The following is a 56566-nucleotide window of genomic DNA, read 5'->3' on the forward strand; positions in this document are numbered from 1 at the left end:
AGATCGCAACGGCCAGCGCATCGGACGCATCGGCCTTGCGGATTTCAGCCCCCGGCAGCAGCCGCTTCACCATCATCGTCACCTGCTCCTTGGTTGCAGACCCGGTCCCGACCACGGATTTCTTGACCGTCATCGCACCATATTCCGCAACCGGCAGCCCTTCATAAGCAGGCGTCAGCAGCGCCACACCACGCGCATAACCGAGCTTGAGCGTCGAGGAGCCATTACGGTTGACGTAGGTTTCTTCAACGGCGGCTTCGGCTGGTGCATATTCGCGGATCAGCTTCTTCAGCGCACCATGCAGTTCGCACAGACGCAGCGGCACGGATTCGGACCCATCGGTCCCGATCACACCCGACGCCACATGCTTCAGGTGATTGCCGTCCACGTCGATGATGCCCCAGCCCATGAAACGCAGGCCAGGGTCAATGCCCATCAGACGGATCAAGCAGCCAGCGCCTCGGCCACGTCGTCAGGAATGTCAAAGTTCGCGTAGACGGCCTGAACGTCGTCATTGTCTTCCAGCACGTCGATCAGCTTCATGACCGAACGCGCCTTGTCCTCATCCAGCGTCACGCTGTTTTCCGGACGCCAGTCGAGCTTAGACGACTTCGGCTCGCCAAAACGGCTTTCAAGCGCATCGCGGACAGCGAAGAAATTTTCCATCTCGCAGGTGACTTCATGACCGTCTTCGGTGGTCACGGCATTGTCCGCCCCGGCTTCGATCGCGGCTTCCAGCATCTCGTCTTCAGACGCCACATCGAGCGGATAGCTGATGACGCCCAGACGCTGGAACATGAACGAGACGGAGTTCGTCTCACCCATCGACCCGCCATGCTTTGAGAACGCTGCGCGCACTTCGCCCGCCGTGCGGTTGCGGTTATCCGTCAGGCCTTCGACGATGATCGCAACGCCAGCCGGACCATAGCCCTCGTAACGGACTTCGACGTAATCGTCGCCACCAGCCGTGCCGGACGCCTTCTTGATGGCACGCTCGACATTGTCCTTGGGCATGTTGACTTCGCGCGCCATGGACAGCGCCGCACGCAGACGCGGATTGGACGCAGCTTCGGGCAGACCCGAGCGCACCGCAACCGTGATTTCACGCAGAACCTTGGCGAACTGCTTGGCCCGCTTGGCGTCCTGTGCACCCTTGCGGTGCATGATGTTCTTGAACTGTGAATGACCGGCCATCGGTCGCTCCTTCCTCTATCGTCGCGTCAGAGGCTCAGGCGAGCCTGCCATGACAGTGTTTGAACTTCAGACCAGACCCGCACGGGCACAGGGCATTGCGCGGCGTTTCGGCATTCCAGCGCTGAAGCGTCTCGGCATCAGGCTCTACCCCTGCCGAAACAGGCTGCGGGCGCGGCGTGAACGGCATTGCAGGTGAGAAGGATGCCACCGGACCCGGCGCTGGAATTTCAGAACCCGTCGTACCCTGCGCGAACAGTCCCGCAGGCTCCTCGGATGGGCCGGACGTCTCAGTATTGATGACAGGGAACGGCGGCGGCTCGGAGACAGCCTGAATGCGGCACATCGTCTCCGTCACGCGGACCCGCATGTCGTCGAGCATCGCCGTGAACATCTGGAAGGCTTCCTGCTTGTACTCGTTCAGCGGATCGCGCTGACCGTAAGCCCGCAGACCAATGCCCTGACGAAGCTGATCCAGCCCGTGCAGATGCTCTTTCCAGACCGCATCGAAGGTCGTCAGCACGACCTGCTTTTCGATCAGACGCATCAGTTCGGGGCCCATATTGGCCGTCCGCGCCGCCTGCGCCTTCGCGGCTTCGGCCTGAATGCGCTCAATCACGCCTTCGGAATCCATGCCGTCTTCTTTTGCCCAGTCTGCGATCGGCAGATCCAGGTTCAGAATACGGGAGACCTCACGGGCCAGTCCTTCTGTATCCCAGGCTTCAGCGAAGGATTTTTCCGGAATATGGGCATGGACCAGATCTTCGATCGTGTGTTCACGCAGTTCGGCGATCACACCCGACAGGTCTTCCGTCGCCATGTATTCGCGGCGCTGGGCATAAACCTCCTTGCGCTGGTCATTCATGACGTCGTCATATTTAAGCGTGTTCTTGCGCATGTCGAAATTGCGCGCCTCGACCCGCTTCTGCGCCTTTTCCAGAGCCTTGTTCAGCCACGGATGAACGATCGCCTCGCCTTCCTTGAGGCCCATCTTCTGCATCATCGCGCCCATGCGATCGCTGGCGAAAATGCGGATCAGATCGTCTTCAAGCGACAGGAAGAAGCGCGAATTGCCCGGATCGCCCTGACGGCCAGAACGGCCGCGCAACTGGTTGTCCACGCGGCGGCTTTCGTGGCGTTCCGTGCCAATCACATACAGACCGCCTGCGTTATGAACTTCCTCGTGGTGTTCCTCGACGCTCGCACGGATGTCCTGCTCGACGGCCTCGCGCTGCGCCTCGTCTTCGACGTTCTCGATACTGGCCTTCACCAGCATCTCGATATTGCCGCCCAGTTTGATGTCGGTTCCGCGGCCCGCCATGTTGGTCGCAATCGTGATCGCACCCGGCGCACCGGCCTGCGCGACAATGATGGCTTCCTTCTCATGCTGACGGGCATTGAGCACGTTATGCGGAATGCCGCGCTGCGTCAGGATATGAGAGAGATATTCGCTCTTCTCGATGGACGTCGTGCCCACGAGAATGGGCTGGCCCGTCTTGTGGATATCGCGGATCAGATCGGCCACGGCATTGAACTTTTCCGCCGCCGTCAGATAGACCTCGTCATCCGTGTCGATCCGCTGCACCGGCAGGTTCGTCGGAATTTCCACCACATCGAGATGGTAAATTTCCGCGAACTCGTCGGCCTCGGTCATGGCCGTACCGGTCATGCCGGACAGCTTCGGGTAGAGGCGGAAATAGTTCTGGAACGTGATGGAAGCGAGCGTCTGGTTCTCCTGCTGGATCTCCACATGCTCCTTGGCTTCCAGCGCCTGATGCAGACCGTCCGAATAGCGACGCCCGTCCATCATACGACCGGTAAACTCGTCGATAATAACGACTTTGCCCTCACGGACGATATAATCCACATCCCGCGTGAACAGCGTATGCGCCCGCAGGGACTGCTGAACGTGATGAACGACAGCCACATTGTGGATATCGTACAGGCCGCCTTCCTGAAGCACTCCGGCCTGCGCCAGAAGCTCCTCGACGCGGTGCGAGCCTTCTTCGGTCAGCGTGACTGACCGCAGCTTCTCGTCCTTGTCGTAAACATCCGGCTCCTGAACGAGTTTCACGACCACATCATCGACAGAGCGATACAGATCGGAGCTGTCATCCGCAGGACCGGAAATGATGAGCGGCGTCCGCGCCTCGTCGATCAGGATGCTGTCCACCTCATCCACGATCGCGTGGTTGAACGGACGCTGCACCATGTCGGCGAGCGAATATTTCATATTGTCGCGCAGATAATCGAAACCGAACTCATTGTTCGTGCCGTAGGTGATGTCCGCCGCATAGGCGTCACGACGCTCGCCATCAGACAGGTTCGGTATGATCACACCCGTCGTCAGCCCGAGGAAGCTGTACAGAACGGACATTTCCTCGGCATCACGTCGCGCAAGATAGTCGTTCACCGTGACGACATGCACACCCTTGCCACTCAGCGCGTTCAGATAGACCGCAAGCGTTGCAACAAGCGTCTTGCCCTCGCCGGTCCGCATTTCTGCGATCCGACCGCCATGCAGGACCATGCCGCCAATGAGCTGCACATCGAAATGGCGCTTGCCCAGAACCCGGCGCGATGCTTCGCGACAAACCGCAAAAGCTTCCGACAGCAGGCCATCAAGGGTTTCGCCCTTCTCAAGCCGCTCCCTGAACTCGACCGTCTTGTGCCGGAGCTGTTCGTCAGAGAGCGCCTGGACCGCAGGCTCCAGTGCATTGATCTCGGGCACACGGCGCTGATACGCCTTGAGCGTGCGATCGTTGGCAGAACCGAAAAGGGCGCGGGCGAGGCGTGCGAACATGCTGAACCTTGAGATGCCGAAGACCCGGAACGCCAGATCTTTCCAGAACCGGAAAGACCCGCACACCGTGCCGTCAGGATTTTCACGTCTGCTGGAAATAGGACCGGGGCCGCGTAGGGTCAATGGAGAGGCCGCAGAGAACCTTGAGGAAATGTCCGCATTGTCATCGCAGTGTCACATCAAACCCGTAGAGCACACCCATCCGACAGCCTCGTGAAGGAATGGTAACGGACCGCACCCTTGCAGGGCGGACCAGCCTTTGTCATGGTGCAGACCATCCTTATTCTCAGGTTACATCCGAGGTAGTCCCACATGCGGCTTTCCCGCTCCACTTTCGCTCTCGCAGTCCTCATGGCCGGTACATCGGTTACGGCATCGACGGCTTTCGCCGCTCCTGCTGCTGCTCCCGCAGCGGCCCCGGCCGCAACGGCTCCTGCAGCGGCCCCCGCCGCCAACCCGGACATGCTGATCGCCACCGTCAACGGTTCGAAGATCACGCTCGGTGACGTGCAGCGCGCTGCTGGCAACCTCCCGCCGCAGGCCCGTCAGATCCAGCCGTCCGTTCTGATCCCGCTGATCGTCAACCAGCTCGTTGACCAGAAGGCCGTTCAGATCGCCGCCGACAAAGAAGGCCTGAGCCGCAAGCCGGACGTGAAGGCCGCCATGGACGCTGCCTCCGCAAACGCCCTGCAGAACGCGTATCTGGAAGAAAAGGTCGGCCCGCTGGTCACCGATTCCACGCTGCACGACTTCTATCAGACGCATTATGCGAACAAGAAGCCGGAAGAAGAGATCCACGCCCGCCACATCCTCGTGGACAGCGAAGCGCAGGCCAAGGACATCATTGCCCAACTCAACAAGGGTGCTGATTTCGGCAAGCTCGCCGCACAGCTCTCCAAGGACAAGGGCTCGGCTGGCGCAAATGGCGGCGATCTCGGCTGGTTCAAAAAGGCTGACATGCTCCCGGCCTTCTCTGCTGCCGCCTTCGCCATGAAGCCGAACACGATCTCCCAGACGCCGGTCCACACCCAGTACGGATGGCATGTGATTCAGGTTCTCGCGACCCGCACGGCCCCGATTCCGACCTTCGACCAGGTCCACGACCAGGTTCGTCAGGAACTGATCCGCGACAAGGTCCGTGACATCGTACAGAACGCCGAATCCCAGGTGAAGGTTGTTCACTACGACTCACAGGGCAAGGTTATCCCGGCCGCAGCTCCGGCTACCGCACCTGCAAAGAAGTAAGACTACCATGGCAAAGCCGCTCCCCGTCTCTCCGCTCGCTCGTCCGCTGCCGGACCTTGCAACGATTGCGGGCGTGCGGCTTTCCGCCGTCGCCGCGGGAATCCGCTATCAGGGCCGTACGGACCTGATGCTGGCGGAATTCGTCCCCGGTACGGTCGCGGCAGGCGTCTACACCAAAAACGCCTGCCCCGGCGCCCCGGTGCTCTGGTGCCGGACCGCGCTGACAACCCCCTATGCCCGCGCCCTGCTCGTCAATGCAGGCAACGCCAACGTCTTTACCGGTCGCGCCGGAATACAAGCCTGCTCCGACTGCGCTGACGCCACCGCACAGCTTCTGGACTGCCCCCCGCAGGACGTCTTTCTCGCCTCCACAGGCGTCATCGGCGAAAAACTGCCTCAGGATCGCATTATCGGTGCGCTCCCCGCCGCCAAGGCTGGGCTGGACGACAACGGCTGGGCCGATGCCGCCCGCGCCATCATGACGACGGACACCTTCCCCAAGGCCGCACGCCGCGATGTGAAAATTGCCGGAACGCCCGTCCGCATTCAGGGCATCGCCAAGGGATCGGGCATGGTCGCCCCCGACATGGCCACGATGCTGGCCTATGTCGCGACCGACGCGAAACTGCCGCAGAACATCCTTCAGTCCCTGCTGTCCTCGGGCTGTTCCCAGAGTTTCAACGCCATCACCGTCGATTCGGACACCTCCACGTCGGACATGCTGATGCTGTTCGCCACCGGACTGGCTGACAATCCCGAGATCGACGACATCAACGACCCCGCTCTCGCCGAGTTTACCCTTGCGCTGAACGACCTCCTGCTGGAGCTCGCGCTCATGGTGGTCCGCGACGGCGAAGGAGCAACAAAGCTCGTCCGCATCGGTGTTACGGGCGCTGAAAGCAATCTTTCCGCCCACCGTATCGCGCTCTGCATCGCCAATTCCCCCCTCGTAAAAACCGCCATCGCGGGCGAGGACGCCAACTGGGGCCGTGTGGTCATGGCCGTTGGAAAAAGTGGCGAACCTGCGGACCGCGACCGGCTTTCCGTCGCCATCGGCGGAACATGGATCGCCAAAGAGGGTGGCGTTGTCGAAAATTACGATGAAGCCCCGGTGGTGGCCCACATGAAGGGTCAGGAAATCGAAATCATCGTCGATCTCGGCCTCGGTGACGGCGAAGCCCGCGTCTGGACCTGCGATCTGACGCATGGCTACATCGACATCAACGGCTCCTACCGCAGCTAGGCGTTTCCAACACGTCAGCGAGAGCGGGGCTTGTGCGACCCCGCCTCTGTCGATAGCAAAATCTATCGTTGATCTCCTTCAGGCGCTCGCAAAACCGGGTGCCGTTTCGCACCTGATATAAGGAAAATGTCCATGTCTGCTGCAGCTCGCGTGCTTGTTCTTGGCGGTGGCGTCGGTGGGCTTGAAGCCGCTGCGGCTCTGGGCCGTCACCAGAATATTTCCCTGACACTCGTTGATCGCAGCCCTGTCCATTACTGGAAGCCGGCCCTTCACGAATTCGCTGCGGGCACCATGCAGCATCAGGGCAACTGCATCCCCTTCACCGAGACGGCAGCCAAATTCGGCTTCACCTTCGTTCAGGGCAGCCCCACAACGGTCAACCGCGACAACAAGACAGTTACGCTCGATACCGGTGCCACGTTGCCCTACGACTATCTGGTGGTGGCGCTTGGTTCACGTGCGAATGATTTCGGTATTCCCGGCATCGTCGATCACTGCATGTTCATCGACAATCTGAACGACGCCGACACCCTGTTCGCGACCTTCCGTGAGGCCGTCCAGAAAGCCCGGACGGCAGGCGAAAAGCTCTCCGTCGGCATCGTTGGCGGCGGTGCAACGGGCGTGCAGCTCATTGCCGAACTGTGCAAGTCCATCGACGAAGCCCGCGGTCTTGGCCCTTCCGTTCGCAAATCCTTGCTCAACGCCGTGCTGATCGAAACAGGCCCGCGTATCCTTCCGGCCTTCCCGGAAGCCGTCTCCTCGGCCGCCGCACGCCAGCTCGAAAATCTCGGCATTGCCGTGCGAACTGAAGCCATGGTGGTTGGTGCGGACGAAACAGGTTTCAGCCTCAAATCCGGCGAACATATTCCTGCCAGCCTCCGCGTCTGGGCCGCGGGCGTTCGTGCTTCGGATGCCACGAGCCTTCTGGAAGGCCTCGAACGCGGCCGCTCGGGCCAGCTTGGTGTCACCACGACGCTTCAGACCACGCAGGACCCGACCGTCTTCGCGATCGGTGACTGCTCCCGCATCGACGCCGCACCGATTGCCCCAACGGCACAGGCCGCACGGCAGCAGGGCCAGTATATCGGTCGTGCCCTGCCGGAGATTATCGCAGGTAAGACCCCTGCCCCGTTCGCTTATAACGATCGCGGCGCCGTCGTGGCACTTGGAGATTATAACGGCTGGGGCATGTTGGACGCCAAGCGTAGCTTCGGCGGCGGTCTGCTCTCGGGTCTGGCTGCGCGCCTAATCCATGAAGGATTGTACCGCCAGCATCTCGCAGGCATTCTGGGCATCGCACCGACAGCCTGCAGCACGCTCCGCGAGCATCTTTCTCCGGTCAAACCTGATCTGGGGGGCTGAAAACCCTTTTCAGAATTCCGTCAAAGGGGGAATGTGGAACGTAGTGTCCCCAGACCCTGCGTCCCCTGTTCCGAGGATTCATGAGCCCTACCGATCTCTCCCCACCCTTTGACAGGGTTCTGACCAGCATCGAAGACACCCTGCTGGAAAAAGGGTTCGCCTTCCTTCAGGCCCAGACCACACGTCCACTTCTCGAGCACGAAGGCCTGACCGACTGGCAGGGCTTCGCGGAAAGCTGGAATCATCTGGGTCTTGATCGCTACATGGCGGATGGTGGCCGCTACCGCCGCCGCCGTTACGCGACTTTCGCTGTCTCGGGCGAGACCATCACACGCAAAAAACATCAGCCCCATTACCAGAGCCGGGACTACAACCTGCTCAATGGCGGCGTTGAACGCTGGTTTCCGGCTGTGGCGGATTCGATCGCATCCCACCCGGCCATGACCGCCGCCATCAGCACCATCAGCACAATCGCGGATGCCCTGACGCCGCCCACGGAAAAGCCCCCGTCATGGCATGTGGAAGTGCATCAGTTCCGCATTGAGGCCCGCCCCGGCAATGAAGGACGCCCCACACCAGAGGGCCTGCACCGCGATGGTGTGGATTGGGTTCTGGTCCTCATGGTCGCCCGTCACAACGTGGAACAGGGCGTCACCACGATCCACGACATGCGGAAGGAACCGCTGGGGTCCTTCACCCTCATCAACCCGCTCGATGCCGCCATTGTGGACGACCATCGCGTCTATCACGGCGTTACGGCAGTGCAGCCTGTCGATCCATCGCAACCGGCCTATCGGGACGTACTCGTGGTCACGCTGCGTCATGAATGACATCAAAACCTTCACAGATGCCCGTCTTCAATTTCGTGTTATGATTGGTGCCATGTCGATCCAGCAGATTCTTTCCCGCCGCGCGGCAGTTCTGGCCTTGTGCTTCATGCTCCCCGCAGCACTGTCCTGTGCGGATGCTGCGACAGGCAAAAGCCATCACCATACGCGCCACGCCGCACAGCCCGCCAATGCGGGTGCAGCGCCCGTCATCCTGACAGCGCATCCGGGCACGAAGCTGGATGAAGACGCCCGCAAACTGAACGAAGACGATCTTCAGGACGCGGCTAAACATCACGATCAACCGGTAGTGCTCGTCGGTTCCGCATCGCTCTCGTCCGGCAAGAATGACGAAGCCCTGTTCGTCCAGCTTCAGTCCGCCCGTCTCTGCGGCTCCGCAGGCTGCACTACGTCCGTTTATCTGAAGCACAACGATACCTGGAACACGGTTCTGGACTCGGTCAACGGCGATATTTCCGTCCTGCCCACACGCCATAAAGGCATGCACGACCTTCTGGTCAGCCCGAACGACCGCTGGATCTGGAACGGCAAGGAATATCAGGACACGCTCAGCGCACCGCCGATGCCAAAATAATCACTGATTTTTCTGGAAGGTCTGGAGCGGGCGAGGGGAATCGAACCCCCGTATGCAGCTTGGGAAGCTGCCGTTCTACCATTGAACTACGCCCGCACCCGGCACGGACCATAACCGCTCCACCCGTCTTTCGCAATCCACCCCACCCGAACTTCAGGGTGTTGACGCAAAACCGAAATACGGCCCATAGTCCCGGTGTCACAAACGCCACGGCGTGACTGACCCTCGTGATTTGAGCGGCCGGCTTGCGGCGAGGTTAAAGAATTGCGCTAAAGAGGCCCTGCGTCGTTATTGAACGATTCCCAGGACTTCCACGGCCCGCCACATGCGCCCTTTCTCTACGGGGCGTCTTATGGAGGGACACATCATGTCTTCAGAAAACTGGCGTACAGCCACCCGTCTCCTGCACGAAGCTCCGAACCGTACGGAATTCGGCGAGACGTCGGAAGCCCTCTTCCTGACCTCCGGCTTCGTCTATGACAGCGCCGAACAGGCCGCTGCGACCTTTACAGGCGACGTCCAGCACTTCCAGTATTCCCGCTTCGGCAACCCAACCGTCGACACACTTCAGGAGCGCCTCGCACTCCTCGAGGGCGCCGAAGCCTGCGTTGCCACCGCAACCGGCATGGGCGCCGTCTCCTCCGCCATCCTGTCGCATGTGAAGGCGGGCGACCGCGTCGTGGCCTCCCGCGCCATTTTCGGCTCCTGCTACTGGATCGTGACCAACCTCCTGCCCCGCTACGGCATCGAGACCGAACTGGTAGACGGCACGGACTACGACGCCTGGGAGCGCGCCCTGTCCAAGCCGACAGCCGCCGTGCTGATTGAAAGCCCGTCCAACCCGATGCTCGACGTCCTCGACATCGCCCGCGTTGCTGAGCTGACGCATAAGGCTGGCGGCCTGCTGATCGTGGACAACGTGTTTGCAACACCGCTCGGCCAGTCCCCGCTCAAGCTGGGCGCCGATGTGATCGTCTATTCCTGTACGAAACATATCGACGGTCAGGGCCGCGTTCTTGGCGGCGCGGTGCTCGGTTCCAGTGCATGGATCAACGAGACACTTCAGCCCTACACCCGCAATACCGGCAATGCCCTGTCGCCGTTCAACGCCTGGGTTCTGCTCAAGGGTCTGGAAACGCTTCAGCTCCGCACGGATGCCATGGCCCGCAATGCCGCTGCCGTCGCCGATGCGCTGGCCGAACTTCCGGGTGTCGTTCAGGTCCGCTATCCGGGTCGCGCCGACCATCCGCAGCATGAACTTGTCAAAACCCAGATGAGCAATGGCGGCTCCATGGTCGCGTTCGTGGTGGACAAGGGCCGTGAGGGCGCATTCGCCTTCATGAATGCCTTCAAAATCATCGCGATTTCCAACAATCTCGGCGACGCTCGCAGCCTTGCGACCCACCCTGCCACGACGACCCATATGCGCGTCAGCGAAGACGAACGCGCACGTCTGGGCATCACGGACGGGGCCATCCGCCTCTCCGTCGGTCTGGAAGATCCCGCAGACCTGATCGACGATCTGAAGCGCGGCGCCGCAGCAGTTGCGGCCCTTGCATAAGTTTTTCTGACAAAAGACCGGGATGGCTTTACAATGGCGTTATGCCTGACAAGTCATCCCACCCCCTTCTCCATGCTGATCCCGAGACAGCGCTCGCCGAAGCCATGGAAACTGCACCCTGCTTCAGCAAAACCACGGACGACGTGACAGTCACGGTCCGGACCTTCTGGCTGGACGACCAGTCCCATCCTGAAGACCACCAATATGCGTGGGCCTATCACATCAGCATCGAGAACGAGCGGAAGGACACTTTCCAACTCCTGTCCCGGAGTTGGGAAATCGTGGATGGACTGGGCCGCAAGGAGCATGTTCATGGCGATGGCGTCGTCGGCGAACAGCCCGTAATCGCCCCGCAGGAACAGTTTGACTATACGTCCGGCGCCATGCTGACCACGCCCTCGGGATTCATGCACGGCACCTATCACATGCTGGAGCCACGCTCGGGCCATCGCTTTGACGTCAGCATTCCCGTGTTCAGCCTCGACAGCCCCCATGACAGCACGCTGATCCACTGACAGACCGTGCCGGGCATCAGCGGAGAACGGCGCGGACCACAGCACGACCTTGACGTCCCTGCCGTCCCGGCCCATTCCTCCCCCATGCGTATCGCTGCCCTTCTTCTCGCTGCCGGTCGTGGCCGGCGCTTCGATGCGTCCTCACAGAACGGGGACAATTCTTCCAAGCAGTTCCGGATGCTGCGGGGCAAACCCGTCATCCGCAGAGCCGCCGAAGCCCTTCTGCCGCATGTGGACGTGCTCCTGCCGGTCGGAGATGATCCTCTGCTGGCCGACAGCCTGAAAGGGCTGGACGTCCTACCGCCCGTCAGCGGCGGCGCGGAACGCCATGACAGCGTGCGTAACGGCCTTGAAGCTCTCGCGGCCCTCCCCGAGCCGCCCGATCTGGTGCTGGTCCATGACGGCGCCCGCCCCTGCGTCCCCGTAGAGGTGGTACAGAACGTCATCGAGGCCCTGAAAACCCATGAGGGCGTGATCCCGGCCGTCGCCGTCATCGACACGATCAAGAAAGCCGCCGACGGCATCATCATCGATACCGTCCCGCGTGACGGGCTGTGGCGTGCCCAGACCCCGCAGGGCTTCCGCTTCGGCACCCTGCTCGAACTTCACCGCACCCTGCGCGATACCCGCACCGACGACGCCGCCCTGCTCGAACAGGCTGGCCATCCGGTAGCGATCGTTCAAGGGTCGGAAGACAATATCAAACTGACTGTTGCGGAGGACCTGATGCGTCTTGAAGGTGTGATTGACCGGAACCTGCTGCCCCGCGTCGGACTGGGCTATGACGTCCATGCTTTCGAGGAAGGCCGCAAGCTGATCCTGTGTGGTATCGAGGTGCCTCATACGAAGGGCCTCGCCGGGCATTCCGACGCCGATGTCGGCATCCACACGCTGTGTGACGCCATTTACGGCGCTCTGGCCGAAGGCGATATCGGCCGCCATTTCCCGCCTTCCGACAATGAGTGGAAGGACATGGATTCGGCCCGCTTCCTGATCCACGCCGGCGAACGCATCCGCGAGCGTGGTGGCTTCCTCGTGAATGCCGACGTCACACTGATCTGCGAACGCCCCAAGATTGGCCCTCATGCCGAAACCATGCGCCAGCGTCTCGCCGATCTGCTGAAGGTCAGCATCAGCCGGATCTCGGTCAAGGCCACGACCTCCGAGCGTCTGGGCTTCACAGGCCGCGAAGAAGGCATCGCAGCCACCGCCACAGTGAGCATTATGGTCCCGGATAACGGGGAAGCCTGATCCGCAGTTCCGATACGAAAAAGCCCGGTTCCTCTGAGAGGACCGGGCTTTTTTATTGCCTGACTTATCGAAAAAATCAGCCGTGAATGGCGCAGACCACCACGATCAAGGGTGTCGCAGCCAGAAAAAGCCATGCTCCGATAGAGCAGGTCTTCACGATACGGGTACCCATGTGACGCAGCAGGGGCCTACGAACGGATACGGACATAACTTCCTCGACTCTGACAGTGTTCGACAGAACCGGGGATAGCGCCCGCTCCCCGGTCGGGGCGAGTCACCAATCATCTCGTTCTGTCACATGGCAGAGCCTTCAATGATCCCCGAATATGGCAAGATCATGCCCCATTCAGGGCATTTTCCTCTTAGATCGAAACCTTGCGCCCCAATGTCAGAAACAGTCCCGCATCGAGAATATCCTTCTCGCGATTTTCCATCGTGCGGACGAGTTCATCATCCTGCCCCCATGTCGCAAGCTGGGATTTTTCGTCGTTATTGGCCCACAATACAGCATCCACAAGGCTGACAGCGCCTCCCACGACGGCAAGCGCCAAAAGCAGACTCCCCGTCGCCTGTGCCAGCACACCCATAACCGCAAGCTCCAGATCACCCTGCGCTGCCAGTAGCTGCGTCAGAGCAGCCAGATATCCGTCCGGCTGCGCTACTGGCATGAGACCATCTGTTACACTCGGGTGGATCCCGTAACCCGAAAGCCAGGCGAAAACCTGCTTCGCAACCGGCCCGATCCCGTCTTCACAATAACAGAGCCCGTCATCCACCCCGAGTCCGAGCAGCATATCCCGTGCGGCCTGCGGATCAGGCGCGATCCGCTCGATCATCGTCCCGGCAATCCGGGTCAGGGGCAGAGCGTCCGGCGTGAAGGACGCATTTTCCGCAATCCCTCCCCACTCCCCCGCAATGGCGTCGGCCAGAGCGGACGACCGGACGGCCAGAACCCGTCCCTGAGGCAGACGGATCGGTCGTCCATCCAGACGCGGCTCGAACAGGCCGTCCTCAGATACGACCGAAACGACTTTCCAGAAACGTTTGTGGCCGCTCAATGCAAAACTCCCAGAGCCCGCAGGATGTCCCCGGCTTTCGAATGATGGGGCTTGATCGCCTCAGGCGTCGGACCGGGCTGTCCTTCACGCGCCGCAGCGAGAGGCGCCGTGCATGGATCGACAGCATTGCCGTCCCCGCCGATCGTGACATGGAAATTGCCGCCCGCATCCCGGTCCTGCGCGACATGCGGGGCCGCGAGCGTTCCCGTCAGCACAACCGGTGTAGAGGCCCCTGCCCCTTCAAAATCTACAACCGGCAGAAGGCGCAGATCCAGAACCTGCGTCCCAAGACCGACCGTACCATTCCCCAAAACGGAAAAGCGCCCGGACTGGAGCCCCAACGTGTCGATATGCACCATGTCGTTTGCAATGGTCATATGCAGTCCCAGACACCGCAGCGAACGGTCGCCTTTCCCGAGAACCACACTGGCCGCAGACCCTGCCATCTGCCCAAGCAGCGCGCTCTGCACCTGACCCTCCACCATCGATAGGCCCAGATGCCCATCCAGCGACTGCCGCAGTTCGTCAGCGTTGTTGCCCTTGGCTGAGAGATACCCCACGATCTGCACAGGCCCCTGAAGCAGCAGCGGCATTCCAAGACGCGTCTCCAGCAGACCGGCGGGCAGAATAAGCGGTTGGAAGGTCACGTTCCCCGAGATCGGCAGCGCACTCGCATCCAGTTCCGCCATTCCCGAAAGCGCCAGACCCTGTGCCTGCCCGGAAATCGGGTCCAGACGCAGATTACCGCCTGACAGCGTCAGTCGCGTTGCCAGATCGGTATAGTCCCGCTCCGCAAACACAACGTGATCGGCTGTCAGATGCAGGTTCACATCCTGCGCCCGCAGCCGTTTGACCCAAGAGGGCGTCAAGTCCGGCGCACTCTGTATTGCAACAGGGCGCTCTTCCTGCGCCGGAACAGTCTTGTCACCCTGCGGCATTGATGGCGCTGCGGTTGGAACAGTCATTGCCGGAGGCGCTGGTTCAAGCCAAAGCCCCTTGAGCACGTCCAAATCCATTTTTGCGGCATGAATATTTCCGCTCACAACAGGCGGCACATCCTGCCCCAGAACCACCTTGAGCGCCCCATCCAGAGCCAATTCCTGACTGCCGAATGTCAGGCCATCCAGCGAAAAGCTCTCGCGGTCATGTGTCTCCAGCGTGCCATGCAGGCTCACATCATGCAGGAGCGCGCCGGGCAGATGGAGTGTCTTGCCGCTCCCTTCCGCCACCAGATGTCCGTTTTCCGCACCAACCGTCCCTGAAACGGCGACACGGGCCTTGTCCTGCGTATTGAGGGATGGCGCACCGGAAAGGAGCGTGGTCTGGCTACGCAGTTCCGCCGTCAGCGGCACTGCGGTCTGCAGGCCGTTCCGCCATGCGGCAACCGCCTGCTGCATCGTCCCGGCCCCGGCTTCCACATGCCACGCCGTATCGCGCCACTGCGTATCCGCAGTAACCGTCAGCGCTGCATCCGGGCCAGCGGAATCAAGATGCAGATTCTGAATCGCGCTCTGTTTCAGCACAACAGAGCCAGCATGCAGATGAACGCGCGTGGGCGTCATCGTCTCCGCAAGACGGTGCAGCAGCGCATTTCCGTCCAGACCAGTCAGCGGACCCGGACTGCCCTGAAGCGCAACATCGCCGCCCAGTGCCGGAACATCCGGCAGATTGGCATGAGGGAACAGACGATGCGCGTCCTGAAGATTGGGCCACTCGCCCTGGAGCGTCAGCAGCACGTTTTCCATCCGGGACGGATTGCCGATCCGCCCGTCCAGATTCAACCAGTCCCGCCTGTCGCCCTCACCCAGCGTTGTACCGATGCTGAACGCCCAGGGTTGAGTGCCCTGAAGTTGCGACAGATTGCCGACATGCCCCTTAAGCGTGAAGGGCGTCCCGGCATGGTGTCCCTGAAGGCTGATCCACGGACTGGGACTGCGCAGCCCCGCCAGATCTAGCGAATCCAGCCCGAACGATCCGCTCGTATGGCTCAGGCGATCGTTCCAGAGCACGGCCGTCTGCGCGACATGCAGCCCATCAAGCGACAGATTCCAATGCGCCTGAATCCGCTGGCCGCTCCGTGTCTTCACCGGTAGGGAGGCATCCTCCTCCTCACGATCCGGCGCCAGAGACCAGTTGGCCTGTCCGTCCAGACCGCGCACCAGATTGACGGTCGCTTTTTCGATTACGACGTCCTGAAACCGCACCTCGCGGTGCAGCAGGGCAACAACAGCAATTCCGGCATGGATCGTATGAGCCTTGAGAACCGGCGCCTGCCCATCACGCGTCAGCACGACGTCAGAGGCCTCGAAGGCTGGCCAGGGCAGAAGCTGCACCGACGAATGACGGACCTGCATCGAAAGCCCTGTCTGGTGCCGAAGCGCCACGGCTACGCGCTCGCGGAGCGCGTCCTGATCGATCAGGACATGCGTGGCCACACTCACACCAACAAAAGCAACGATGACGGCAATCAGACCGCCGGTGAACTTCTTCATTTCGCAGGCCCCCTGCCCTTGCTGCTGCCTCCACGAACGCGCTTGGGCGCAGGCGTCTCACCCGGCACGAAGCCCAGCGTGCGGAACGTCTCGCGCATATGCGGCGGCAGAGGGGCCGTCACGATCAGGCGCCCACCAGCGGGGTGGGGAATATCAAGCTGACGCGCATGCAGATGCAGCCGGTCGATGAAGCCTTCCGGATGCGCGGCCTTTCCGCCATAGCGCGGATCGCCGAGGATCGGCGTGCCGATGGATTCGGTGTGCACGCGAAGCTGATGCGTCCGGCCCGTCAGCGGAGACAGCTTCAGCCAGCTCAGCTTCTTTCCGGCGGCATCGAGCGTCGCATAATCCGTCTTGGCCGAAGCCGCGTCTTCCTCATCACGTGAGGCAGCGATCACCAGCGCCGCCCCACCCGCACCGATCTTGGCCAGAGGCTGGTCGATGATGCCGGATTCCGGCGAAGGCCGCCCGACGACCACAGCCCAGTATGTTTTCTCCACATCACGTCCACGGAACGCGGCCGCAAGCTTCGCCGCCACACCCGGCGTGCGGGCAATCAGCAGGATGCCGGACGTATCACGATCGATGCGGTGCACCAGACGCGGGCGATCCCCGCCCTCGGGCCGCAGGCCGTCAAGCATCATGTCCACATGCTTCGTAATCCCCGGACCGCCCTGCGTCGCAAGGCCGGACGGCTTGTCGAGAACAAGCAGGTGCTCGTCCTCGTAAATCACCATCTTGCGGATCTCGCGCTCCAGCATCGGGTCCGGTGGTGGCAGCGGAGCGGGCTTGTCCACATCCGGCAGCGGCGGGATGCGGACGATCTGCCCGGGAATCAGGCGCGTATTGGTCTGAACACGGCCTCCTTCCACGCGGATCTGTCCCTTGCGGCACAGCTTCTGGAGCGCGCCCTGCGTCAGATTGGGGTAGTGACGTCTGAACCAGCGGTCGAGGCGAATATCGGCCTCATCCTCGGTCACGATGCGGTTGGTAACTGTCATGGTTCGCGGGATGCCCTCTTGGCGGCCCGCATGTCCAGAAGTTTTCTGATCCGCCCCTCATGTCCGCGGTCCGTGGGATGGTAAAGAGACGCTCTGGGCATCCCTTCTGGGAAGTAGTTCTGGCCCGAAAATCCGCCCTCACTATCGTGGTCGTATTCATAGCCCTTGCCGTATCCGATGTCCTTCATCAGAGATGTCGGCGCATTCAGGATATGCGACGGCGGCATCAGGCTGCCGGTATCGCGCGCCAGAGCACGGGCTGCCTTATAGGCCGTATAAACCGCATTGGATTTCGGGGCAGTCGCCAGATGCACTAAAACCTGAGCCAGCGCCAGCTCGCCTTCCGGCGAGCCCAGCCGCTCATAGGTCTGCCATCCGGCCACGGCCATCGGCAGCGCGGACGGATCAGCCTGCCCCACATCCTCCGCCGCAAACCGCGTCAGACGGCGGGCGATGTAACGCGGGTCTTCCCCGCCCTCCAGCATCCGCGCGAACCAGTACAGGGCCGCATCCGGATCGCTACCGCGCAGTGATTTGTGCAACGCGGAAATGAGATTGTAGTGCTCTTCGCGGTCGCGGTCATAGAGGATCGCCCGGCGGGACAGGATCGCCGCCAGATCGCGCGGCGTCAGAACCTGCGACGGATCAAGCGCCACAAGTTGCTCGACCATATTTAGCAGGTAGCGCCCGTCCCCGTCCGCCATGGCGCGCAGACTGGCCCTCGCTTCCTGATCAAGCGGCAGTGGACGACCGACTTCCTCCTCCGCATGTTCCAACAGGCTCTCAAGGCTTGCATCATCCAGCCGGTTCAGCACCAGAACCTGACACCGCGAGAGCAGTGCCGCATTCAGCGCAAAGGACGGGTTCTCCGTGGTTGCCCCCACCAGAACCACCGTCCCACGCTCCACATACGGCAGAAATCCGTCCTGCTGCGCGCGATTAAAGCGATGGATTTCGTCCACGAACAGCAACGTGCCCTTGCCCGTCGCAGCCTGTTTCTGATCCGCTTCCTCGAACGCCCGGCGCAGATCCGCCACGCCAGAAAAGACTGCCGAAATCTGGGCGTAAAACAACCCGGCCCGTCCGGCCAGAAGCCGCGCGATCGTCGTCTTGCCACATCCCGGACCGCCCCACAGGATCAGGCTGGACAGCGTGCCGCGCGCCAGCATCCGGGTCAGCGTCCCCTCAGGCCCGAGCAGATGGTCCTGCCCCCGCACATCTTCCAGCCGCTTCGGGCGCAGACGGTCTGCCAAAGGCTGGGTGCGCGAGGGCGGCCGACGTTGCACCTGCGGCGCTTCGACCGAACGCTCCTGCCGTGCAGAGTGCGGCGCATGTCCGGACGGACGCTTCGCCCCGGGAGCGGCGCCGAAAAGATCTGTCATGTCCGTCACTGGCGTCCCACGCTCCCCGAAATGTTCTTCGACTTCCCGATCAGAGATGGGACTTCCGACCCGTCAGGATAATCCCCAAGCCCAATCTTAATGCAGAATACGCCGAAGAACGCCCGGCAACAGCATCGACAGCGGATTGACTGACAGATCGGGTTTTTCAACCGTTCCGTGCAATTCAAACGTCGCCGCCAACAGTCCGCCACCCTTCTCGGGGGACATTAGATGCCCCAGAACCGGCAACTTCCCCGGAAGCGCATTCAGCCCGAAAACCGGCACGATCGTCCCGTTGAGGTTCAGCTCGGACGTTTTCAGATCAATCGGCCCTTCCATCGTGGCCCCAAGCGCCTGATTGCCGATTACCCCGTCACGCAGCACCAGCATGTTCCCCGCCAGACTGAGCCGCGTGGACAGATGGGTGATTTCAAACCGGTCCAGATGATTGGTCAGCCAGTGCAACGGCGAGAGGTCGGAGACTGCCGTCAGCGTCAGCGGCGGCCGCAAGAATTCGGACGGTCCCATGTCCACATGCCCCCGGAACGGCGGCAAACCGCCCCACAGCCCCGCCGATTTCGCACTCCGCCCTTCCGGCACCTTCCGTACGCTGGTTTCGTCCGGCCTAAAAGCCCCTTCCAGATGCGTCTTCCCGCCCTGGATACGATCATACAGCCCCAGATTTTTCAGCAGCAGGCCCAGATTGTCGATATCCAGCACGAACGGATGCCCACGCCCCGTATCGTCCAGAACCGCCCGCACCCGGGTCGGCGCATCCAGCGCAAACCGCCCCGATGTCAGATGTCCGTTTCGCAGTTCGATCTGCGAGACGACACCGCCAACCTGCGCTTTAGGGCCATAATAGACATGTGGCGCGTTCAGGGAGATAGACCAGCTATCTCCCATGGACGCGCTTTTCCCGCCCGATCCGCTCTGCGTTCCCGTATCCGCCACTGAGGGATGCGGCGCGAACATCGGCGCCAGATCAAGCGGGTCCGCATCGACCGTCACACCAACAGGCTGTTCCGCACTCTGCGGCAGGGCAATTCGCGCATCTCCCTGAGTCCGACCGATACGAAAGCCTTCCAGCACAATCCCGGTCAGCTTGCCTGCACGCGTGACGCCCCTGCCCGCTACGGAGAGATCGGTCCCATGCGCCTGCAATCCGTCCAGAACAGACATTTTCCCGTCCTGAAACCCGATATGCACCATGGCCGTCGCAGGCTCACCCAGCGGCTTGGCCCAGATCGGCACGCTCAGAGCGGCCTGCGCCATGTCCAGCGACAGTTTCAGATCGGACGTTTCGTTCGCCTGCTGCACAAAATGCGCATTCAGAACCGCATGGCCGTCAAACAGCCCCACCGGCGCGATCCGGGCCTTTGCCGCAGACTGCGGGTCCAGAACCGAGCGCGCGTCAATCGTCTGCAACACGCGCGACGGCGCACCCCCTCGAAAATTCTCATGCAACACGACATGCGTGGGAATGCCCGCAAGCTGGCCGTCTCCCGTCAGGTCAAGCGCATCCTCGGTGGCGGACATCTTGCCCGAAGCCCCGTCCACCGCATGCCCCATCAGGACATTTCCCAGATGCACGCCCGAAAACGCCGCCTGCGTCCAGACATGCAGTGCCCCGTCCGGGATATGCGCCACCAGCGGCAGCGTCATGCGGACATGCGCGTCCACCGTGCCTGCTGGCTGCGTGAACGGCAGTGGATGTCGTGACAGCAGATGCAGCCGCGGATGCGCCAGAGCGGACATGAACCCCGCCAGAGGTCCCGTCAGATGCGCGGAAATATCGCCCGTCTGGTCTTTGTCATAGAGCTTGCCGATCCGGATTTCGCCATCTGGAAGCAGCACGTTCTGCTTCACATCCGTGGGCTGAACGCCCCGGCTCAGATCAATGACAAGCGTTTCGGGGCCATCGAAATGCAGGGACGCATCAAGCCCCGTGGCCGGAGGAACAGGGCGCAGCCAATGGACCGTCAGGCCATGGCCTGTCAGTTTTCCTTCGATCGCGGTCGGCAGGATTTTATCTGGGCCATGATCGCTGTGCAGATGGGCTTTGACGTACAGATCCCGCCCGGTCCCGTCCGTAATGTTCTTCGAAACCCAGCGTCGCCCGCCCTTGACGATCGTTGCAGGCCAGATGGATCCCACCGTTGCAAAGCGGATCGCATCCAGCCCGGCCTCCGCGTCTGCGTCCAGCACCGTCGGTTTGAGCAGATTGTCCAAGCTGGCACTGGCCGAAGCCTTCAGATGGGTCAGCGTACCGTCGGTATCCGCCACATCCAGCGCTGCTGAAGGCACGTCGAGCCGTGCACCACCCTTCAGACCCGGACGGTCCATCCGCAGATGCACGCTCGCCTGCCCTGCATGAAGATGGATCGGATCAGCAGTTTTCTGAAAAACCTTCCCATCCCTGAGAGACAGGTTCAGCGTCAGTTCCGACGGCAGCGCATCCATCCCCTGCGACACAAAAACCGCATCTGCCCCGATGGACACGGGAACATGCCAGTTCGCAGCTTGTGGATTGAAAACCCCAAGCTGGGCCGGCTCAAATGGCGTCGCCTCCAGATGCAACAATCCATTATGCCCGACCTGACGGGCCTGTGCCGTCAGGATGGTATGAAATCCATCGAGCGCAACCGCGGCCCGACCGGACCCGACCCACACGAAATCCCGTGAATGTGGCGCCACCCGGATCCGGCGCGCCTTCATGTCCACGTCACCGATCACGGCGGTCCGATCCTGTGGCAGCCCGGCGAATGTGATGGAGACATTATGGACATCCACGGCCCGTAGACGGTCGAGCCGCGTCGGCACGCCACGGCCACCCCGTTTCTGCTCCGGCAGATCCATGTCCACATCGCCGTCAGGCAAACGGCGCAGGGCCAGAGTTGCGCCTTCGAGACGCAGGGTGCGCGGCGCAATCACCCCTTCAAACAGCGCACTCAGGGAAAGAACAGCATCCGCCTCAGTCGCGCGTTCCGCCACCAGATTGTCAAAGCGGGTCACTTTCAGCCCGCGCGCCATCAGCACCAGACCGGCCGGAACGCCGCCCGCACTCGGCTGCCACTGGATCCAGAGCCTGTCCCAGCTTAGCCGACCAGCCGGATGTCCGGGGCGTTTGCCCGCCGCAATCGAGACCGGCTCCACGAGGTGGGAGACGCGCGTGATCTCCACGGGGCCGTGGGCCAATTTCCACAGGAAAACACTGCCCGCAGCCGCCAAGAGCGCAACCGGCGCAACACAGATCAGGGCAACCCAGCGCGCCACATGCCAGTGTCGCGGCATGTGTGGGCCTGGACAAAAAGAAGGATGCAAACGCCTGCGGGGAGGACGCGGGAAGTCGTGGACGGCCATAGACGGTCATCGGCGCGTTTCCGGCCTGTCTCCCTCGTGAGAGTTGGAGGTATAAGCCCTCAGGCTTTCGGAAGGTTCCGGAAAGCCTCCGCCACCAGAGCGGCATGTACGGCAGGTTTCACCTTACGCCACACGTTCCGGATGACGCCCTGTCCATCCACCAGAAAGGAACTGCGCTCCATCCCCATATAGGTCCGGCCATACATGGATTTCTCGACCCATGTTCCGTAAGCCTCGGCGACAGCATGGTCCTCATCCGAGGCCAGCGGGAACTTCAGGCCATATTTCGTGGCGAATTTTTCAATTTTCGCCACCGGATCGGGGCTGACGCCAATGATCGTCAAACCCTCGGCATCGAATTCGGGCAGAACCTCCTGCAGATCACAGGCCTGCGTTGTACAGCCGGGGGTGTCGGCTTTCGGATAGAAATACAGCAGATAAGGCTTCCCGCTCAGCGCGGCACTGCTCACAGTGCGCCCGGCAGAGGCGGGAAGCGTAAAATCTGGCGCCCGGTCGCCCGGTTGCAGGTCTGTATTCTGTGCAGAAACGGTCATAAGCCACATGATTGCCCGACCCGTCCGATCCGATCAAGGTAAACCGGACGAAAACCGTTCAGTATTCCGGGATCAGTATCCCGGATACATCACAACGGGCGGCGGTCCGTAAACAACCCGTGGCGGCGGCGCATAGACGACCGGCGGTGGAGCATACACGACCTGCGGCGGCGGAGGGGGCGGCGGACCATAGGGCTGGGCCAGCAGCGCGCCGCCGACGGCACCGAGAGCCAGACCACCCAGAATGCCCCCAACAATCGCGCCGGAATGGTCATGATGCCAGCCACCGCGCCCACCGCCCGGAGGCCCGCCATATCCATACCCGCGACCGTAACCCGGACCATATCCCGGCCCGCCCCCATGCCAGTGAGCCTGTGCCTGCGGCACGATGGCATTCGGGACGATTGCGGAACCGATCAGCAGCGGAGCGGCCATAAGAACTGCACGTGTGATGCGACGCATGGCATCTTTCTCCTCGAAACACGTGGAGCAGAAAAGCCGATTAAAACAGGCTCTTCCGTCCATGAGAAAGATCATGCCCGCTGAAAATGGCAGCAAGAGGCGCCAATCATGGCAGGAGCCGGACAAATTGTAACAGACACCCATCCAGCCTTAGAAAGTGCTCCTCAACGCGGCGACTCGACCCGGTGATAACCCGGAGGCGGGTCAAAAACGTCGAGCGGCTGCGGAGAACGACTGACCGAGACCGCTTCCACGACCGGCTTTCCGTCATGCACCGCCCCCAGCATCAACCCGTCCTCCGTGTAACAGAACGTGGTCGGATGACGGTCGGTGTCGGCACTTTCCCAGATCGTACAGGCTTCTCCGGCAATCCGGCCCTGCCCCATTCGGCGCCATGATCCGGCTGCGGGGGTTCCGGGGGCCGCGAAACTGCCGCCCGGCGCAGGCATGACCGTGGCCGTACGCTTGGTCCCATCCAGCACCATCAGGATATGGGTGCGGTAATCCGTCAGCATGACCGTCGCGGACCCTTCGGGCTCGATCCGCTGCCGCCACGACGTGGACGTCCAGCGCATCCGCTGATGCAGATGCTGCCCAGCCGGACCCGTCAGAACATAATCGATATCGGCATCATGCAGCGGCGTCACGAACGGAGCCTGTGCCTGAAGAGGCGCGGGAGTTGCAGGAACATCCGCCTTTGCGGAAAATCCGACCACAGCTCCCATCAACAGACAGACCGCCATTCCGGCTGTACGCAGTCCCGTCAGGCTCATTTGTGATTTCCATTAGCGGGGCCGCTCGGCGGCTGATCCGGCATAGACACGGAACCATCTCCTGAAGAATCATTGGAAACGGAGGGCTGTGTCGTATCGGGCTGAGCGCTCTGGCCCGGCAGCAGTGCCGTATGCCCACCCGGCGTTGTCGTGGCTGGCGCAGGCGCGTCCCTGTCCCCGATCACGGGCGTATCGGAATCTGACACGTCAGGCGTCGCGGCCTCATGCGTCGTCGTCTTCATATCTGTGCCCGAGGCTTCCGGCACCGGAGGAGGCGTCGCACTGCCTGCCTGACTTTGATGCGCGGGACGCATTTTCGGCTCGAGCATATGAAATCCTGCCGGAGGCTCGAACGTAGAGGATGGGATGTCCTGATAAGACACCGAAAGCGCCTTGATGGAGCCTTCCACACCGTCCGCATCGACGCCGTTTTCAGCCAGAATGACTCCATCCGGCGTCACGCAGGCGCTGGCCTTGCCGTGACTGCTCTGAATAGTCCAGCGGTCACACGCTACTCCCGCCACGGTATCATGACCGGCGGGCGTATACTGCATGTCCAGATCGAGCATGAACGGATTGTGCAGACCGTGGCTTGGATGAAGGCGCGTATAAAGCTGCTGCTTCATCATCACAAGCGTGACCTGCTGCGCCGGACGATCAAGAATCGTCACCCCGTTGCCGTCCTGCGAATCGATCCGCAGCAGGTCGCCCGCACCCGAGAACGCGACTTTGACACTCTCGGGATGTCCTTTCGTCGCACTCGACAGCGTGGAAAGCTCATATACGACCGTCACATCCCGCGTCGGCGTCAGGCGGGGATGATCGTCCGCATGAGCCGGTGTCATCACAGACAAACCGGCCACCAGCAGTCCAATCGGCGCGGCGCTCAGAAAAACAGGGCGCGTAAAAACAGTCATGGCGGATCTCCGACAGGCGCGCGCCCGGGAAGCGCGCGCAGGGACGCAATGGATTCACGCAGGGCCTGAAGGCTGAAATCGTCAGGCCAGACCGCACGCACGGTCAGCGCCTGATGAAGCAGGGACTGATAATCCTCCGCCGGAATCCCGATCCCACCCAGCCCCGTCAGATGGGGCGTGGTGTATTGCGTATCCAGCAGCGTGTATCGCCCCTGTCGCAGCCCTGCGACAAGATGGACCAGCGCCACCTTAGAAGCATCACGTTCCCGCGAAAACATGCTCTCGCCGAAAAAAGCCCCCCGCAACGACACGCCATACAGACCACCCACCAGAGCCTCGCCGTCCCAGACTTCAATGGAATGGGCGTTTCCCTGACGGTGCAGGTCACCATAAAGACTGCGGATGCGCCCGCTGATCCATGTCGTCTCCCGCCCCGGAGCCGCTTCGGCACAGGCCAGCATAACGTCATCGAACGCCCGGTCCGCCGTCACCGCCATCCTGCCCGACATCACGAGACGCATGAGCTTTTTGGGAACATGCATCCCGTCCAGCGGCATGATCCCGCGCTCTTCCGGCAGATACCATGTCAGTTCCGCACTTTCCGCATCCGGAGCCATGGGAAAAATCCCCGAGGCATAGGCCTGAAGCAGCAGGTCCGGCGTTATTTCGTCCATGACGACACAGTCTTTATCCGTTTCCTGAATTGTAACATCCCCCGGCCCTGTCACGCGAATTCATGGTCGTGAAGACAACGATCATGATAAAGGGGATCCATCTTCAGGGAGACCACCCGTGCCGCTTGCCTTTATTTACGCCGTCATTCTCGTCATTCTCGGCGTTCTGCGACTGCTGATGCCCGAAATACATGGCCTGTTGATGGTTCTGGCCAGAATCAGTGCGGCCTGTCTGGTCATTTCAGCGCTCGTTGATCTGTGGGGGATGCGTAAAGGCACCGAACCCCCGTCCATGACCGAGGCGTCCCTCACAGCAGACTGATCAGCACCAGCAGCAGACCGGCCATCGACACGCCCCAGATCAGACTGCGGACTGCACCCCAGCCAAAAGCATAGGCCGGGATGTAGATCGCACGCGTCAGAAAATACATTCCCGCGCCCCAGCCCGTCAGCGGGCTGTAACGGCCTGACACCCAAGCCAGAAGAACAGCACCGATAAAGATCGGCAGCGTCTCCGCCAGATTGGCCTGCGCCCGTTTCAGACGGGCCGCCACTCCGGTGTAACGGGGCGGCTCGCCATCACGATTGCCACTGGCCCATTGCAACCCATCCTGCTGGCGACAGACCGCCGCGGTCAGCAAAAGCTGGACGAACGCCAGCACCAATGTCCATCCAAGCCAGACAAGACCGATCGGCATGGGCGTTTCTCCGCGAAGTCCTGAAAATCAGGAAAATGTTTCAGACGTGCCCGTTCCCCCTGCGCGCAGGTCGGCAGCAGCCTCCTTAACGGCCAGCCCATGCGTGCGTTCCAGACGACGGATCGTGAAATGGGCCCGTGCCAGCGCGCGGTAATGCGCCAGAAACGCTGTATTGAGCGACGCTCCACACAGCGCCCCCGCAACCGGAACCATCTGCAGCGCGAACTTGCGCGACAGGCCGACTCCGTAATGCGACGCCACTTCCGCCATCAGCATCACGATGGGCCGTCCGCGCAGCAGCGCACGCGCCGAGAAGAAACCCAACTCGCCTTCCTCGTCGCTCTGACGCGCCGGAAAACTGCGGAGCGCAAAAACTTCCAGACAGGCCCGGCGCGTGTCTTCGTTACGCAGATCCTCGCCTTCCTCGCGCGCAATGCGGGCGATTTCGCGCATGATGGTCAGCGTTGTGAATCCGACATCCGGCGCAAGACCGAAAATGCCCCCGAAACCGCCCAGCGCACCAGAGACGGCCACGGCGGCTTGTCCCAGATTCTCGCGCATCGGATCACGCGGGGCGGGCGCGTCGTTGTCGATACCCAGCACAGCCACACGAAACGCCCGTTCGATGGCGACTTCCGCCGTCTTGTGGAATTTTTCCTGAACTGATGGCGCCAGACCGAGTCCCTGCATGCCGAGTCGCGCGGCCTGCCCGACCGCACCGCCCATCAGGTCGGCCAGACGCACGAGAACCCCACGACCCTGCTCCACCTTTTCAAGAACGGACTGAAGCTGTGCAAGGGAATCCCCGTCCAGCGCCGTCGAGGCGAAATTGCTGGTCGGAAGCTGCGTGTCATTCACTGAGGTCATGACGATCAAAACTCCTGTTCGTAAGACCCGAAACCGTTTACCGGATAGCAGGTTTCATATCCTAACATGGCACCATCATGGGGATATCGGCGCCAGAAGACTACCCGGGCCAACTATCCGGACGAGCACCGTCGGGGTGAGGAGAATTACACCAATGACCGCATTATCGCGCTTGATCCTGTCGGCCCCGCTGACAGCCACCCTCCTCGTTCCGGCGGTTTCTCCAGCTTTTGCCGCCCCGAGTCACAGCCACCACCATGCCGCTCACGGCACGGCCAATCTGCCGCAGATGGGCCCAACCTCCGGTCAGATCGTCGGCGCGCCCGCAAAACCCCTGACCCCGGCCCAGCAGGCCGCGCTTCCCGATGAAGGCGCCCCGCCCCCGCCACACGGCTATACGGAAGTGGAAGACTCGGAGACTGCCCTCGCCAGCTATAGCGACCGGGTCCGGACGCATCTCCCGGTCGGCATGCCCGGCCCGAACGCGCAGCAGAAAACCAACGGCCCCAACAACCTGCCGTCCCATTTCACGCTGTTTGGTATGCCGGTGAAGTTCAATGCGCCGGTGCAGTCGCCTTATGAAGACGAAGACTCACCGACGAGCTATGCCGGTCATCCGGTCAATGGCCAGACGAACATCCTCGTGAACGGCGACGCCTCTCCCATTCACTAAGAGCGACGTACCCATCCCCCGATCTGCGTCAGGTGACGGAACTCCTCCTCCGTCACCGGTGCCACGGACAATCTGGACTGTTTCAACAGCGCCATCTCCGCCAGAGCCGGATCAGCCTTGATTTCAGCGAGGCTCACGGGACGGGTTAAAGCCCCCATCGCCTTCACATCCACACAGACCCAGCGCGGATCGTCCGCAGTCGGGTCCGGATAGGCTTCCCGTACGACTTCCACCACGCCCACAATCCGTTTTTCGCTAACGGAATGGTAGAAAAACGCCAGATCGCCGTTTTTCATCGCCGCAAGATTGTTGCGCGCCTGATAGTTGCGTACGCCGGTCCACGGCTCGACATTATTATGCACCTGCTGCGCCCATGAGAACGCCTCGGGTTCCGATTTCACCAGCCAGAAAGCCATCTCTCACTCCCGCCACAAAGGCTGCCCCAAGGGACGCCCCAAAAGCCGCCCTTGGGGCATTTTGCGCTCAATTCCGTGAAACGTGATAACAGTGATCGGAACAATGGGACAACGCGCCTCTTCCGAATATGATTGCTTCGGACTATTTCAATGGGGAACCTGTCGCGGGGAACCCATCGCCGCGTTGCCACTCTGCCGAGGTCCGTGTCCCAGTGCGCCCTACCCCCAACCTGCTCCATCGCTATGCCAATCCGGGGCAGTTCCTGCGTCTGGCGCGCACCCTGCTGCCTTGGCTGACCGGTGGCGCAATCGTGTTTCTCGTGGTCGGTGTGATCTGGGGTCTCTTCATCGCCCCGGCCGACTGGCAGCAGGGCGACACCGTCCGCATTATGTATGTGCATGTCCCAATGGCGTGGCTGGCATCGTCCTGCTACCTCGGGCTCGCAACCTGCGGCGTGCTTTCGCTGGTCTGGCGCCATCCGCTGGCCGATCTGGCCGCCATAGAAATCGGCCCCGTCGGTGCCTGTGCCGCCGCTTTGTGCCTGATTACGGGCTCGCTCTGGGGTGAGCCGATGTGGGGCACATGGTGGGTCTGGGACGCGCGCCTGACCTCAATGCTGGTGCTGTTCTTCCTGTATCTGGGCCATATCGCCCTGATCCGCGCCTTCGATGAACCCGCCCGCGGCCAGCGCGCCGCCGCGATCCTCGCACTGGCCGGCGTCATCGACCTTCCGATCATCAAGTTCAGCGTCCAGTGGTGGAACACCCTGCACCAGCCCGACAGCATCACCCTGACCGGCGCACCCACCATGTCCATGATGATGCTCTGGCCGCTGCTGATCTGCACGATCGGCTTCACGCTCGGTGTCGCGGCCGTCATTTTCACCCGGCTCAGCGCCGCCATCCATGAAAGCCGTGCGCGCCAGATGATGGCCCGTTCGCGTCTCGACCGCAGGGACAGTCAAGCAGCATGATGCATCTCCCGAATCACTGGCCCTATATCGCGGCCTCCTATGCCCTGACTCTGGGCTGTTCGCTCGTCCTCGGCGTCGGTGCTGCTCTGCGTCTGCGAAAATCCAAGGCCCGTCTGGCTGCTGTCGAAGGCCATGCCCGCCGCCGTGAAAGGTCAGCCTCATGACCCGCAAGACCCGTCGTCTCTGGATCGTCATTGCCTGTCTGGCCTGTGTCGGCTCCGCCGCCGCCCTGACGCTGCGCGCGTTCTCGTCTAACATCGTGTTCTTCATGGCGCCGTCGCAGGTAAAGGCCAGTCCACCCTCGCCCGACCGTACCATCCGCCTCGGCGGCATGGTCATGGCAGGCAGCCTGCACCGCATCAACGAAAACGGCACGCCCGTGAACGCCTTTCAGGTGACGGACGGACAGGCCGCGGTCGAGGTCCATTACACCGGAATCCTCCCCGACCTGTTCCGCGAAGGACAGAGCGTCGTCGCCCTCGGCACCGTGCAGAAGGATGGCGGATTCACCGCCAGCGAAGTCCTCGCCAAGCATGACGAGACCTACATGCCCAAGGAAGTCGCGGACGAACTCAAACGCACCGGCAAATGGGACCCACGCTTCGGCAAAGCGCCGGACGCCTCAAGCTGGGACACCATGACCGCAAAGAAAGCAGGGGGCTGATCGCCTGATGTTCGGACCAGAACAGGGCCATTTCGCCCTGGCCCTCGCCTGCGTGCTCGCCCTCGTGCAGTTCGCCGTCCCACTCTGGGGCGCCAACCGCCGTGACGCGCGCCTCGTAGGGCTCGCACCCTATCTCGCGGTCTCGCAATTGCTTGCACTGGGCTATTCGTTCCTGTGCCTCGTGATGTGCGCCGTCAGTGACGATTTCTCGGTCCAGAACGTCGCGGCGAACTCCGCCGTCTCCAAGCCGCTGCTGTATAAAATCACGGGCGTCTGGGGAAACCATGAAGGCTCCGTCCTGCTCTGGACGCTGATCCTCGCCGTCTGCGGCGGTGCGGTCTCCCTGTTCGGCCGAAACCTGCCGGACATCCTGCGCGGGCGCGTTCTGGCTATTCTCGGCGGCGTCTCCGCCGGGTTCCAGATGTTCTGCCTCCTGACGTCCGATCCATTTGAGCGCGTTTTCCCCGCGCCAATGGACGGTCAGGGCATGAACCCGCTCCTTCAGGACCCCGGCCTCGCCTTCCACCCCCCCATTCTCTACACCGGCTATGTCGGTTTTGCCGTTCCCTTCGCCTTCGCGGTCGCCGCCCTGATCGAAGGCCGCGTCGATGCCGCATGGGGCCGCTGGGTCCGTCCCTGGGCCGTGGCCGCCTGGTGCTTCCTGACCTGCGGCATCGCGCTCGGTTCGTGGTGGTCCTATTATGTACTGGGCTGGGGCGGCTACTGGTTCTGGGACCCGGTGGAAAACGCCTCCCTTATTCCCTGGCTGACGGGTACGGCCCTCGTGCATTCCGCAATCGTTGTGGAAAAGCGCGAAGGCCTGAAAATCTGGACGGTCCTGCTGGCCATCGCGACGTTCTCTTTCTCGCTATCGGGCACGTTCCTCGTCCGCTCGGGCATCCTGAACTCGGTCCACGCCTTCGCCAACGATCCCGCCCGCGGCGTGTTCATTCTGGCCCTGCTCGCCATCGTCATCGGCGGATCGCTCGCTCTGTTTGCATGGCGCGCGCCCTCCCTCACCTCGACCGGCCTGTTTTCTCCGGTCTCGCGTGAAGGCTCTCTGGTCCTGAACAACATCCTGCTCTGCTCGATCTGCGCTGTTGTCGTCACAGGCACGATGTACCCACCCTTCATGCAGCTTCTGGCCGGACGCACCATTTCCGTCGGCAAGCCGTTCTTTGACGCCGCCACGATCCCGCTGACCCTGCCGCTTCTTCTGGCCATGGGCGTCGGCACCGCCCTGCCCTGGAAACGCGCGCAGCTCGCCCGGACGTTCTCGCATCTCTATGCCGCGGCTGGCATCGCAGCGATCGGACTGGCCCTGTGCTTCTGGAAGCTTTCCGGCATCCTGCCCATCGCCTGCGGCGCGCTGGCCATCTGGGTCATCGCGGCATCCGTCTCCGACGTCCTGCGCCGGATCGGCCTCGGCCACACGTCCGCGCAGGGCGTGTGGGAGCGCATGAAGAACCTGCCACGTTCAAGCTGGGGTGCAGCGCTCGCCCATATCGGCGCAGGCATCACCATTCTCGGCCTGTGCGGTATGTCTCAGGCCGAGCACGCCATTGTCGAAGTCCATATCGGCGAAACGCGCTCTCTGGCCGGGGATGACTGGACGCTTCTCGACGTGCACGACTATATCGGCCCGAATTACAAGGCCATGCAGGCCGACATCGCCATCCGTCACAACGGCAAATTCGTGACCATCCTGCATCCTGAAAAGCGCGACTTCACGACGCAGAGCCAGACCACGACCGAAGTCGCCATCCACACCAATTTCATCACCGACCTGTACGGCGTGGTCGGTGACCGGCACGGTACGGGCAAGGACACGACCTATGTCCTGCGCTTGCACCGCAACCCGCTCGCGCCCTGGATGTGGCTCGGTGGACTGGTCATGGCGATCGGCGGCGCGTTCTCGCTGTCTGACCGCCGGATGCGGATCGGCGCGCCCAAGCGTGCCGCCGCCCGCAACATGGCCCGCGCCTGAGGAGAAACGGTCATGAGCGTAACACGACGCGGTATCCTCACGGCCGTGCCCATTATCGGTGCGGGCGTCCTCGGCGTCGGGTTCTGGCGGATGCTGAGCGACATGCGCAGCGGCGCATTCGACCCGCGCGCCATCAAGAACCCCAATGTCGGCAAACCCATCCCGACCTTCGCCATGCCGGGCCTCCCCGGCCTTGGGGACGGCTTTACAGATGCGGAACTCAAAGCCCAGCACCGTCCGGTTCTGGTCAATTTCTTCGCCTCATGGTGCATTCCCTGCGTGGCGGAAATGCCCGGCCTGCGCGCCATTTCGCGCAATATGCCGATCTGGGGCATCGCCTATGAGGACAAGCCCGAAAACGCCAGCGCCTTCATCCAGCGCGACGGCTCGCCTTACGCCCGCGTCGCTTCCGACCGTCATGGCCGCGTGGCGATCGACTGGGGCGTGACCGGCGTGCCCGAGAGCTTTCTGGTCGCACCGGGCGGTCGCATCATCTGGCATGGCAGCGCGGCCCTCGACCCGCAGATCTACGAGGCGGAAATCCGCCCGAGGCTGGCCGGACTATGAAGGCTTCCAGATGCTTTCCGGCCCTGCTGCTCGCGGTTGGCCTGATCGGCGGCGGCGTAGCGCTTGCCGTGGACGATCCCGCCGAAATGCTGCCCAACCCGGCGCAGGAAAAACGGGCCGAAGCCCTCGGTGCTCATCTGCGCTGCCTCGTCTGTCAGAACGAGAGCATCGAGGACAGCAGCGCGCCCCTCGCCCGCGATCTGCGCAAGGTCGTCCGCGAGCAGGTCGCGGCAGGCAAAAGCGATCAGCAGATCATGGACTGGATGACCGAACGCTACGGCGAATTCATCCGTCTGGCCCCACAGTTTTCATGGTCCACCGCCCTGCTCTGGCTGATGCCGGCGCTCGCGCTGGTGACCGGACTTGTCATTGCATGGCGGACGGCCAGACGCCGCGTCGTCGCCACGCCTGCGCCGCTCACGGATGACGAGCGCGCGCGTCTGGATGCCCTTTCGGGCCGGGAGTAAACTGTTTGTTCTGGTTGGGAATCCTGATTATCGCTGCGGTGGCCCTGTGCCCCGCCTTTCTGGGCCTGCGAACCCTGCGCCGCCGGGTGAATGCCCGCGACTCCGCTCTCACGCTCTATCGCGGACAGCTTGGGGATCTGGAGCGCGATCACGCCCTCGCCCTCATCAATGATGAAGAATATCAGGCCGCGCGCCTTGAAGTTCAGCGCCGCCTGCTGGCCACGGATGGCGAAGCCGCCGTCGAAGATCTTTCGACCGAACCAGCCAAACGCCGCCGGGTTCTTCCCGTTCTGGCGGTCGGACTCGGCATCCCGGTACTAGCGTTTGCCCTCTATATCGTTAACGGCCACCCCTCCCTTCCGCCCCAGCCGCTGAGCGAGCGTCAGACGGGGCCGGACGCGAAGGGTCTGGAAATGATCCATAAACTTCAGGCTGAAGTCGCTACGATCCCTGCGACATCCTCGACTTATGCGACCGGACACTTCATGCTGGGGCAGGTCGAAGCCAAGTCTGGTCTGACGGAAGATGCGATCCGGGACTGGAAGGCCGCTCTCGACGCCCATTTCGAGCCCGAGCTGGCCATTCGCCTTGCCGAGCTTGAAAGTCGTAACGGCAGCCACATCTCTGGCGAAAGCCTTGACCTCTATCGCCGCGCTCTGGCAGCGGCACCGGCCGATGCGCCCTGGCGTATGGCCGTGGAAGCCCGTATCGCGGTTGGCGAACATCAGGAGAATAACGGTCAGTGAGAAAACCCGAAGCCAACGCCATCGCGCTGTGCCCCGTCTGTCGCAAACCCATGCGCCCGACTTCGGAAAAATGCCCACATTGCGGTGCTGAGCGTCATTACGGTCCAAGGCTGCTCGAATCCGCCGTTTGCGCCTTTGCCGGAATGGTCCTGCTCTCGGCGGTTTCCACTCTGCTTCTGCCGATCTCGCTGTGGACCATCATGTTTGCAGCCATCGGTCTGGTGGCCGGTTTCCTCTTCTCCCACAACCGTTTCAGCGGAGATCGCTGGCTGCGATAACGGATCGGGATGGGCAACGTGCTTATCCTGCTTTTGCGACTCTTCCCGCTTCCGAAACATTCCTGCTAATAAACAGGAATGACCCAATCTTCCGGACGTTCCCTGCCCTTTTTCGTCGCCGTGGCCATCCTGTCCTGGGCGAGCGCCTATCCCGTCGTCCGGATTGCCCTGCATGATTTTGCACCCGTGCCACTGGCGGCATTGCGTTATGCCGTCGCGGCCGTCATGGCGGTTCTCTGGCTTTTCTGGAAACGCCCCACACGCCCACTGACCGCCGATATTCCCCAGATCCTCGCCTGCGGAATGATCGGGATCATGCTCTACAACATCCTGTTCAACTGCGGAGAAATGACCGTCTCGTCCGGAGCGGCCAGCCTTCTCATCAGCGCGGCACCGTTGATGGCGGGGCTTCTGGCTATGGTGTTCCTCGGTGAGCGCATGTCCCGCTGGGGCTGGGCCGGATCGATTCTGAGCTTCAGCGGCGTCGCCATGATCGCCAAGGGACAAAGCGGCGGTCTCTCCTTTGGCTCCGGTGCCACGCTGGTGTTTGGCGCGGCCGTCTGCGCGGCGTTCTACACGATCCTCCAGAAAGGCCTGATCCGCCGCTACGGTGCCCTGCCGACAATCGCCTATGTCCTGATTTCAGGTGCGATTTTCCTGACCCCCTGGCTGCCTCAGGGCCTCACGAGCTTCTCCCATGCCTCATGGCAGGGACAGGCCGCCGTGCTGGAACTTGGGATTTTCCCGGCGGCGTTCGGTTATGCCGCCTGGGGATTCGTCATCGGCCATCTCGGTGCCTCCCGCGGTGCGGCGCTGCTTTACCTGCTGCCGCCCGTGACGATGGTTCTGGCCTATTTCCTCACCGGCGAAGTCCCGTCACTGCGAACCCTGATCGGCGGTGCGGTCGTCATGGCCGGTGTGATCCTGACCAATACCTATGGCCGCCACCCGGTGGCTCAGATCGTGGAATCCTGAAGCCGTTTTCTTGCTGTGACGGCATCCGGATTTTCTATGGCTCGGTTCCTTTGTCCTGCGGCGATTGTGCGATAATTTCCCCCGTGCAATGAGCCCGATCACCCGCAGGAAAGCCGAAAACAGACAATGAGCCGTACCGAAACCGATGGCATGGGCCCGATCGACGTCGCTGACGATGTGCTGTGGGGCGCGCAGACCCAGCGCTCCCTGAAATATTTCAGCATCGGCCGCGAACTGATGCCGCATGAAATGATCGAGGCCTATGCGATCATGAAGCGCGCCTGCGCGACGGCCAATGCCGCCAGCGGCCGTCTGTCGCAGGAGCGCGCGGATCTGATCCAGACTGTCTGCGACGAGATCATCAAAGGCGAGCATGACCAGATGTTCCCGCTCCATGTCTGGATGACGGGTTCGGGCACGCAGTTCAACATGAACGTCAACGAAGTGATCGCAAACCGCGGCTGCCAGATCACCGGTAATCCGCTCGGCAGCAAAACGCCGCTGCACCCCAACGATCACGTCAACATGTCGCAGTCCACCAACTGCAACTTCCCGACCGCCATGCATATCGCTGCCGTCCTTGGCACGCATCGTTGCCTGATCCCAGCCCTGACACGCCTGCGTGACGCCATGGCCGCCAAGGCAGAGGAGTGGCGCGATCTGGTCAAGGTCGGCCGCACGCATCTTCAGGACGCCGTTCCCATCACGCTGGGTCAGGAATGGCATGGCTATGCCGGGATGCTGACGGACAACATCGTCCGTCTGGAACAGGCCCGCGACGGTCTGTTCCCCCTCGCCCTCGGCGGCACCGCCCTCGGCACCGGCGTCAGTACGGATGAGGGCTTTGACCGCCGCGCCTGTGCGGAAATTGCCCGCCTGACGGGCCTCGGCTTCACGGCGGGCGAAAACAAGTTCGCGCTTCAGGGCGCACATGATGCGCTGGTGCATCTGTCGGGTGCGCTGCGCACGACGGCGGGCAGTCTGTTCAAGATCGCCAACGACATCCGCCTGCTCGCCTGCGGCCCGCGCGCGGGTCTGGGCGAACTGCACCTGCCGGAGAACGAGCCGGGATCGTCGATCATGCCGGGCAAAATCAACCCGACACAGGCCGAGGCGCTGGCCATGCTCGCCCTTCAGGTCATGAGCAACGATGTTGCGGTCGGCCTCGGCGGGGCTGCGGGCATCCTGGACATGAATGTCTACAAGCCGCTCATGATCCATAACATCATGCAGGGCATCACCCTTCTGCATGACGGCTCGGAAAACTTCTGCCGCTTCCTCGTCGAAGGCACGAAAGCCAATACGGAGAAGCTGAAGCAGGATCTGGAGCGTTCGCTGGTTCTCGTCACCGCCCTCTCCCCGGCCATCGGCTACGACCGCGCCGCACAGGTCGCGCATCACGCAATGGAAAAGGATCTGAGCCCGCGTGAAGCCGCGCTGGAACTGGGCTTCATGACATCCGAAGAGTATGACCGCGTCGCCGACCCGCGCCTCATGCTGCGTCCGAACATCACAGCCCCCAAAGCCTGACCGAACACCCGCGTCAGACTGCTTCCGCATGACGAAAACTTCATGCGGAAGCGATGGTCGTTACAGCTCAGGACTGATAGGGCAGATTCTTCTGCTTTTTTCCCGGAGATGCCCGTCAGATGATGACCCGCCGCGCAGCCCTGCTCGCTTTAACGCTCCTCACCCCCGTCTGCACGGCTGCGGCGGCCGATGCCCCCAAGCCCGACACCAAGGTCGAAGCTGGCAAGACAACCGACGCTTTCACGGGCGAACCCGCCCTGCTTCCGGCAGATTCCGTCACCCAGCATCATCTGAACGGCATCGCCTACACGGCCCATGCCGGAACGCTCATCCTGCGCGGCCCTGACGGGAAACCCACAGCCCGCATGTTCTACGTGTCCTACACGAAGGACGGCGTCCCGGCTGGCACGCGTCCGGTCTCGTATTTCTTCAATGGCGGTCCGGGTGCGGCCACGGCCTATCTGAACCTCGGCGCGGCTGGCCCCAAGGCCCTGACCATGCCCGCCAAAGACCCGACGGACGGCACCCATGCCCAGCTTGCGGACAACCCCGACAGCTGGCTCCCCGTCACCGACATGGTCTTCATCGACGCCGTGGGCACGGGCTATTCCCGTCCCACCGATACGGCCAAAGCCGGAGACCAGTTCTATGGCGTCAAACAGGATGCCAGCACCTTCGCCAAGGCCATCGGTCTGTGGACGGCAGCGAACGGTCGTGAAGCTTCGCCGCATTATCTCGTGGGCGAAAGCTATGGTGGCATCCGCTCCATTCAGGTCGCCAATGCGCTCCAGATGGAACAGGGCATTCTTCTCAACGGCATCGTCATGATCTCCCCGGCCATCGAGATGCCCCTGCTCGACTCGGACGATAACCCGCTCTCCGCCGCTCTCATGATGCCAAGCCTGATCGCCGCTCATCAAAGCCCGAACGTGACGGAAAAGACGGCAGACGAAGCCTATCAGTGGTCCCTGAACACCTACCTGCCGAAAATCGCCGGAAAGCTGCCGTCGGGCAGCGACGGTCAGGCGCTTTATGCCGAGATTGCCCAGCGCACCGGTCTGCCGCAGGACGTGATTGCCCGTCAGCATGGCATTCCCGCCATCGGTTCGCATGACGTCATGTCCCGCGACGGTCGCCTGTACGGGCTGTACGATTTCACGCAATCTATCGCCGATCCTTCGGCTGATGGTCTGGACGAAAGCCCCGATCCGACGCTGTTCGGCTTCGGTCGCGCCTATGGCAACGCCTTCTCTGGCTATGCCGCAAACGACCTCGGCTTCAAGACACCCCTGACCTACGACCTGCTCTCCTTCAAGGTGAACGGAAGCTGGAAGTGGAGCGCGGGCGGCCCGTCGCCCATCCATCAGATCCCGGTTCTAAACCGCCTTCTGGCGCTTGATCCCGGCCTGCGTGTTTTCGTGGCGAACGGTTATTATGACGTGGCCTGCCCATTCGCGACTGCGCGCTGGATGAAGGACCATCTGACCGTCGGCGCAGACCGCGTGTCGCTGCATCTCTATCAGGGCGGCCATATGCTCTACACGCGCCCGGCCAGCCGTCATGCCCTCTCGGCAGACGTCGCGTCTTGGATTCAGGCAGACAGCCGTCAGCCCTGAGTGAACCCAAGTTGAAATATAATGTCATAATTTGACAGCCGACGGTGAGGAACGGATAATAGATATGATAAGTTCCGGGCCTCACCTGACCGGGCCTTTCGCGCGGAACAAAATGGCCGCCAACAGAGAGACTTTTATGTCCGCTGCATGTCAGACTGCCTGCAAAATGCTCTCTCTGTCCTTTAGGCGGACCACCATTTGACGATCCAGCGCACCACAGGCTCTGAACCGGGCTATTCGCTGAAACATGCCGTCACGACATCCTGTGACCGCGAACCCATCCATCGCCCCGATGCCATTCAGCCGCATGGCCTCCTGCTGGTCATCGACAGTGCAGCCCTGAGGATTCTCGGCGGGGCGGGGGACATCGAAAGCCGCCTGAATCCCGATTGGCTGGGGCGCGATCTCGCGAGCGTCCTGAACGCTCCGCCGGAGCGCTTTCAGGACGGAAAACACACATTTCTGTCCGATCTTCGCATCGCAGGACTGACAGGCGAGACCTTCAGCATCGTGTGCCATGCTCAGGACACGCATGTTCTCGTCGAACTCGAACCCATCGAGTCCCATAGCCTGCTCACCTGGGATATTTTCGGCGAGATCGATAGAACGGCAGAGCGATTCGAACGCTCCCCGGATATTGCATCCGTCTGCCGTCACGGCGCCGCGATCTTTCAGCGCCTCACAGGCTTTGACCGCGTCCTGATCTATCGTTTCATGGAAGACGGCACGGGCCGCGTCGTGGGCGAAAGCCGTAACGAGACGTTCCCCTCCCTGATGAACCATCATTTCCCGGCCAGCGACATCCCCGCACAGGCCCGGACCCTCTATGTCCGCAACCGTATCCGCGTCATCCCGGACATCGCCTACGAAGCCGCCCCCATCCGCCCGCCCGAAGCCGGACTTGCAGGGCTCAATCTCAGCGACGTGCAGCTCCGCAGCGTCTCGCCGATCCATCTTCAATATATGGCCAATATGGGCGTCCGCGCCTCGGCCTCAGTGTCTCTGGTCGTCGATGGTGTCCTGTGGGGACTGATCGCCTGTCACAATTCTTCTCCGAAACCCCTGTCCGAAGATATCCGCGCGGCCTGCCGGACTCTCGCGGGCGTCATGTCCCGTCAGTTGCGGAACAAGGAAGAGCTGGTCACCTATCAGGAGCGTCTGCGCCTGCGTAACGCGATGGAAGCCGTTACGTCCCATTTCGACGTACGCCGTCCGCTCGAAAACAATCTTCGCAGTTGCATCAACGAATTACAGACCCTCTTTCCCTGCAACGGATTCGCCGTCATCAGTAGCGAAACCATCAGTGCAACCGGTGTGCTTCCCGACACGGAAAGCCTGCACAGGCTGCATGACTGGCTGAGAGTAGGCAGCAATGGCGGCATCTTCAGCAGCGCCATGCTGGGCAGGGACTACCCCCCTGCGACGGATTGGCCGGAACGCTGCGCCGGCCTCCTTGCCATCACCCTTCCTCTCCGCACGCCCATCTGTCTCGTGTGGAGCCGGGCCGAAATCATCCAGACCATCGAATGGGCCGGCAATCCTCACAAGGATGATGCAGACAACGACGGGGTCCTGCGCCCCCGTACGTCCTTCAAGACGTGGGAGCAGACTATCCGCGGGCATAGTACCCGCTGGACCAGCGAACAGAAACAGGCCGCCCGCCGCCTGCGCCGCATCCTGATTACGGATGACCAGACCCAGCAGCTCCGCGAACTCAACGCGACCCTCGCCGCTACGCTGGAAGAACGCGAAGACCTGCTGCGGCAAAAGGACCTCCTGATCCGCGAAGTCAATCACCGCGTCCAGAATTCGCTTCAGATGGTCGCATCCTTCCTCAAGCTGCAAGCCCGCAGTGCATCGAACGAAGACACCACGACGGCCCTGAAGGAAGCACAGCACCGGATTGCCGCCATCGGCCTCGTACATCGCCGCCTTTACCGTGACGAGCATGTCGGCGTCGTCGATCTGGGTCGCTATATCGAAGAGCTGATGGAAGAGCTTTGCACGTCACTGGGCGAGGGCTGGAATGACCAGATGCATCTCTCCCTCTTCCCGATCATGATCGCCGCAGACCGCGCCATCAATATCGGTCTGGTCCTGACCGAACTGATCATCAACACGAGCAAGTATGCCTATGACGGCGATGCCGGACCGCTTTATATCGGACTTACGCAGACCGGTTCCCGACTGGTCCTGACGGTTTCGGATCAGGGCGAATGCACACCGCAGCTCAAAGGAACAGGGTTCGGGACGCGCATGATGAATGCCGTCGTAAGCAGCCTTGCCGGAACACTGACCTACACAACTCTGAACCCGGGCCTGGAAGCTGTCATGACACTGCCTCTGGACTCGCTGCTCCCTACGGAAACGCAGCCCAGTCCGAAAAGAACCTCTTCAGAAGCGCCCTATCCATATCCCTGAACTTCCACAAAGAAAAAGGCGCCGGACCAGCAGGTCAGGCGCCTTTTTTGTAGGTTTTTAGAGACAGGCGTTACGCGACGAGATTGCCTTCCTTGTCCACCAACTGGATAGGATAATCCCCGGTGAAGCAGGCATCGCAATAACGGCGGGCACCCTCGGCGCGGTTCGCATGACCCAGCGCACGGTAGAGCCCGTCGAAACTGACAAACGCCAGACTGTCCACACCGATGGCTCTCGCCATCTCCTCAAGCGTATGGGTCGCGGCCATCAGCTTGCTCTCTTCAGGCGTATCAATGCCGTAGAAGCAGGCATGTTTGGTCGGCGGAGAGGTGATGCGCATATGCACTTCCGTCGCACCGGCAGCCCGGACCATGTCCACGATCTTGCGCGACGTCGTGCCACGGACGATCGAGTCATCCACCAGAATGACGCGCTTGCCCGCCAGAACCGGCCGGTTGGCCGAGTGCTTCATCTTCACGCCAAGATTGCGGATCTGATCGGTCGGCTCGATGAAGGTCCGGCCCACATAGTGGTTGCGGATGATCCCCAGCTCGAACGGAATACCACTTTCCGCCGCATAGCCAATCGCGGACGGCACACCGGAATCCGGCACCGGCACGACGACATCAGCCTCGACCGCGCTTTCACGGGCAAGCTCACACCCGATCTGGCGACGCGCTTCATAGACCGGCTGGCCTTCAAGCACGGAATCAGGCCGCGCAAAGTAGATGTATTCGAATACGCAGAACCGTCCGCCCTGATCCCCGAAAGGACGCAGCGAGCGCAGACCGTCATTGTTGATAACGACAATCTCGCCCGGTTCGATATCGCGGACATAATCCGCCCCAATGATGTCCAGCGCACAGGTCTCGCTGGCCAGAACCCAGCCGCCATTGCCCTGTTCGTGGCCCGGCATCCGGCCCAGAACGAGCGGACGCACGCCAAGCGGATCGCGCATGCCAATCAGACCGTCATCTGGCGTCAGCGTAATCAGCGAATACGCGCCCTTGACCTGTTTGACCGCATCAATGAAGCGGTCGAGCACGGTCGTATAGAGCGAAATGGCGATCAGATGGATGAAGACTTCCGTGTCCGTCGAGGAATGGAAAATACATCCCCGCTTGACCAGCGCCTGTTTGAGCGTCGCGGAATTTGTCAGATTGCCGTTATGCGCAACCGCCAGACCGCCGAATTCATAATCGGCATACAGCGGCTGAACATTGCGGACATGCGTTCCGCCCGTCGTGGCGTAACGGTTGTGGCCGATGGCAACCGTGCCAGGCAGCGTCGCCATAACGCGACTGTCTCCGAACACGTCGCCCACCAGACCCAGCCCCTTATGCTGGTGGAATCGTTCGCCATCGAAACTGACGATACCCGCCGCTTCCTGTCCACGATGCTGGAGGGCGTGCAGGCCCAAGGCTGTCAGGGCCGATGCATCAGGCACACCCCAGACGCCAAAAACCCCGCATTCTTCATACGGGCGGTTGAGACTGTCGGACTGGGTCATGGGGCGCGGCCTTTCCGGACTGGTTTCACAAGGACGCCTCATGGCCGCTTGTGACTTCAGACGCAAGATGTGGTTGCAGGAAATGAGGCAGATAACCTGTCAGATGGGTTGCCCCGGCGGCAATGTAAGGCCCGATGAGGCTTCCCTGCATCACATAGGACATCCATGAGCCAAAAAAAGAGCCTGCCAGAAGATAAAGGACGATGAGAGCCACATAACCACGCGCCACGCCGAACACCGCGCCCAGAATACGGTCCACGCCTCCGAACAACACACCCCGCGCCGCAGCCCCTACCCTCGCACCAATCATGGTGAAGAACAGCAGCACGACAACGAACAGAATCGCCGTGCTTGCGCTTCCCGCCAGCGCGGCCTGATGCAGATAGGGTGTTAGATAAGGTTCAAGCAGTCCATGAAACCGGTAGGTCAGAACAATTGCCCCGACCCAAGCCAACAGTCCGGCAAGTTCGGTGGCAAATCCACGGGTCAACCCCCATAAAGCCGAGAGCGCCATGATGCCCAGAGCGACAATGTCGAGCCGGGTCAGATCCGCAGGCGTAATATGAGAGAGGTCTGGCAGGGGCGGCATATCACGGCAGCTTCGTCGAACGAAAACGGCCCCCCTTGTAGGGACGTATTCCACCAACGCGCAACTCATCCGCCAGACGGATGCGCTCGTCGAGCTCCGCCCAGATCAGCTCTGCTTCGACATCCCGTGCTTTCCAGATTTTCTCCAGCTGCACAATAAAAACCGCACTGTCGCGTACCAGAGCATGTCGATCATTGATCATGACATCCATAACGCACGCCGCTCCCGAAACTCCCAACCGTTGCGAAAGCTTCGTTACTTTTCGATTCTTACGGAATGGAACTGATTTTTCCTGTGGTGCCATCACGACATGATGAGCGGAAGATCTGCACCAGGCAAGCCGTTACGCCCTCTTTTCCGTAGCAATTCAGGGCTGATTCCCGGAGAAAAAATTTATTGCTATACTGAAACACATTTCAGCAGAAATATTAGCGTGATAATTTGTCATCGATGTTTTCCTTTTTAAAACTCGAATAATCTTGAACCTGAGTTGCTCAATAATTAACTCTTTTGATGCGACAATGCTTCACAAGTCAGGTGTGGAACTCCTTCCCCTCGGGGGGATGACTCCTGACATCATCAGGGCTCAACGAGATGACAAACTACTGGATTGGTGGCGCAAGCGGCGACTGGTTCGCAGACGCAAACTGGAGCGAAGGTAAAGCCCCTCCCAGCAAGGGATGGGTTGATGTCCTTGCTGGCAAGCCGGATGGCAGCGCAGTTACGATCAACGTCGCACAGGCTAACGCAACGCAGATCACGACGTTGAAGGTCGGCAGCAACGCTACGCTTAACGTCACCGCAACATCCCCCACACCTGGCGCAACGGCTTTCTACGCGAACAGCCTGACCATTGCTCAGGGCGGGACCATGCTTGTCGACACGTCCAGCACCGTCAATCTTGGCAGCAACCCGACAGTCAACGGCACCCTTCAGATTTCCGGCAATCCGGCCATTTCCATCAACAGCAACAGTGTCGGCGGTACAGGAACGCTGATTTTGGACCAGACGACGTTGGGAAGTTCCAACGCGCAATTCCAGATGGGTTCCTCCCTGACGACCGTTCTGCAGAATGGAGCGTCATTATATGTCAACAACGCAACGGCTGGCGGCAGAATCGTGTTCGGCCACGACACCATAAATGGTGCTTCGAACCAGCTCGTCTTCGCGGACTATAACCAAACAGTTTCCACACCCATCTCAGGTTACAATGCCTCGTCCATCATCACCATCAGCCACGGCGGGACGCCTCCAATCGGTGCAACATTCATTGCGAACAGCAATGGCACCTACACACTGAAAATCGCATTCGATCAGTACAATAACGGCATTACGCTCTCGAACATCTCTTTCGGTCCCAACTCAACGCCCGGGACGCCAACAATCGTGCAGAACGCGAACGGAAGTTGGAGCATTGCGGAAGGCGCGATCGTCTATAGCAGGCAGATTTGCTATTTGGCTGGTTCCATGATCCTCACTCCTGAAGGCGAATGCGCCATCGAGACGCTTGAGGCTGGCGATCAGGTCATGGTCCACGAGAACGGGACTCTTCACTCCCGCACAATTCTGCGCGTCGGACATGCTCACACAACAGTCGGTACTACAGGGCAGGCGGACATGGACGCCGTTCCTGTACGTATTCGTGCGGGTGCCCTGGCAGAAGGCATCCCCAGTCGAGATCTTCTGGTCACCCCAGAGCATTGTATGATGCTTGAAGGCACCTTCATTCCCGTTCGGATGCTCGTCAACGGCATGACGATTGCCTACGACCACTCCATCACGGAGTATGACTATTATCATATCGAAACTGAAAAACACGCTATCCTGATCGCAAACGGCGCGTTGTCAGAAAGCTTTATGGATGTCGGTCATCGCTCAGATAACCTTATGAAGAGCCATCAGATCGCCCGCCTACATTCCCTGAGCTGGGAAAAAGATGCCGCCGCACCGCTGGTGACAGATCGTTCACATGTCGAACCAATCTTTACGGCAATCGCATTGCGCGCACAGGCTCTGGGCTATCCCAGCACTCAGCCAGCTCCTTCAACAGAGACCAAAAATACTATCCACCTCGTGCTAGAAGACGGTACGACCCTGTACCCCATTCGCACAAGTGGCGAGCATTTTGTCTTCATGCTGCCAGAAGGCTGCCAGAGCGTCCGCATTCTGAGTCAGGCCGCACGTCCTGCTGACAGGATTGGACCGTTCGTCGACGACCGCCGGATGCTTGGTGTTCTGGTGGGGAATGTGACCGTCTGGAACGATGAACAGACTCAGCATCTCTCCAGTCATCTATCGGATCCCTACGCCGATGGCTGGTGGAGCATCGAAAGCAGTCACGCCCGCTGGACGGCCGGAAATGCCCGGTTGGATCTAGGCCGGGTACTGAAGACATCTGGTGGAATCCTGAGTCTTCATATTCTATCGCATGGAGATCAGGCAGCGGTCGCGGCCTGATCTTCGCCAGCCTCAGCACAAATAAAAAAGGCAGAACCTTTCTGAGGTCTGCCCTTTTTACACTCTGATAGAAAAAGGTAGAAGCTCGCCCCCCCCTACCTCAGGCTGCGACGGATTTGGACGTTTTAAGCTGGCGTTCCTGCCACAATGTGGCAAGTGCCTCGACCAGTTCGTCGATCATTTCGTTGGTGTGAAGTGGCGTCGGCGTGATCCGCAGGCGCTCCGTTCCGCGCGGTACGGTCGGGAAATTGATGGGCTGGATGTAGTTCCCGAAGCGGTTCAGAAGCTCATCCGACAGGCTGCGGCACAGTTCAGCCTCCCCCACCATGACCGGCACGATATGGCTCGGATTCATGACATGCGGCAGGCCTGCCTTGTCCAGTGACTCACGCAGATAGGCCACAGCCCGCTGTTGACCTTCACGCTCAGCACTACTCTGACGCAGATAACGCACACTGGCCAGTGCACCAGCCGCGATCATCGGCGGAAGAGCCGTAGAGAAAATAAACCCCGATCCAAAAGAACGAACAAAGTCGCAAAGTGCGGCAGAAGCGGCAATGTAGCCACCCACGACGCCATAGCCTTTGCCCAGCGTTCCTTCGATCACCGTCAGACGATGAGACAGGCCAAGCTTTTCGGCGACGCCCGCACCATGATCACCATACATGCCAACCGCATGCACCTCGTCGAGATAGGTCATGGCGCCATATTTGTCAGCCAGATCGCAGAACGCCTCGATCGGGGCAATATCACCGTCCATCGAATAGACGGACTCGAACGCAATAATCTTCGGAACATCGGCAGGAAGCTCCTTCAGACGACGTTCCAGATCCGCGACATCGTTGTGACGGAAGATCTGCTTCTCGGCCCGTGAATGACGGATGCCTTCGATCATCGAAGCGTGATTGAGTTCGTCAGACAACACAACGCAGTTACGAAGACGCCCAGCAATGGTCCCGAGCGTCACCCAGTTTGACAGGTAGCCGGAATTGAATAGCAGCGCGCTTTCCTTGCCATGCAGGGAAGCGAGTTCTTTTTCCAGTTCCACATGATAGTGGTTGGTGCCCGAAATATTGCGGGTTCCACCAGCGCCAGCACCCGTTTCGTCCAGTGCCGCGTGCATGGCCGTCAGGACCTCGGGATGCTGCCCCATGCCGAGATAATCGTTAGAGCACCAGACCGTCACATCACGGCCCAGGCCATGATGGAAAGCCTTGGGAAAATGACCCGCCCGGCGCTCCAGATCCGCAAAGTAACGGTAGCTGCCATCCGCATGCAGACCGTCGAGAGCGGACTGAAACATCGCATCATAGTTCATCGCGTTTTTCTCCTGCCCGGCACTGTAATCCTGTGACACGGTCTCGCCAAGCTCTCCCGCCAGATAAGACCACACAGCAGCGGTTTGTTTCTCAATACTGCAAACCATCCGACCTGCATGATGAGACTGATTTTCCAGCTCTTTTCTGGAAACCTTGTATTTCCATACTTTCCATTTTCTTCACGCACGCTCCATCCCATTATCTTTCCCAAGACACCACTCAGGAGCAGGCAGCCATGCTGGATATCAGACCCTTCGCCACTCTCGGTCACGCCAATCACGGTTGGCTCGACGCCAATTATCATTTTTCCTTTTCGGATTATCAGAACCGCAACCGAATGCACTGGGGACGGCTGCGCGTGTGGAACGACGATCGTATCGCGCCCCATAACGGTTTCGGCGCACATCCCCATCGCGACATGGAAATCATCACCTATGTCCGCACGGGCGCCATCACGCACGAAGACAGTCTCGGCAATCGTGGCCGAACCGAAGCTGGCGATGTGCAGGTCATGTCGGCAGGCAGCGGAATCACACATTCCGAGTTCAACCGTGAAGACGACGCCACAACGCTCTTTCAGATCTGGCTGATCCCGGACGAGACAGGCGGCAAACCGTCATGGGGCACCCGTCCCTTCCCGCGCCATGAGCGTAACGGGCGGCTTGTTCCACTCGCATCAGGCTTTCCGGAAGATAATGCTCTTCCCATCCGTACCCGCGGGCGGGTCTGCGGCGCCACGCTCAAGGCAGGAGAAACCCTGACCTTCCAGACGGACCGCACCATGTTTACCTATCTCGTTCCGGCTACAGGCAGCGTGGAAATCGACGGACGGCTCGTTGGACACCGGGACGGGGCGGCCCTTCATGATGTGGAAAGCATCACGATCACTGCGCGGGAAGACGCGGAAATCGTCCTTGTGGAAAGCGCGGCTTTGCGCTGACAGAAGGGACAATCAAACTTTGTGACAAGAAGAGGAAAATCTGTGACAAACAACACAGAAAGGTGTTTCTTCCTCCTTGCATCCTGATCAGGACCCAGACGTTGAGAAGACAGGGCCACCAGCTCGGAAAAGGCCCGTTTTCTTCTGACAGAAGGAGCCTGACAATGACCATCCAGAGCACATACACAACCAAGCCCAGCAAAGGTCAGACCGAAGCCCAAGCAGCAACGTCCGTTTTCACCCGGTTTGGTGACTGGCTGAGCGGCGCGAGTACGGATCGCTCAGGTCTGACTCAAGTCACAATCAATATGATGAAGGAGGACTGTGAGTTCGCAACCACGATCAGTGAAATCCGCACTCCGCCTTCAACTCCCCTTTTACCAGAGCAGGTCGAAGATCTCATGGGGGCAAAAAGAATGAAGCATATTTGCGATCAGACAGGTCAGTCCCCCGAAGCTGTGGAAACGGCCTTGACCGAAGTGCTTCCGATGCTGGCTTCCATGCTTCGAGAAAATCCGGAACGACTTTTCAGTTATCAATGCAAGATCAACTGAGCGCTTCATTCGGTCTCTGAGCCGGATTTTCAAGTTTCCGAACGACGAAGGGCTCGTCAGAGGCCCTCCGCCGTTCGTGCCATACGACGACGGCGCGGTCGTCCTGCATTTTCTTCAAACCGTTCATTGATCTGGGCTGTCGTTTCCGGTGCGGCCAAAACAGCCCCGGATGCTTCGACACATCCGACCTTCTGTGCAAACGCAAGAAGATCCGGGAAATCCAAACCAATACCCCGAACCTTGAGTCCCAGTGCTTTGACGGCCTCCAGAGCCGCCCGATAAAAAAGCATTGACCCTTCGTCCAGAAGGGGAGCCTCTCCCGACTGCTGCCATGTCATGTCGGAAGGTGTCAGCAAAGATGCGTCAAACTGTACACCGTCCAGCAATCCTCCGACGGCCCGCTCACGCAAAAGACTGAGACTGGAGGGCGCACTTCCAAAGCCACCGAGGAAAATCTGACATCCCTGATCGCGCAGGGCGGAAAGTGTGTAACAGGTCTCTTTATCGTCCTGCGCCAGCCCGCTTTCCTGAAAAACCAGATCCAGGCGACTGACCGGAAAGTCGCTGTTTTGAAGAACCGTGTTCAGACGACCGTTAAAGTCCCCATCGGGAGCCTGATCGTCCTCCAGAGAGACCATCAGACGCATCGCATCCGGCCACGTCGCGGCCTGTGAACACGCGTTTCCCAGTAAATCGGAATCAAATTCCCGCTGTTGCTGTCCCAGACTCTTGCGTCGGCTCTTGCGCAGGGTCCGACGGGGAACCGAGAGCCAGAGCTGGCTCATGTCTACCTGCGCGCCGATGACCTTGTCTGTTCCGCTGCGCCCCAGAACGAAGCGTGGGAGCCACCGCAGAGGAGGCAACGCGCTTTTTTGACGCGCCCTGCGACTCCGAAGTGTCGTGGCAAACATTCCCGCACTGCACTCCGCCATAGAGGCAGCATAGTCCGGTTTACCTTCGGGCAGTTCAGACAGCCCATCCACCCTGACTGCCTGGCCGACATGCAGGCCCTGAGGGGTTGCAGCCACCGAAGTCGCTCCCCGTCCTAGATCATCCAATGCGGACACCTCCGTTCTTCATGTCAGAACAATGCCGCTCAACACCCTAATTTTTCCTTAATGATGCAGGGGTTTCTGCTGTCATTTGAACCGTGATTGATGGCCTATACCCGCCCGGCCTATCCGTTCCAGACACTCTGAAACTCTTCGTTCGATCAATCCGGACAAAGCTGCTACGGTTTCGCGCCCGGACCTTCTTCCGGGCCTGTGACACCCTTGGGCGTGGGGTCTATTCCCCTCCGAGACAGGACCATTCTGCATGACGGATGCCACAACCCGCTCCGCCGTATCTACATCTTCCCAAGGCTCTCTTGTTGCGCTCCTGCCCTACTGGCAGGTCACTTTTGCCTCTTTTCTGGGCTGGTTTCTGGACGCTTTCGACCAGACAACGCTTATGTTCACCCTCCCCGATATCGCCCATGATTTCGGATGCACGATCGCCGATCTGGGGGCTGTGCTGATGGGACAGTCCATCGGGCGCGCCGTCGGCAATACCGGCTGGGGGTGGCTGGCTGACCGTTATGGTCGCAAGCCTGCTTTCATGCTTGGCGTCGTCTGGTTTGCGGTCTTTTCCGCCATGACAGGCCTCTCCCATCACTTTTATGTGCTGATGGCCGTGCAGTTCCTGTTCGGAATTGGCTTTGGCGGCGAATGGACCGCTTCGGCCGCTCTGCTGATGGAAAGCGTCCCGGCCTGGACACGCCCCATGGCCTCCGCACTCATGATGTCCGGCTATGAAGTCGGCTATTTCGCCGCCGCTGGCGTGCAGGCCCTGATCCTGCCGCATTATGGGTGGCGCGTGTTGTTCTTCATCGGCCTCGCGCCTGCTGCGCTGGCGCTGTTCATCCGGATCGGCGTGCCGGAAAGCCCGGTCTGGCTGCGGACCCACGAAGAGCGTCTGACCAGAAAGCAGCACCACACAGCCCCGCCACCGCGCCCCAAATTCCGTCTGACGGGTGCAGCGCTTCAGGCGATCGCTTTCATGAGCTTTCTCGAATTTCAGAAAGCCGCGATCTACACCTATTACCCGACCATTCTGCGGGGCAGTCACCATCTGACGCAGCAGGCCGTTTTCTGGCCGGTGACGCTTTATTGTCTCGGATCGTTTGGCGGAAAAGTTCTGTGCGGCTGGCTGGCAGAGCGTTTCGGGGAAGTCCGGGTCATGCTCAGCGCGCTGGTCGTCGTGATGCTGACGATCTGGCCGTTCCTGAGCGCACCCACCTGGAACATGCTGCTGATTGCAGCCTTCGTCATGGGTGCGGCGGCTTCGGGGATTTTCGCGCTTGTCCCGCATTATCTGGCACAGCGTTTTCCGTCCGATACCCGCAGCTTCGGTATGGGGCTGGGCTATGCGCTCGGCTCCATCGGGCAGGGCATGGCGCAGAAACTCGTGCCCATGTTCGGCCCAACCATTCTTACACTGCCGCTCTCAGCCGAACTTTTCGTGCTGGGCACCAGTCTCGTGACGGGCGCCATCGCTCTGATCCGCCCGAAGGAACTTCCCGGCGAACATATGTGAGGGCTGTGCGGCGGTCTCTTAAAGAGAGGCCGCCAGCCACTCCGCTGCCCGGATGCCATCAATTCCGGCGGAAAGAATACCGCCAGCATAGCCTGCCCCCTCGCCTGCCGGAAACAACCCGCGCAGGGTTGGGCTTTGGCCGTCACGGTCACGACGCAGCCGGATCGGCGAGGATGTGCGCGTCTCCACGCCTGTCATGATGGCATCATCCATAGAGAAGCCGCGCAACTTCCGTTCAAACTGCGGCAGGGCCTCACGGATGGCATCCGTTACGAAAGCCGGCAGACACAGTGTCAAATCCGTCGGCGTCACACCCGGCTGATAGGACGGCACGACGTCCCCCAACGACGTGGACGGACGCCCCGCCAAAAAATCTCCGACCCGCTGGGCAGGGGCGTTGTAATTGCTGCCCCCCGCGACGAACGCTGCTTTTTCCCACTGTCGCTGAAACGCCATGCCGCCCAGAACGTCGTCCGGGAAATCAAGCTCGGGCTTCACTTCAACAACGATACCGCTGTTCGCATTGCGCTCGGCCCGCGAATACTGGCTCATCCCGTTGGTGACGACCTGCCCTTCCTCGGACGTTGCCGCCACGACCTGCCCGCCGGGGCACATGCAGAACGAATAGACCGCACGGCCATTCGAGGCATGATGAACGAGCTTGTAATCCGCAGCCCCCAGCATCTCATGCCCGGCACTGGCCCCGAAACGGGCTACGTCAATCACGGATTGCGGGTGTTCGATCCGTACGCCGATGGAGAAGGGCTTGGGATCCATTTCCACATGGGCTTCACGCAGCATTTCAAACGTATCACGCGCCGAGTGTCCGACCGCCAGAATGACCCGCTCCGCCGGAAGGGTTTCACCGTTCGACAGATGCAGGCCGCGCAGACGACGCTCCGCGCCCTCGCCCTCCATCTTAAATCCCTCAACACGGGTCTCGAACCGGTATTCGCCGCCCAGACGCTCGATTTCAGCGCGGATGAACATGACCATCGTGACCAGACGGAACGTGCCGATATGGGGTTTGGAGATCGTCAGAATTTCTTCCGGCGCCCCCGCCCGGACGAATTCTTCCAGAACATGCCGCCCCAGATGTCGCTGGTCAGACACACCGGAATAGAGCTTGCCGTCCGAGAACGTCCCGGCTCCGCCCTCGCCGAACTGGACGTTGCTCTCAGGCGTCAGAACGGATTTACGCCACAGGGCGAACGTATCGACCGTCCGTGCCTTCACGTCCTTGCCGCGCTCGATAATGATTGGCTTCAGACCGGCCTGCGCCAGCGTCAGCGCCGCCATGATCCCGCAGGGTCCCGCGCCGATCACGACAGGACGCGGTGCCCCCTCGGGCAAGGTCGCCTCGGGCAGATGATAGGTCGTGTCCGGCGTCGGGCGGATATGCTGATCGCTCGCATGGGCGGCCAGAACCGCAGCCTCGTCCGCGACATCACAGTCCACGTTATAGACCAGCACGATATGGCCGCGTTTGCGGGCATCATAGCCGCGACGCGCCACAGTCAGGCTTTGCAGGTCTTCAGATGGAATGTTCAGACGCGCAAGCACGGCGTCGCGCAGCGCCTCCGCCGCATGATCGAGCGGGAGGCGCAGTTCGGTAATGCGGATCATCAGTGGTGTCCGTTCCCCGAATCATTTCCGGCCTTTCCTGCAACCGGCGGCGCAGGATCGGCATGATGCGTATCGGGTGAGCCTTCCATGATCCGGTCCATGATGGCCATCAGCACGCCCGAGACCACGAAAGCGAGATGGATGCCCACGCTCCATTCCAGAGCGCGCGTCGAGGTCTCATCCACACGGATGAAATCTGCCAGCACATGGATCGCGGACATGGCCACGATCGAGGCCATGAGCTTGATCTTGATGTCCCCGAACGTGACATGCCCGATCCAGCTCGGATAATCCTCATGACTGCGGATATCGAGGCGCGAAACAAAGTTCTCATAGCCCGAGAACATGACGATCAGTAGCAGATTGGCCAGCAGGACCAGATCGATCAGGTCCAAAACGCCAACGAACACATCGTCGAAATCCAGCCCCGTCGCCTTCAGCACCAGTCCGATCAGCTGCTGGAAGAACTTGAACGCCACCAGCAGCAGCCCGATGGTCAGGCCGAAATAGAGCGGTGCGGCAATCCAGCGCGTGGCGAAAAACGCACGCTCCATGAAGCCTTCGGCACGGCCGAAACTGCCGGTGCGTCGGGTGGACTGCGGATCAGGAGAAGGAGAGGAAGTCGTCATGCTTCCTCTCTACGATTTCAGGGGATGTTTCGCCACAGTGTTGTGAATGCTGGGCGTAAATCCCTTACGGTGTGATCTGCGTGCCCAGAACCTTGAGGAACTGCCCGATCCAGGCCGGATGCGCAGGCCATGCCGGACCGGTGACGAACTGGCCGTCCGTCACGGCGCCATCCATCGGGAGGGACTGGTACTCGGCCCCAGCGAGCAGGACTTCCGCACGGCAGGCCGGATAGGCCGAAATCTTCTTACCCTTGATAACGCCCGCCGCTGCCAAAAGCTGCGGACCATGACACACAGCCGCAACCGGCTTGCCGCTTTCAACGAATGCCCGCACCAGATCCAGCACGCTTTCGTCGGTGCTGAGCTGTTCTGGCGCACGTCCACCCGGAATAATCAGTGCGTCGTAAGAATCTGCCGTCACGCCTGCATAGGTCGCATTCAGCGTGAAATTATGGCCGCGCTTTTCGGTGTAGGTCTGATGGCCTTCGAAATCGTGGATCGCCGTAACAACCTGCTCCCCGGCCTTCTTGCCCGGCGAGACCACATCGACCTTGTGCCCGACCAGAAGCAGCATCTGGAACGGCACCATGATTTCGTAATCCTCAACGAAATCACCTGCGATGATGAGAATACGTTTTTCGGCCATCGTTTCCTGTCCTTCTTCACAATCACAGCCCTCGAAGACTGTGGTCATTCTTCACCCTCTAACGACACCACGCTCCGCGCCGTTCGGCAATATCGTCACGTATGGGGATATAGAGATGGGACGGTCGCGTCACATGCGGTAAGGTTAGGCCTTCATTCTTGCAGCACTGGCCTCCATGACTTCAGATCCCCACCACGCCTGCGATCACGACCATCATGACACCGCGTCGCCGCATGATCATGCAGGACACGACCACGCGGACCATGGCCACCACGATCATGACCACGGGGATTGCGACGGGCACAGTCATGGCTTCGGATTCGGCCACCAGCACGTCCATGCACCGGCAAGTTTCGGCGCAGCCTTCGCCATCGGGATCGCCCTGAACACGGCCTATGTCGCCGGAGAAGCGCTGTGGGGCGTCTGGGCGCATTCGATGTCCCTGCTGGCCGATGCAGGGCACAACCTGTCCGACGTATTGGGTCTCGCGGGCGCATGGCTGGCGCAGGTTCTGGCGACCCGCCCTTCGAGCGCACGCTTCACCTATGGCCTGCGCCGCTCCACGATCCTTTCTGCTCTTGCGAATGCCACAATCCTGCTGCTCGTGACTGGCGGTATCGTCTGGGAATCCGTGCTGCGCCTGTTTTCCCACGAGATGGTGCAGGGCGAGATCATCAGCTGGGTCGCGCTGGTCGGGATCGCCGTCAACGCCGTCACAGCCCTGCTGTTCATGAAAGGCGCATCGAGCGACCTCAACATCCGCGGCGCTTTCCTGCACATGGCGGCAGATGCCGTCATGGCGTTTTCGGTCGTCATCGCCGGTCTGCTCATTTCGTTTACGGGCTATACGATCATCGACCCCATCATGAGCCTGATCGTCTCGGCCTCCATCGTCATCGGCACGTGGTCCCTACTCCGCCGTTCGCTGGATCTGGCGCTGGATGCAGTCCCGGCGGGGATCGACCCCGACGCGGTTCAGACGGCACTCTTGTCTGTCGAAGGCGTATCCGGTCTGCATCATCTGCATATCTGGGCCATGAGCACGACCGAAACCGCCCTGACCGTCCATCTTCTCTGCGACCCGGCACATCCCGTTTCTCCGGACCGGATCATCGCGAGCGCCGCCGCGCTGCTGCGGACGCAGTTTGACATCGCCCATCCCACTTTCCAGCTTGAAACACAGCCCTCTGTCTGCGACACGCACCAGCCCTGCTGCTGAGGACGCGTCATGACATCAACCCGCATCAAGGTCGCCCGGGCCTCCATCGCGCTGAGCGTGGTGGTTCTTGCCATCAAATACGCGGCCTATGTGGTCTCGGGCTCCAGCGCCCTGCTTTCGGACGCGATCGAGACCATCCTGAACGTCGTGGCCGCTGTCGGAACGCTCTGGGCGATGTCCGTCGCAGCGCTTCCGGCTGACGACAACCATCCCTACGGTCACGGCAAGGCGGAATATCTGTCCGCCGTTCTCGAAGGCGTTCTAGTTGTTCTGACGGCCGTCGGCATTCTGGTCATCGCCGTTCATGACTGGCGCCATCCCGAACCCATTCGCGCGCCCTTCTCCGGCGTGGCCCTCAACGCACTGGCCGGACTGGTCAATCTCGTCTGGGGCCGCATCCTGATCACGGTCGGGCGCAAACAGGCCTCACAGGCGCTTCAGGCCGCAGGCGAACATGTTGTTTCGGATGTCTGGGCGACCGTGGCACTCGTGATCGGTGTCTCCCTGATCCCGCTGCTCAAATGGGACCGCCTCGACGCCGTGCTGTCCGGACTGGTCGCTCTGAACGTCATGCGCGCCGGCTTCTCCATGATGAAGCATTCCCTGTCCGGCCTGATGGACGAAGCGCCATCCCCCGAGCAGATGGAAGCGGTCAAAGCCGTGATTTCCTCAAGCGCTACCGGCGCGCTGGAAGCCCATGACCTCCGCATCCGCAAGGTCGGCGCCCTGTCCTTCGTGGAGTTCCATCTCGTGGTGCCGAGCGCCCTGACCGTGCATGACGCCCACGAAATCTGCGACCAGATCGAAGCCGCCATCCGCTCCGAACTGGGCCGCGCCTCCATCCACATCCATGTCGAGCCTGAAGACAAGGCCAAACATTCCGGCGTTCTCGTCCTGAGCTGAAGAAGGGAATAGAGAATGAGGACTGTGCGGTTTATGACACAGACCAGAACGGATTCAGCCCCTCGCGCCTCATCGTCGGAGAACCCTTGACCCTCCTCCCGCGTTGGTGGCAGGTGCACATCATCAGCGCACGGGCCTGAACCGGGCGTATCCTCCACAGCCTGACCCTCCTTCCCGGACGTCCGAATATTGGCCGATACACCGCCTCCTTCTCCCGTTGCCGCTGTTCCCGCAGAGCCTCCGGCCACAGATGTGCGTTCCTCTGCCCATGCCATGCGCCGCAAAGACCGCATTCTGCATCTGAAGCGTTCGGCACAAGTAACGACAAACCAGTGGCGCCGCACGGCGGTCTACTGGCTCGGCGCGGTTCTGGTCGGTATCGTGGCTGTGCTGTTCGCGAGAGTAGGCGACTGGGCGGCAGGTGTGCGCCATCAGATCATCGCCTGGCACCCTGCGGCCATGCTGGTCGTGGCCCCGGTCGGACTGGCACTCATCACATGGGCCACACGGACCATCTTCAAGGGCGCACAGGGCTCCGGCATCCCTCAAACAATCGCGACCCTGCACATCGAAAACGTCGCAGTCGTGGACCGCGTGCTGTCCCTCAAGACCTCGCTTGGTAAAATCCTGCTGACCTCGTTCGGCCTGATCTGCGGCGCATCCATCGGGCGTGAAGGCCCGAGCGTGCAGGTTGGTGCGTCCATCATGCACGCCTTCTCGCGCCTGCTGGGACAGTCGAACATCGCCGCGCGGCGCAGCATGATCCTTGCAGGCGGCGCAGCAGGCATGGCTGCGGCGTTCAATACGCCCCTCGCCGGAATCATGTTCGCCATCGAGGAACTCTCCCATTCTTTCGAACAGAAGACCTCGGGCCGCACCCTCACGGTTGTCGTCCTCTCCGGCGTCACGGCCATCGCCCTGATCGGCAACTACACCTATTTCGGCCATGCAGACGTGGACGTTCCTGTCGGCACGGCGTGGATCGCGGTTCTGACCTGCGGCATTCTCGGCGGCCTTGCAGGAGGCAGCTTCTCCGCCATTCTCATCAAAGCCTCACGCGGCATTCCGGGTTGGGTCGGACACTTCGCCGCCACACGTCCGATCGCCTTTGCCGCATCCTGCGGCTTCATACTGGCCCTGATCGGCCTCCTCTCCAAAGGCGCGACCTACGGCACCGGCTACGATCAGGCCAGCGCCATTTTCAACGGGACCGAGCATTATCCGGCCTCGTTCTTCGTCCTCAAATATCTGGCGATGATCGTCTCGTACTGCTCCGGCATCCCCGGCGGCATGTTCGCCCCATCACTCGCCATCGGCGCAGGAATTGGCGGCTGGGTGGAGCAGTTCCTGCCGCACACCACGCCCGGCGCGGTCGTCCTGCTGGGTACGGTGGCGTATTTCTGCGGCATGTCGCAGTCCCCCCTGACCGCAACCATCATCGTCATGGAA

The 56566-nt window shown here is 61.0% G+C and carries 55 protein-coding genes, 1 tRNA gene and 1 riboswitch (2 of these 57 only partly in view); of the genes, 30 read left to right on the forward strand and 26 right to left on the reverse strand.

Translation table 11 applies throughout. The features are described from left to right. The 3 genes in view from ruvC to secA are tightly spaced (at most 34 nt apart) and all read right to left on the reverse strand, a layout consistent with a single transcriptional unit that may run on beyond the window. On the reverse strand, positions 1-448 hold the 5' portion of the coding sequence (ruvC, locus tag GKO01_RS02090) for a crossover junction endodeoxyribonuclease RuvC (protein ID WP_041111979.1). It extends 59 nt beyond the left edge of the window; only the first 448 of its 507 coding nucleotides appear in the window; it begins with the start codon at positions 446-448; its stop codon lies beyond the left edge, outside the window. Then, positions 445-1194: a YebC/PmpR family DNA-binding transcriptional regulator gene (locus tag GKO01_RS02095; protein ID WP_062029168.1), complete on the reverse strand. Its 750-nt coding sequence runs from the start codon at positions 1192-1194 to the stop codon at positions 445-447. Before GKO01_RS02095 ends, ruvC begins: the two co-directional genes overlap by 4 nt. Before the next feature lie 34 nt (positions 1195-1228). After that, positions 1229-3994: a preprotein translocase subunit SecA gene (gene secA / locus GKO01_RS02100; RefSeq protein ID WP_099285583.1), complete on the reverse strand. Its 2766-nt coding sequence runs from the start codon at positions 3992-3994 to the stop codon at positions 1229-1231. On the opposite strand from secA, the gene GKO01_RS15735 reads away from it, so the two are divergent. The 6 genes from GKO01_RS15735 to GKO01_RS02125 all read left to right on the forward strand — a co-directional run bounded on the left by GKO01_RS15735 (position 3993) and on the right by GKO01_RS02125 (position 9266). Continuing rightward, positions 3993-4211, forward strand: a complete 219-nt coding sequence (locus GKO01_RS15735; RefSeq protein WP_145994724.1) for a hypothetical protein — start codon at positions 3993-3995, stop codon at positions 4209-4211. The two genes, secA and GKO01_RS15735, sit on opposite strands and share 2 nt — an antisense overlap. 95 nt (positions 4212-4306) lie before the next feature. After that, complete coding sequence (locus GKO01_RS02105) at positions 4307-5239, forward strand: peptidylprolyl isomerase (protein WP_099285468.1); 933 nt, start codon at positions 4307-4309, stop codon at positions 5237-5239. 7 nt (positions 5240-5246) lie between these two features. After that, positions 5247-6482, forward strand: a complete 1236-nt coding sequence (gene argJ, locus GKO01_RS02110; RefSeq protein ID WP_099285469.1) for a bifunctional glutamate N-acetyltransferase/amino-acid acetyltransferase ArgJ — start codon at positions 5247-5249, stop codon at positions 6480-6482. Positions 6483-6614: 132 nt separating this feature from the next. Then, on the forward strand, positions 6615-7844 hold the full coding sequence (locus GKO01_RS02115) for an NAD(P)/FAD-dependent oxidoreductase (protein ID WP_099285470.1): 1230 nt from the start codon (positions 6615-6617) through the stop codon (positions 7842-7844). Positions 7845-7924: 80 nt separating this feature from the next. Next, complete coding sequence (locus tag GKO01_RS02120; protein WP_099285471.1) at positions 7925-8674, forward strand: 2OG-Fe dioxygenase family protein; 750 nt, start codon at positions 7925-7927, stop codon at positions 8672-8674. Between the two features lie 52 nt (positions 8675-8726). Next, a complete protein-coding gene (locus GKO01_RS02125; protein ID WP_167383403.1) occupies positions 8727-9266 on the forward strand; it encodes a hypothetical protein in 540 nt (179 codons plus the stop codon). Positions 9267-9288: 22 nt separating this feature from the next. On the opposite strand, the gene GKO01_RS02130 is transcribed toward GKO01_RS02125, so the two are convergent. After that, a tRNA-Gly gene (locus GKO01_RS02130) sits at positions 9289-9362 on the reverse strand. Positions 9363-9480: 118 nt separating this feature from the next. Next, a riboswitch (SAM riboswitch) is annotated at positions 9481-9560 on the forward strand. A gap of 73 nt (positions 9561-9633) precedes the next feature. Here GKO01_RS02130 and metZ point away from each other — a divergent pair. From metZ to GKO01_RS02145, 3 genes are all read left to right on the forward strand, one after another. Continuing rightward, entirely contained in the window at positions 9634-10827 is a 1194-nt protein-coding gene (metZ, locus tag GKO01_RS02135; RefSeq protein WP_174694208.1) for an O-succinylhomoserine sulfhydrylase, read from the forward strand. 41 nt (positions 10828-10868) lie between these two features. Continuing rightward, positions 10869-11342, forward strand: a complete 474-nt coding sequence (gene apaG / locus GKO01_RS02140) for a Co2+/Mg2+ efflux protein ApaG (protein WP_062030082.1) — start codon at positions 10869-10871, stop codon at positions 11340-11342. 84 nt (positions 11343-11426) lie between these two features. Then, positions 11427-12593, forward strand: a complete 1167-nt coding sequence (locus GKO01_RS02145) for a bifunctional 2-C-methyl-D-erythritol 4-phosphate cytidylyltransferase/2-C-methyl-D-erythritol 2,4-cyclodiphosphate synthase (protein WP_099285586.1) — start codon at positions 11427-11429, stop codon at positions 12591-12593. Between the two features lie 76 nt (positions 12594-12669). Here GKO01_RS02145 and GKO01_RS16455 read toward each other — a convergent pair whose 3' ends face one another. From GKO01_RS16455 to aat, 11 genes are all read right to left on the reverse strand, one after another. After that, the gene (locus GKO01_RS16455; RefSeq protein WP_264815912.1) at positions 12670-12801 is read right to left on the reverse strand and encodes a hypothetical protein; all 132 of its coding nucleotides are present in this window, start codon (positions 12799-12801) and stop codon (positions 12670-12672) included. Between the two features lie 154 nt (positions 12802-12955). Next, the gene (locus tag GKO01_RS02150; RefSeq protein ID WP_099285472.1) at positions 12956-13651 is read right to left on the reverse strand and encodes an ATP12 family protein; all 696 of its coding nucleotides are present in this window, start codon (positions 13649-13651) and stop codon (positions 12956-12958) included. Further along, the gene (locus GKO01_RS02155; RefSeq protein WP_099285473.1) at positions 13648-16143 is read right to left on the reverse strand and encodes an AsmA family protein; all 2496 of its coding nucleotides are present in this window, start codon (positions 16141-16143) and stop codon (positions 13648-13650) included. Before GKO01_RS02155 ends, GKO01_RS02150 begins: the two co-directional genes overlap by 4 nt. After that, positions 16140-17144 carry an RluA family pseudouridine synthase gene (locus GKO01_RS02160; RefSeq protein WP_099285474.1) on the reverse strand — a complete coding sequence of 335 codons (1005 nt, stop codon included), beginning with the start codon at positions 17142-17144 and terminating at the stop codon, positions 16140-16142. The genes GKO01_RS02155 and GKO01_RS02160 overlap by 4 nt, the downstream gene beginning before the upstream one ends. Then, positions 17141-18526: a replication-associated recombination protein A gene (locus GKO01_RS02165; protein ID WP_099285475.1), complete on the reverse strand. Its 1386-nt coding sequence runs from the start codon at positions 18524-18526 to the stop codon at positions 17141-17143. The genes GKO01_RS02160 and GKO01_RS02165 overlap by 4 nt, the downstream gene beginning before the upstream one ends. Positions 18527-18622: 96 nt before the next feature. After that, positions 18623-21820, reverse strand: coding sequence for a DUF3971 domain-containing protein (locus GKO01_RS02170; protein ID WP_244901281.1), 3198 nt, complete (start codon positions 21818-21820; stop codon positions 18623-18625). A 128-nt stretch (positions 21821-21948) separates the two neighbouring features. Beyond that, on the reverse strand, positions 21949-22452 hold the full coding sequence (bcp, locus tag GKO01_RS02175) for a thioredoxin-dependent thiol peroxidase (RefSeq protein WP_099285477.1): 504 nt from the start codon (positions 22450-22452) through the stop codon (positions 21949-21951). Positions 22453-22515: 63 nt separating this feature from the next. Then, on the reverse strand, positions 22516-22905 hold the full coding sequence (locus GKO01_RS02180; protein ID WP_099285587.1) for a hypothetical protein: 390 nt from the start codon (positions 22903-22905) through the stop codon (positions 22516-22518). Positions 22906-23069: 164 nt separating this feature from the next. Then, positions 23070-23678 (reverse strand): hypothetical protein, encoded by a 609-nt coding sequence (locus tag GKO01_RS02185; RefSeq protein ID WP_099285478.1) that lies wholly within the window; start codon positions 23676-23678, stop codon positions 23070-23072. Continuing rightward, positions 23675-24595: a hypothetical protein gene (locus tag GKO01_RS02190; RefSeq protein ID WP_099285479.1), complete on the reverse strand. Its 921-nt coding sequence runs from the start codon at positions 24593-24595 to the stop codon at positions 23675-23677. Before GKO01_RS02190 ends, GKO01_RS02185 begins: the two co-directional genes overlap by 4 nt. Next, the gene (gene aat / locus GKO01_RS02195) at positions 24592-25269 is read right to left on the reverse strand and encodes a leucyl/phenylalanyl-tRNA--protein transferase (protein ID WP_099285588.1); all 678 of its coding nucleotides are present in this window, start codon (positions 25267-25269) and stop codon (positions 24592-24594) included. Before aat ends, GKO01_RS02190 begins: the two co-directional genes overlap by 4 nt. A gap of 118 nt (positions 25270-25387) precedes the next feature. Here aat and GKO01_RS02200 point away from each other — a divergent pair, with 118 nt between their 5' ends. Beyond that, positions 25388-25591 carry a hypothetical protein gene (locus GKO01_RS02200; protein WP_099285480.1) on the forward strand — a complete coding sequence of 68 codons (204 nt, stop codon included), beginning with the start codon at positions 25388-25390 and terminating at the stop codon, positions 25589-25591. Here GKO01_RS02200 and GKO01_RS02205 read toward each other — a convergent pair. Together GKO01_RS02205 and GKO01_RS02210 are read right to left on the reverse strand one after the other, a co-directional pair. Then, positions 25578-25967 (reverse strand): MAPEG family protein, encoded by a 390-nt coding sequence (locus GKO01_RS02205; protein WP_099285481.1) that lies wholly within the window; start codon positions 25965-25967, stop codon positions 25578-25580. The genes GKO01_RS02200 and GKO01_RS02205 overlap by 14 nt on opposite strands. Positions 25968-25994: 27 nt before the next feature. Further along, entirely contained in the window at positions 25995-26834 is an 840-nt protein-coding gene (locus GKO01_RS02210; RefSeq protein ID WP_099285482.1) for an EcsC family protein, read from the reverse strand. A 154-nt stretch (positions 26835-26988) separates the two neighbouring features. On the opposite strand from GKO01_RS02210, the gene GKO01_RS02215 reads away from it, so the two are divergent. Further along, complete coding sequence (locus tag GKO01_RS02215; RefSeq protein ID WP_099285483.1) at positions 26989-27507, forward strand: hypothetical protein; 519 nt, start codon at positions 26989-26991, stop codon at positions 27505-27507. Here the strand turns inward: GKO01_RS02215 and GKO01_RS02220 are convergent. Beyond that, the gene (locus GKO01_RS02220; protein WP_099285484.1) at positions 27504-27923 is read right to left on the reverse strand and encodes an EVE domain-containing protein; all 420 of its coding nucleotides are present in this window, start codon (positions 27921-27923) and stop codon (positions 27504-27506) included. The two genes, GKO01_RS02215 and GKO01_RS02220, sit on opposite strands and share 4 nt — an antisense overlap. A 212-nt stretch (positions 27924-28135) precedes the next feature. On the opposite strand from GKO01_RS02220, the gene GKO01_RS02225 reads away from it, so the two are divergent. The 12 genes from GKO01_RS02225 (at position 28136) to GKO01_RS02275 (ending at position 40148) form a co-directional block, all read left to right on the forward strand. Next, entirely contained in the window at positions 28136-28897 is a 762-nt protein-coding gene (locus tag GKO01_RS02225; protein ID WP_099285589.1) for a heme ABC transporter permease, read from the forward strand. Then, on the forward strand, positions 28894-29061 hold the full coding sequence (locus tag GKO01_RS15890; protein ID WP_167315815.1) for a hypothetical protein: 168 nt from the start codon (positions 28894-28896) through the stop codon (positions 29059-29061). Before GKO01_RS02225 ends, GKO01_RS15890 begins: the two co-directional genes overlap by 4 nt. Further along, complete coding sequence (gene ccmE, locus GKO01_RS02230; protein WP_062030116.1) at positions 29058-29561, forward strand: cytochrome c maturation protein CcmE; 504 nt, start codon at positions 29058-29060, stop codon at positions 29559-29561. Before GKO01_RS15890 ends, ccmE begins: the two co-directional genes overlap by 4 nt. A gap of 7 nt (positions 29562-29568) precedes the next feature. Further along, positions 29569-31548 carry a heme lyase CcmF/NrfE family subunit gene (locus GKO01_RS02235; protein WP_099285485.1) on the forward strand — a complete coding sequence of 660 codons (1980 nt, stop codon included), beginning with the start codon at positions 29569-29571 and terminating at the stop codon, positions 31546-31548. Positions 31549-31560: 12 nt separating this feature from the next. Further along, the gene (locus GKO01_RS02240) at positions 31561-32115 is read left to right on the forward strand and encodes a DsbE family thiol:disulfide interchange protein (protein WP_099285486.1); all 555 of its coding nucleotides are present in this window, start codon (positions 31561-31563) and stop codon (positions 32113-32115) included. Beyond that, positions 32112-32582, forward strand: coding sequence for a cytochrome c-type biogenesis protein (locus GKO01_RS02245; RefSeq protein ID WP_099285487.1), 471 nt, complete (start codon positions 32112-32114; stop codon positions 32580-32582). Before GKO01_RS02240 ends, GKO01_RS02245 begins: the two co-directional genes overlap by 4 nt. Positions 32583-32587: 5 nt before the next feature. Next, positions 32588-33328 (forward strand): c-type cytochrome biogenesis protein CcmI, encoded by a 741-nt coding sequence (gene ccmI, locus GKO01_RS02250; RefSeq protein WP_099285488.1) that lies wholly within the window; start codon positions 32588-32590, stop codon positions 33326-33328. Then, entirely contained in the window at positions 33325-33606 is a 282-nt protein-coding gene (locus GKO01_RS02255; RefSeq protein WP_099285489.1) for a hypothetical protein, read from the forward strand. Before ccmI ends, GKO01_RS02255 begins: the two co-directional genes overlap by 4 nt. 78 nt (positions 33607-33684) lie before the next feature. Next, the gene (locus GKO01_RS02260) at positions 33685-34581 is read left to right on the forward strand and encodes a DMT family transporter (protein ID WP_099285490.1); all 897 of its coding nucleotides are present in this window, start codon (positions 33685-33687) and stop codon (positions 34579-34581) included. Between the two features lie 126 nt (positions 34582-34707). Further along, positions 34708-36111, forward strand: a complete 1404-nt coding sequence (locus GKO01_RS02265; protein WP_099285491.1) for a class II fumarate hydratase — start codon at positions 34708-34710, stop codon at positions 36109-36111. Positions 36112-36230: 119 nt separating this feature from the next. Continuing rightward, positions 36231-37727: a S10 family peptidase gene (locus tag GKO01_RS02270; protein ID WP_099285492.1), complete on the forward strand. Its 1497-nt coding sequence runs from the start codon at positions 36231-36233 to the stop codon at positions 37725-37727. Positions 37728-37925: 198 nt separating this feature from the next. Then, positions 37926-40148, forward strand: a complete 2223-nt coding sequence (locus GKO01_RS02275) for a histidine kinase dimerization/phosphoacceptor domain -containing protein (protein ID WP_244901282.1) — start codon at positions 37926-37928, stop codon at positions 40146-40148. Between the two features lie 70 nt (positions 40149-40218). Here the strand turns inward: GKO01_RS02275 and purF are convergent, their stop codons facing one another. Genes purF through GKO01_RS02290 form a run of 3 tightly spaced genes read right to left on the reverse strand, consistent with a single transcriptional unit; the run spans position 40219 to position 42458 of the window. Further along, positions 40219-41658, reverse strand: coding sequence for an amidophosphoribosyltransferase (purF, locus tag GKO01_RS02280; protein WP_077802325.1), 1440 nt, complete (start codon positions 41656-41658; stop codon positions 40219-40221). Positions 41659-41683: 25 nt separating this feature from the next. Beyond that, on the reverse strand, positions 41684-42247 hold the full coding sequence (locus GKO01_RS02285; RefSeq protein ID WP_099285493.1) for a CvpA family protein: 564 nt from the start codon (positions 42245-42247) through the stop codon (positions 41684-41686). A gap of 1 nt (position 42248) precedes the next feature. Next, entirely contained in the window at positions 42249-42458 is a 210-nt protein-coding gene (locus tag GKO01_RS02290; RefSeq protein WP_244901283.1) for a hypothetical protein, read from the reverse strand. A 383-nt stretch (positions 42459-42841) separates the two neighbouring features. Here GKO01_RS02290 and GKO01_RS02295 point away from each other — a divergent pair, with 383 nt between their 5' ends. Beyond that, a complete protein-coding gene (locus GKO01_RS02295) occupies positions 42842-44704 on the forward strand; it encodes a Hint domain-containing protein (protein WP_099285495.1) in 1863 nt (620 codons plus the stop codon). A 100-nt stretch (positions 44705-44804) separates the two neighbouring features. Here GKO01_RS02295 and hemA read toward each other — a convergent pair whose 3' ends face one another. Next, complete coding sequence (gene hemA, locus GKO01_RS02300) at positions 44805-46022, reverse strand: 5-aminolevulinate synthase (protein WP_099285591.1); 1218 nt, start codon at positions 46020-46022, stop codon at positions 44805-44807. A 236-nt stretch (positions 46023-46258) separates the two neighbouring features. On the opposite strand from hemA, the gene GKO01_RS02305 reads away from it, so the two are divergent. After that, positions 46259-46963: a pirin family protein gene (locus GKO01_RS02305; RefSeq protein ID WP_099285496.1), complete on the forward strand. Its 705-nt coding sequence runs from the start codon at positions 46259-46261 to the stop codon at positions 46961-46963. A 164-nt stretch (positions 46964-47127) separates the two neighbouring features. Further along, a complete protein-coding gene (locus GKO01_RS02310) occupies positions 47128-47517 on the forward strand; it encodes a hypothetical protein (protein ID WP_099285497.1) in 390 nt (129 codons plus the stop codon). 56 nt (positions 47518-47573) lie between these two features. On the opposite strand, the gene GKO01_RS02315 is transcribed toward GKO01_RS02310, so the two are convergent. Next, the gene (locus tag GKO01_RS02315; protein ID WP_244901284.1) at positions 47574-48545 is read right to left on the reverse strand and encodes an EAL domain-containing protein; all 972 of its coding nucleotides are present in this window, start codon (positions 48543-48545) and stop codon (positions 47574-47576) included. 289 nt (positions 48546-48834) lie between these two features. Here GKO01_RS02315 and GKO01_RS02320 point away from each other — a divergent pair, with 289 nt between their 5' ends. Next, on the forward strand, positions 48835-50094 hold the full coding sequence (locus GKO01_RS02320) for an MFS transporter (protein ID WP_099285499.1): 1260 nt from the start codon (positions 48835-48837) through the stop codon (positions 50092-50094). A gap of 18 nt (positions 50095-50112) precedes the next feature. Here the strand turns inward: GKO01_RS02320 and GKO01_RS02325 are convergent, their stop codons facing one another. The 3 genes from GKO01_RS02325 to GKO01_RS02335 all read right to left on the reverse strand — a co-directional run bounded on the left by GKO01_RS02325 (position 50113) and on the right by GKO01_RS02335 (position 52995). Then, positions 50113-51720: an NAD(P)/FAD-dependent oxidoreductase gene (locus tag GKO01_RS02325; protein ID WP_099285500.1), complete on the reverse strand. Its 1608-nt coding sequence runs from the start codon at positions 51718-51720 to the stop codon at positions 50113-50115. After that, the gene (locus tag GKO01_RS02330) at positions 51720-52349 is read right to left on the reverse strand and encodes a TIGR00645 family protein (RefSeq protein WP_099285501.1); all 630 of its coding nucleotides are present in this window, start codon (positions 52347-52349) and stop codon (positions 51720-51722) included. Before GKO01_RS02330 ends, GKO01_RS02325 begins: the two co-directional genes overlap by 1 nt. Before the next feature lie 64 nt (positions 52350-52413). Beyond that, positions 52414-52995: a DJ-1/PfpI family protein gene (locus GKO01_RS02335; RefSeq protein ID WP_099285592.1), complete on the reverse strand. Its 582-nt coding sequence runs from the start codon at positions 52993-52995 to the stop codon at positions 52414-52416. A 175-nt stretch (positions 52996-53170) separates the two neighbouring features. Here GKO01_RS02335 and GKO01_RS02340 point away from each other — a divergent pair, with 175 nt between their 5' ends. From GKO01_RS02340 to GKO01_RS02350, 3 genes are all read left to right on the forward strand, one after another. Further along, positions 53171-54214 carry a cation diffusion facilitator family transporter gene (locus tag GKO01_RS02340; protein WP_099285502.1) on the forward strand — a complete coding sequence of 348 codons (1044 nt, stop codon included), beginning with the start codon at positions 53171-53173 and terminating at the stop codon, positions 54212-54214. Between the two features lie 9 nt (positions 54215-54223). Beyond that, positions 54224-55117 carry a cation diffusion facilitator family transporter gene (locus tag GKO01_RS02345; protein WP_099285503.1) on the forward strand — a complete coding sequence of 298 codons (894 nt, stop codon included), beginning with the start codon at positions 54224-54226 and terminating at the stop codon, positions 55115-55117. A 189-nt stretch (positions 55118-55306) separates the two neighbouring features. Then, positions 55307-56566 carry the 5' portion of a chloride channel protein gene (locus tag GKO01_RS02350; protein WP_373319085.1) on the forward strand. Its footprint extends 183 nt past the window's final position, so 1260 of the gene's 1443 nt are visible here — the first part of the coding sequence; its start codon is at positions 55307-55309; its stop codon lies beyond the right edge, outside the window.

This window comes from Gluconobacter kondonii, assembly GCF_002723995.1.
Taxonomy (GTDB): Bacteria; Pseudomonadota; Alphaproteobacteria; order Acetobacterales; family Acetobacteraceae; genus Gluconobacter; species Gluconobacter kondonii.

Excerpts from the sequence above, each read along its gene's own strand:
- GKO01_RS15735 (WP_145994724.1), top strand. The coding sequence starts at position 3,993 with ATGCTGAACCTTGAGATGCCGAAGACCCGGAACGCCAGATCTTTCCAG.
- GKO01_RS02170 (WP_244901281.1), bottom strand. The coding sequence starts at position 21,820 with ATGCCGCGACACTGGCATGTGGCGCGCTGGGTTGCCCTGATCTGTGTT.
- GKO01_RS02270 (WP_099285492.1), top strand. The coding sequence starts at position 36,231 with ATGATGACCCGCCGCGCAGCCCTGCTCGCTTTAACGCTCCTCACCCCC.
- GKO01_RS02330 (WP_099285501.1), bottom strand. The coding sequence starts at position 52,349 with ATGACGACTTCCTCTCCTTCTCCTGATCCGCAGTCCACCCGACGCACC.
- GKO01_RS02260 (WP_099285490.1), top strand. The coding sequence starts at position 33,685 with ATGACCCAATCTTCCGGACGTTCCCTGCCCTTTTTCGTCGCCGTGGCC.
- metZ (WP_174694208.1), top strand. The coding sequence starts at position 9,634 with ATGTCTTCAGAAAACTGGCGTACAGCCACCCGTCTCCTGCACGAAGCT.
- GKO01_RS02155 (WP_099285473.1), bottom strand. The coding sequence starts at position 16,143 with ATGAAGAAGTTCACCGGCGGTCTGATTGCCGTCATCGTTGCTTTTGTT.
- GKO01_RS02190 (WP_099285479.1), bottom strand. The coding sequence starts at position 24,595 with ATGACTGTTTTTACGCGCCCTGTTTTTCTGAGCGCCGCGCCGATTGGA.
- GKO01_RS02095 (WP_062029168.1), bottom strand. The coding sequence starts at position 1,194 with ATGGCCGGTCATTCACAGTTCAAGAACATCATGCACCGCAAGGGTGCA.
- GKO01_RS02215 (WP_099285483.1), top strand. The coding sequence starts at position 26,989 with ATGACCGCATTATCGCGCTTGATCCTGTCGGCCCCGCTGACAGCCACC.
- GKO01_RS02220 (WP_099285484.1), bottom strand. The coding sequence starts at position 27,923 with ATGGCTTTCTGGCTGGTGAAATCGGAACCCGAGGCGTTCTCATGGGCG.
- GKO01_RS02240 (WP_099285486.1), top strand. The coding sequence starts at position 31,561 with ATGAGCGTAACACGACGCGGTATCCTCACGGCCGTGCCCATTATCGGT.
- secA (WP_099285583.1), bottom strand. The coding sequence starts at position 3,994 with ATGTTCGCACGCCTCGCCCGCGCCCTTTTCGGTTCTGCCAACGATCGC.
- GKO01_RS15890 (WP_167315815.1), top strand. The coding sequence starts at position 28,894 with ATGATGCATCTCCCGAATCACTGGCCCTATATCGCGGCCTCCTATGCC.
- bcp (WP_099285477.1), bottom strand. The coding sequence starts at position 22,452 with ATGTGGCTTATGACCGTTTCTGCACAGAATACAGACCTGCAACCGGGC.
- GKO01_RS02310 (WP_099285497.1), top strand. The coding sequence starts at position 47,128 with ATGACCATCCAGAGCACATACACAACCAAGCCCAGCAAAGGTCAGACC.
- purF (WP_077802325.1), bottom strand. The coding sequence starts at position 41,658 with ATGACCCAGTCCGACAGTCTCAACCGCCCGTATGAAGAATGCGGGGTT.
- GKO01_RS02125 (WP_167383403.1), top strand. The coding sequence starts at position 8,727 with ATGTCGATCCAGCAGATTCTTTCCCGCCGCGCGGCAGTTCTGGCCTTG.
- GKO01_RS02105 (WP_099285468.1), top strand. The coding sequence starts at position 4,307 with ATGCGGCTTTCCCGCTCCACTTTCGCTCTCGCAGTCCTCATGGCCGGT.
- hemA (WP_099285591.1), bottom strand. The coding sequence starts at position 46,022 with ATGAACTATGATGCGATGTTTCAGTCCGCTCTCGACGGTCTGCATGCG.
- GKO01_RS02185 (WP_099285478.1), bottom strand. The coding sequence starts at position 23,678 with ATGAGCCTGACGGGACTGCGTACAGCCGGAATGGCGGTCTGTCTGTTG.
- GKO01_RS02115 (WP_099285470.1), top strand. The coding sequence starts at position 6,615 with ATGTCTGCTGCAGCTCGCGTGCTTGTTCTTGGCGGTGGCGTCGGTGGG.
- GKO01_RS02285 (WP_099285493.1), bottom strand. The coding sequence starts at position 42,247 with ATGCCGCCCCTGCCAGACCTCTCTCATATTACGCCTGCGGATCTGACC.
- GKO01_RS02235 (WP_099285485.1), top strand. The coding sequence starts at position 29,569 with ATGTTCGGACCAGAACAGGGCCATTTCGCCCTGGCCCTCGCCTGCGTG.
- GKO01_RS02335 (WP_099285592.1), bottom strand. The coding sequence starts at position 52,995 with ATGGCCGAAAAACGTATTCTCATCATCGCAGGTGATTTCGTTGAGGAT.
- GKO01_RS02340 (WP_099285502.1), top strand. The coding sequence starts at position 53,171 with ATGACTTCAGATCCCCACCACGCCTGCGATCACGACCATCATGACACC.
- GKO01_RS02345 (WP_099285503.1), top strand. The coding sequence starts at position 54,224 with ATGACATCAACCCGCATCAAGGTCGCCCGGGCCTCCATCGCGCTGAGC.
- GKO01_RS16455 (WP_264815912.1), bottom strand. The coding sequence starts at position 12,801 with ATGTCCGTATCCGTTCGTAGGCCCCTGCTGCGTCACATGGGTACCCGT.
- GKO01_RS02160 (WP_099285474.1), bottom strand. The coding sequence starts at position 17,144 with ATGACAGTTACCAACCGCATCGTGACCGAGGATGAGGCCGATATTCGC.
- GKO01_RS02205 (WP_099285481.1), bottom strand. The coding sequence starts at position 25,967 with ATGCCGATCGGTCTTGTCTGGCTTGGATGGACATTGGTGCTGGCGTTC.
- GKO01_RS02145 (WP_099285586.1), top strand. The coding sequence starts at position 11,427 with ATGCGTATCGCTGCCCTTCTTCTCGCTGCCGGTCGTGGCCGGCGCTTC.
- GKO01_RS02180 (WP_099285587.1), bottom strand. The coding sequence starts at position 22,905 with ATGCGTCGCATCACACGTGCAGTTCTTATGGCCGCTCCGCTGCTGATC.
- GKO01_RS02325 (WP_099285500.1), bottom strand. The coding sequence starts at position 51,720 with ATGATCCGCATTACCGAACTGCGCCTCCCGCTCGATCATGCGGCGGAG.
- GKO01_RS02245 (WP_099285487.1), top strand. The coding sequence starts at position 32,112 with ATGAAGGCTTCCAGATGCTTTCCGGCCCTGCTGCTCGCGGTTGGCCTG.
- GKO01_RS02165 (WP_099285475.1), bottom strand. The coding sequence starts at position 18,526 with ATGACAGATCTTTTCGGCGCCGCTCCCGGGGCGAAGCGTCCGTCCGGA.
- GKO01_RS02210 (WP_099285482.1), bottom strand. The coding sequence starts at position 26,834 with ATGACCTCAGTGAATGACACGCAGCTTCCGACCAGCAATTTCGCCTCG.
- GKO01_RS02305 (WP_099285496.1), top strand. The coding sequence starts at position 46,259 with ATGCTGGATATCAGACCCTTCGCCACTCTCGGTCACGCCAATCACGGT.
- GKO01_RS02290 (WP_244901283.1), bottom strand. The coding sequence starts at position 42,458 with ATGGATGTCATGATCAATGATCGACATGCTCTGGTACGCGACAGTGCG.
- GKO01_RS02295 (WP_099285495.1), top strand. The coding sequence starts at position 42,842 with ATGACAAACTACTGGATTGGTGGCGCAAGCGGCGACTGGTTCGCAGAC.
- GKO01_RS02265 (WP_099285491.1), top strand. The coding sequence starts at position 34,708 with ATGAGCCGTACCGAAACCGATGGCATGGGCCCGATCGACGTCGCTGAC.
- GKO01_RS02320 (WP_099285499.1), top strand. The coding sequence starts at position 48,835 with ATGACGGATGCCACAACCCGCTCCGCCGTATCTACATCTTCCCAAGGC.
- GKO01_RS02120 (WP_099285471.1), top strand. The coding sequence starts at position 7,925 with ATGAGCCCTACCGATCTCTCCCCACCCTTTGACAGGGTTCTGACCAGC.
- aat (WP_099285588.1), bottom strand. The coding sequence starts at position 25,269 with ATGGACGAAATAACGCCGGACCTGCTGCTTCAGGCCTATGCCTCGGGG.
- apaG (WP_062030082.1), top strand. The coding sequence starts at position 10,869 with ATGCCTGACAAGTCATCCCACCCCCTTCTCCATGCTGATCCCGAGACA.
- argJ (WP_099285469.1), top strand. The coding sequence starts at position 5,247 with ATGGCAAAGCCGCTCCCCGTCTCTCCGCTCGCTCGTCCGCTGCCGGAC.
- ccmE (WP_062030116.1), top strand. The coding sequence starts at position 29,058 with ATGACCCGCAAGACCCGTCGTCTCTGGATCGTCATTGCCTGTCTGGCC.